The following is a 56,714-nucleotide window of genomic DNA, read 5'->3' on the forward strand; positions in this document are numbered from 1 at the left end:
GCTTAGTCCGAAGCTGAAGAAAAAGAGTGCCCCGAAAAAATCACGAAATGGAACAACTAAATGTTCAATGCGGTCGCTGTGGTCTGTTTCTGAAAACACTAGACCTAATAATAGCGCGCCAATTGCTTCAGCAACATGGATTGTTTCTGAAAAACCGGCTATAAAGAACAGGGAGGCAAATACGACGATGATAAAGATTTCATCTGAAGAAATATTTAAAAGTTTATTTAAGATTGGAGTTGCTTTTCGGGCAACAATGAAAAACAAAAGCATGTACCCGAGGGCTATTAGAATGGAGGTTAAAGCACCGCCTATTGAAGTTGCATCTCCAAGAACGAGGCCTGATACGACAGATAAATATACAGCTAAAAAGATATCCTCGAACATGATAATTCCCAAAATGAGTTCGGTCTCGGTATTACCGGTTCTTCTTAAATCAACCAATACTTTAGCGACAATGGCACTGGAAGAAATTGTGATGATGCCTGCAATAATCAAGATTTCAAGCAGAGGAAATCCAGCAAGGAAGGCAAAAAGCAGCCCTACAGTAAAGTTTATTAAAATATAGATTGAACCGCCCATCACGATGGACTTCCCTGATTTGATCAATTTTCCGATAGAAAACTCGAGTCCGAGGTAAAAAAGGAGAAATAGAACACCCATGCGTCCCATAAATTCGATTATATCCGCACTCTCAATGAAGGTTAAATCAATGACTCCAATCTTAGGAGCGTGAGGACCTACAAGCATTCCAAGGACAATGAGGAATGGAATAATGGAGAACTTAAATTTCCCTGCTAAAAGGGCTGCTATTGCTACTAAAACTAATGCTTTCCTACTTCAAATACTAAATGATCCATCTATACATATTCCCCCTTAAGAAGATAATAAATTTTTAATTAGCGCTTTCAAATCCTTTCTTTCTCCTGAAATAACTAAAGTGTCACCAGCTTCGATCATCGTTTCCGGTCCTGGATTCAATACTTTTTTCTGATTTTTTTTCATGATAGCAATGACGGTTACACCGTACTCGTTTCGAATATCAATGTCTAAAATGGATTTATTCACAGCAGGAGCACCCGGCTCTACTTTGAACCATTCAATCACAAGGTCATCAAGAGCTATTTCAATGGACTCCAATGCTTTTGGCTTGTAAACCATGCCGCCTAAAATGGCTGCAACTTGCCTTGCTTCAGAATCATTAAATGTAACACTTGAAATACTTTCCTCATGATCATCCGCATCAAAATGATAAATTTCTCTTCTTCCATCATCATGAATCACGATGACAATTTTATCATTTGTTTTTGTAATCACTTCAAACTTTCTGCCGATTCCGGGCAATTCACTTTCTCTGCAATTCAAACCTATTCCTCCTTCACATTTGGGCAAAAAAATAGAGGCCTTTTTTAAGGTCTCCATTTTTCTTAATTTCATTGTATCGAACTTTTTTGATGTATTCAAATAGTTTGCACTTTTATTCACAAAGTCTTCAAAGGTTCTAAAACTCTTTTGATGTAAACGGCAAAAAGTATTTAACCCCTCTTCTATTAAATGGAAGAACCTTCATATCTGCAATCAAATGACTGGCATATCCCGCTGTGCTCACTATAAAAGCATCATCCATCCCGATTGCCTGCTCAAATTGAAAGGCAATAACTGCAAAAAAAGCAAGGCCTAAAAGAGAATGCGTGTAGCTTCGATGGGGCACGAAGGAAGCAATAACAATAAATGCTCCAAGCAATATGATCCATGGTTCCTGAAGAAAAACTCCGCCTGCTGCAACGCCGATTCCAGTCATTGTCAGCATATGCCTTTGCCTTATAAATGCTGAGAGAACGATAATAGCTGTTCCAGCCCCCATACCTATCCAAATTTCATTGCCGCTTCCTTGAAAAAAGCTGTACATAATCATCAAAAAACCGACAATCTGTGCGACTATCCGGAAAAATTGATGAGAAAACGTTATTTTGTTGCTCAATTTCCCGTCAATATCAAAATCAGGCATTAACGCAGTCAAACCGCCAAGTCCTGATAACAGTAAAGTCGACTGAAAGTCAGCCCCTGCTGAGTTTGCAATAATAAATCCTGTACCGGCTCCTATTGCCATGTGTGAAGTTCCATTCATAGAAGTTTCCAATCTCCTTATTCGTTCATCTTATCATTCTAATATAAAAAAGCCCTTCTGAGAGGACTTTAATGGAAAAAGTTTCTGATTTAAGGAGAACTTAGTTGATGAAACAGCAAGTCAGAATTTCAAACAACCTTAATTAGTTCGTTTTTCCCCTTGCCGCATATAGGTCATTTCCTATTCCAATAAAAAAGATCCCCAATAGGAGATCTCCATTTTTAGAACGAATGAGCCAAGTCTTTAGCGCGTGCAATACCATTTTCTTTGATTTCTTGTGCTTTATCAGGCATTGCTGCATGACCTTCAATAAATAAGCCATCAAATGATGGAACTCCGAAGAAATTCATCATAATGCCAAGGTGACGGTGGCCCATTTCCATTTCAGCAGCTGGTCCAGTTGAATAGATGCCGCCGCGAGCCTGGATGTGAAGAGCTTTTTTATCTGTTAATAAACCAACAGGTCCCTGCTCTGTGTATTTAAATGTTTTACCTGCTACAGCTACTGAGTCAAGGTATGCTTTCATAACCGGAGGGAATGAGAAATTCCATAGAGGTGTAACGAATACATATTTGTCAGCTGAAACAAATTGTTCGCTAAGCTCAGACAAACGTCCTACTTTTGCTTTTTCTTCTGCAGAAAGTTCTTCAAAACCTTTGCCAGTCTGAAGTTTTCCCCAGCCGCTGAATACGTCTGCATCTAAATGGGGAATGTTCTCTTTATATAGATCGATATGAACGACCTCGTCATTTGAATTTACTTCTTTGTAAGTATCCAAGAATGCTTTTCCTGCTTCCATGCTGAATGAAGCCGTGTCATCGTGCGGGTGTGCAGTGATGTATAAAACTTTTGCCATTTTGTCATTTCACCTTTCCTTGTTTAAAATTAGAGACATTTTATTATTGTTTGAAAGATATAAATTAAAACAATAATTTACGAATCTCTAAATTGAATATCTTTAATTCGAGATAATAATATCGAATATTTTATTCTTTGTCAATTGATTTGAATGGCAAATGAATCTCAATCTTAAACATCGCACATATTTTATCTTTTTTTCTATCCTATTTAAAAAAGCGACTGCCGTACTGTACGGCAGTCGTTTTTTTCGGCTATTTTATTTAAGCTGCTGACTTAACTCTTTTGTCATTTGCTCAGTCAGCTCTGGTCTGCCGTGAAACTTTGCAGGTGTATTCTGAAAAAGCTGAATGAGCCATTTATCTTCTCTTTTTACTGCAACCAGCGTTTGATGAGTATTAACATCCGGATTTAAATCTGTTTGCCCAGGCGGAACTATTCCTGCAATGGCGCGCAAAATGGCTGCTTCTGAATTGAGGAGCTGCACATTTTTCACTTTAGTTATAAAGGGGGCGGTTGGATGACTTTCAAAAATAGGGCTGAGATGCCCGTAAATATCGCTGCGGCCTATTGCCAGGCTGCCGTCAAACCCAATCATTTCTCCTTCTTCTGCAAAAAGATCGGCCATTTCACGTGCATTGCGGTTATTCCAAGCTTCGATAAGCTGATGATAAAGGATATGTATCGTATTCAAGTCATTTCCTCCCTTTGAATGCCTTTATCCAGATTTTACATCAAATGATTTCTAATAGAAAACAACCAGAGTTCAATACTATATAAAAAAGAGAAATAAGGATGAAAAAAATGACCGAATTTCCTGTGATTCACACAAATGTTTGGGATGCAATAGCGGCCGTACCGGCAGTTTTGATTCTTACTCAAATTTTAAAACTTTCTTTCCATATTCCCGGCAAATACGTTCCGGCTCTTGCCGGATTCCTGGGAATGGGAATCTCTATTTTCATCAGTCATCCGCATCACTTATCTTCAGGAATCTTTATGGGTTTTTTTTACGGCAGTGCAGCAGTTGGAGCCTATTCTTCGCTCAAGACTTCGATTTTGGCATACCACGGGCGTTCAAAGTATAGGGATAATTCAACATAAAAAACTGCCAAAGAGGCAGCAAATGTATTTAAGAAGCAGTATTTACTTTTTTAAGTATGTAACCAATTAACGAGCTGTAGGCTAAGACGGTTCCTAATAGAAATAACATTGTCATTGTCTCACACAACCTTTTCGCTGAGAATGATTCTTAAAATCAGTGTAGCATGAATGAAAATTATTTTCAACACAAAATGCAAACCGACTGTTCAACAGTTAAGTCCCTCTAGAGTCATCAAGTCTCTTCTTTCCCCGGAATAAACCTTCTTTTATTTATAAATGACTTCTTATAATCTGTATGCTTCATCAGTGCATTTTCTTCCGCAGGGATCCGGATGGACAATATCGCTGCATTAAGAACCGTAAAAAGGATGGCAGTTGCGTAAGCTTGGAATAATATTGGAAGAAATAGAATTTCAACGGCCACAACTAAATAATTTGGATGCCTCATAAATCTGTATGGACCTTTTGCAACGACTTCAAGTCCCGGGACGATAATGATCTTTGTATTCCAAAACGGCCCTAAACTGAATACCGCCCAGTACCTGATCACCTGAGTGATTAAAATAATCGGCAGGATCATCATCCAAAGCGGTGAAATTTCTTTATTAAAGATCATTACCTCTAGTGTGAATGAGAGCAGAAACAGCAGATGAACCGCTACAATCAGCGGATAATGCTCACCGCCGTGCTCTTCTCCCCCCATGCTTTTCATGTGTGTTTCGTTTCTCTTGGCAATAAATAATTCAGAGACTCTTTGAACAATGATAATGATGAGAAAGAGATAAAAAATCATATAGCTTTCTCCCATTCTACTAGTAAAAGCTCAGAACAAAATCCTGGCCCGAGGGCTGCAATTATGCCTAAATCAGACTCCTCAGCAATCCTGCTGATTAAGGATTCCTCTATTACATACATAACTGTAGCAGATGACATGTTTCCATGATTTTTCAGGACGTTTTTGGAGATCTGCAGCTGTTCCTCAGCAAACCCAAGGCTTGATTGATAGGCTTGAAGCACTTTCTTCCCGCCAGGATGTGCTAGAAAGTGCTTAATTTGCTGAAGCGAAATGTTTTCTTCTTGCAGGTATTCTGCAACCGTCTGTTTTAGCCAGTTTTTAATAATGCTCGGAATATCTCTTGAGAAGATGACGTAAAATCCGTTATTTTTAATATCCCATCCCATCACATCTTCAGAATCCTTCATAAAGGTTGATCGTGTAGAGAGCGTTTTAGGGACTGTTTTAAGTGAAGAAAGCTCTTCTATCTGAATTCCTTCTCCCGCAAGCAGCGTACAGGCTACACCATCTGCAAACAAAGATGTGCCAATGAAGTTGCTTTTAGATAAATCATCATGCTGAAAAGTCAGGCTGCACAGTTCCACACAAACGACAATCACTTTAGCATGCGGATAGGCTTTGCAGTAGTCATGAGCTCTGGACAGACCCGATGCTCCTCCTGCGCAGCCAAGACCCCAGATAGGAACCCTTTTTGTTGAATCCTTAAAAGGCAATTGATTCATTATTTTAGCATCAATGCTTGGAGTCGAAATGCCTGTGCTTGAAATAAAGAATATCGCATCAATTTCTTCGCAGCCAATGTCTCTCTTTAAAAATTGTTTTGCTGTTAAACAGTTGACGATCGCATCGGTTCCAAGTGCAACCGCTGCTTCAATATACGTATTATTTTTATCTTCAAAAGAATGATTAGAAGCATACCAGTCCATGTCTTTTACGAATTGCCTGCTTTCAATGTCTCCATTTTTAAAAGCAGGCAGCAGTCTATTTATGTCTTTAAAGGTTCCTTCAAATAGTTCCTTTGCGAATTCAACGGTCGCATCCTGCGGCATTTGATTCGGCGGAATACTTTTACCTACCGACAAGATATATGCCATAAACACACCCCATTTTCCACCTAATAAGGGTACTCTTTCCATTTTTGATGCATTTTATGTAGGACTTTCAGGTGAACAAAAAAAAAGCTCTTCCCGATAAATGGGAAAAGCAACGTTTTAAAGGAGTTGTTGTTGTGCTCTTTTATTATAACCTTAAAATCCTGTTTGAAAAGAAAAGATTGAATGGGAATTAATGTATGTCAACAAGAAAAGCGGAACCGACTGGTCAGACCTCACCCAGAAAGTCCGGTTTTTACTTTTTTGTTGGAATCGTTCTGGCTGAGGTGCTGGGCTGCACATAAATTGCACACATTTTTATCCTTTCCTAAGACTTAAAAAAATAGGCCATATGAATTTCGTCATCAAACTTTCCGTTTAGAATTGCTTGATCACGCTGAGTTCCTTCAATCATAAATCCATATTTTTGATACAGCTTCAGTGCAATCTCGTTTGATGCAAAAACGGTTAAGCACAGTTTATGGAGATTGTTTGATTTGCACCACTCAAGCGCAGCACTCATCAGTTCTTTGCCAATGCCAAGTCCTTGAGCAGAATCTGAAAGCCACGTCCGGAAAAGTCCTGTATGCTTTTTCATCTCCAGCTCCCCGCGGATGACTCTTGCAATGCCGACAATTTTCCCTTTTAGTTCAACACCTAAATAAAGGTTGTTTTTTTCTCTCATATTGCAAATAAAGTCTACTTCTTCCTGAATAGACCTCGGCCGTTCTTTTTGTATGTACGTTCCGGAATCAATAATGCTTTTTACGGCTTCAATAATATCTTCAGCATCCTCTTCTCTTATCGGACGCAAAGTGACTTGTTCGCCGTTCTTAGCTGTAAATACTGTTTTTACCTCTTTAGTAATCATGATGTTCAGCTCCTTCGGTTTAGTATATCTCAGGGACCTAAGAAGTAACACATTATACAGCTTGATTCTCATTTTTTCAAAGAATAAGTCTGCCAGATTGGCGCAAATATCCTTCAACATCTTTAAAATTGTTTACGCCAATATACTGAATTCCCTTCTCTTCTAACAGCCCGCACAGCGCGTCCTTGGCAAAGGTTACATTCGCATAAGCAGCTGGGTGAGAGTCTGGTTCGCTGTCTCCGAAGAAGTATACAGTTTCGTATTTTTCCTTAAGCTTTAAAATCACTTTTGATTTATCAATACCGTACCGCTCTGAATATTTCCAGTCTCCTTTGTCAATTTTCAAATGGATATTCCTGCTGTGGTAATATCCATCATTCGAAAAAACTTCTACATCTTCAGCTCCAATTTGATCCAAAATATGCCGGATGTAGTAATCCGTACCTGCACTTAAAATGAAAAAATCTCCTCCGTTTTTTTGAACAAGCTTGATAAATTGTCCAATATGCTCATCCATAGGCATAGTCAGAATTGATTTTATCAGTTGCTCTTCCTCTTCATGGATTGAGGTAAAAATATGGCTTAAAAAATCAATATCAAGCATCTGTCCAGCCTTCCATTCTTTATAAAGATCCTCACCCTCTGGATAGTAATTTTCTATGACATGATGATAAAAATCTTTTTTGGAGATGGTTCCGTCAAAATCTGATACAAAAGCCCACTTTTTCATTGAATTGACCTCCGGAGATTATTTTTCAATATTTGGAAATATATAGGGGATATTCTCATATGATGTAGTAATTGCTTTTTACTATTACATCAAAGGGGATGCACATGAAAAAAATACTGGTTATTTTCACCTTGGCGCTGATCATGTTTTTTGGCGCGGGAATCAGCAAAAGTTATGCAGCTGGAAATGATTTTATCATCATCAACAAATCAAAAAATCAGCTTGCCTACTATCAAAACAGCAAATTAAAAAGCGTATTCAGAGTAGCTACAGGCAGGCAGCCTTCCTACACCCCGGAAGGAAAGTTTAAAATTGTCAGCAAAATTGTCAACAGACCTTATTACAAAAAAGGCATTCCAGGAGGAGATCCCCGCAATCCGCTGGGCAACCGCTGGCTTGGAATCAATGCCAGAGGAACTTGGGGCACTACTTATGCTATTCACGGCAATAACAATCCAAGTTCAATCGGACAATACATCAGTGATGGATGCATCCGAATGTATGACAAAGAAGTTGAATGGCTTTACAGCCAGGTGAAAATGAACACACCTGTTATTATCACCACTTCAGGCAAAACATTCGATTCAATTGCGCTTTCAAATGGCTACAAAGTCAGCGGAAGCAAAGCAGTCTCTTCTAAACCTGCTGCATCTTCCGGCCAAAATCTAAAAAAAGGCAGCCGGGGCAGCGAAGTAAAGCAGCTTCAGCAGCTGTTGACATCGAAAGGCTTTAATACAAAGGGCATTGATGGAGTTTTTGGAAACAATACTGATAAAGCGGTCAGATCATTCCAAAAGAGCAAAAAGCTTGGTGTTGATGGAATTGTCGGGCCTATGACTAAAAAAGCACTTAGTATGTATTAATAGAATAAGAGAGCCCTAAAAATCATTTTTAGGGCTTTTTTTCATGAAATCTCCAGCAGCTCGAGATGAAAGTCACCTGTTGCATCTTTTTCATATAAATTTGTTAGCGATGCCGTGTAATTAGTGATGGTTCCTTTAAAAGAAAGATTTCTATCAGGAATATCCACATAAAATGTCTGATTATATAATAGTGTCGTAATGTCATAATAGTTTTCAGAGTGAACTTTAAAGTCCATTGTTACTCTCTGTGCGCCGTTTTCGGCAAGCTCTTCTTTTAAAAAATAGGGTTTGATCTCAATTTGATTTAAGAAAACCGAATAGGTCATTTCCTCTGCATTTCCCGTAAGTTGATAGGGGAATGGTAACATGACTGCGTTAAAAATACCAAGAATACAGCTCGGTTTATAAATAAAAAAACCCTCACACTTTATCGTGAGGGCCAGTCTCTTAGGAAGCATGTTTTTCATTAAATGCAGCGATTCCGCTGTTCTTTTCTTTTCGCACAACGTTGAAAAGAATATTTAATAGAATGGCTGTTAAACTTCCAGCTACAATCCCATTATTCGTCAAAATTTTAATGGATTCAGGAAGATTTGCAAACATATCCGGCACAGCTGTAACCCCAAGACCCATTCCAACAGAGCAGGCAATAATCAGCAGATTTTCCTGTGAAGCAAATTCCACTTGACTGAGCATCTTGATTCCATAGGCAATAACCATTCCAAACATGGCAACCATTGCCCCGCCAAGTACGGCTTCAGGAATGATTGTCGTAAATGCCGCAATCTTTGGAACCAAACCCAGAACCATCAACATACCGGCTGCTGTGTAAATGACATTTTTAGATTTAACACCTGAAAGGGAAATTAATCCGACATTTTGAGAGTAGGCTGTGTATGGAAAGGCGTTAAATATGCCTCCTAATAAATAGGCAATACCCTCTGCGCGATATCCTTTAGCAAGATCCTCTTTTGTTATTTTCTGCTTTGTAAGATCCCCTAAAGCATAATAGACACCGGTTGATTCAACCATACTGACAATTGCAACTAAAATCATGGTTAATATTGGTGCAATTTCAAACGTAGGCGTTCCAAAGTAAAACGGTTTTCCAACTTGAAACCAGCTTGCTTCATACACTGGCTGAATATCTACTTTTCCCATAAAGGCAGCTGCTGCTGTTCCCGCAAGAAGGCCGATCAAAATGGAAATTGAGCGAATAAATCCTGTGAAAAAACGATACAGGAGAATGATAAAAAGCAATACACCAAATGCAAGCCCTATATTTGAAATAGAACCAAAATCAGGTGATCCCTGCCCTCCTGCCATATTGTTCATGGCAACAGGAATAAGAGTGATCCCAATAATCGTTACAACCGATCCTGTTACGACAGGCGGAAAAAATTTCGCGAGCTTGCCAAAAACAGTTGAAATTAATATGACAAAAAGTCCAGAAGCAAGAATCGCTCCATAGATAGAAGATATGCCGTACTCCGTTCCAATCGCTATCATTGGTCCAACAGCTGTAAACGTACATCCGAGTACGACCGGCAAACCAATTCCAAAGAATTTATTCTTCCATACTTGAAGAAGCGTAGCCAGTCCGCACATGAAAATATCAATCGACACAAGGTAGGTAAGCTGTTCTGCTGTAAGTCCCAGTGCTCCCCCTACGATAAGCGGCACGATGATGGCACCTGCATACATCGCCAGAACATGCTGAATCCCTAATGAAAAAACCTTGAAAGCACCGTTATTCATACCGCTGCCTCCTCCGTTTCTTCAAGAAATTGAACTTCATGATTTTCGAGTGATTTTATTCTTGCAAGTGATTCGACGCGGAATCCTTTCTCGCGAAGAATTTTTCCGCCTTCTTGAAAGGATTTCTCAATTACAATTCCGATTCCTGCAAGCGTGGCACCTGCTTGTTCTACTATTTTTGCAAGACCAAGTGCAGCCTGGCCATTTGCAAGGAAATCATCAATGACTAAAACACGGTCTTCGGAAGTCAGATGCTCGCCTGATACAGCGATTGTATTTTCTTCTTGTTTGGTAAAAGAGTAAACAGATGCTGTTAAAAGCTGATCTGTAAGCGTCAGTGACTTTCTTTTGCGGGCAAATACGACCGGAACGTTCAGCTCAAGTGCAGCCATAACAGATGGTGCTATTCCAGAAGATTCAATTGTCACGATTTTTGTAATGCCGTCGTTTTTAAATCGATCTGCAAATTCTTTCCCAACTTCTTTCATCAAGAATGCATCAATCTGATGGTTCAAAAAGGAATCCACTTTCAATACTTGGTTTGAAAGAACTTTTCCTTCAATATTAATTTTATCCTGCAATAGCTTCATGTTTATAATCCCTCCAAATATTAAGAAAAGCGCAAGCGCCCGTTTAGCTCCGAAAGACAGATAAGAATCCGTCAGAAAAGTCCGGGTTTGACTTTTTTGACGGATTTGTTCTGGCCAAGGAGTTGGGCGATAGAGCAAGACATCAATGCGCTAATTTTCTTTTCCTTAAAACAAAAAACGGCATTGCCTCACATAGAGTGAGACAATGCCGCTATATCCGGAAAAAAAAGGAATTCCCAATAAGGAACCTTTTCGTATAAAAACAACACTGCTCACCCATAGTCAGATGATTTACGGTCATCCGGTAGAAACTTGCAGGCCATATCCCTGCGATTATATGAGTGCTCGTTTATTTGATTAGTTGCATTATAACAAGGATTTTATAGTATGTGAAGTACTTTTACGGAGAAAAAACGAATAATAGCACATAAAAGTTTTTAATTATTCGTTTTTTCAAACAAATTAAAAGATGATTTAGTGCGTTATGATCGATTTATGATTTTGAATAATTCAGCTGCCAGGAAACACCATATTGATCTTGTACCCATCCAAACTTCTCGCTGACTGGAGAGGCTGCCAGCGGCATTAATATGCTGCCTCCTTTTAATAGTTTTTCAAAGGCATCTTCAATCTCAGCTTCACTGTCACAAACAACAAATAAGGAAATTGCCGGTGTAAAAGAAAAATCATGCTGGACGATGCTATCGATACACATGATTTCCTGCCCTTTTAATTTGAATAAAGCATGCAGAACAGATCCGTTTTCATGATGATGGATGCTGTTAATTTCTGATCCTTCAAAAATAGATACATAATTATTCATCGCCTCTTCTGCTTTTCCTGTAAACATAAGAAACGGCCTCACTTTTTGCTGATTCATCCAATTCTCTCCTTTAATAGAAAGACCGCACCTCTATAATGTGCGGTCTCAATGATTTATTTTGCAGCCTCTAATTGGTAAAGCTTTGCATATTTCGTTTCAAGATGCTCAATCAAATATTTAGCATTCAGGCCTTCACCTGTGACATCCTGAAGGATTTCAAGCGGCTGTTTCATTTTTCCATATTGATGAATGTTTTCAGTCAGCCAGTTTTTAATCGTGCCGAATTCTCCATTTTCAACAATCTCATCAAAATTCGGGAGGTCTTTTTGCATCGCATTCTTAAACTGGGCTGCATACATATACCCCAATGCATACGAAGGGAAATAGCCGAACATGCCGCCAGACCAGTGAACATCCTGCAGAACGCCTTCTCCGTCATTTGAAGGTGTTACCCCTAAGTATTCCTCATATTTCTCATTCCATATACGCGGAAGATCCTCAACTTCAATTTCATTATTGAATAGACCTTTTTCAATTTCATAGCGGATCATGATATGAAGCGGATATGTCAGCTCATCCGCTTCAATTCGAATCAGTGATGGTTTAGATTCATTTACGCCTCTATAAAAATCCTCTAAAGAGACATCATCAAATTGACCTGCTGCATGCTGTTTTAAAGATTCATAGTAGCGTTTCCAGAAGCCGGGATTTTTCCCGATAAATTTTTCATAGAAGAGAGATTGTGATTCATGTATTCCCATTGAAGTTCCATCACACAGCAGCGTGCCTTCAAGTTTTTCAGAAATATTCTGCTCATAAATGGCATGCCCGCACTCATGAATGGTGCCAAATAACGCGGTGCGGAAATCCTTCTCTGCATACTTCGTTGTAACCCTAACGTCCCCGCGGTTTAAGCTGATTGCAAATGGATGCACGGTTTCATCCAAACGCCCCGCTTCAAAATCATAGCCAAGCTCTTTTAAGAAAAATTCAGAGATTTGACGCTGTTTTTCTTTTGAGATCGGCTCATATAAAAAACTCGTTTCAGGCTGATTAGGAGATTCCGTAATACTCTTAACGAGCGGTACAATGTGTTCTCTTAGCTCTCCAAATACACGGTCAAGCACTTCTACCGTTACACCAGGCTCATATTGATCTAAGAAAGTATCATATTTGTTTTCTTTATAACCCCAATATTCAAGAAACTTTTTGTTTGTTTCAACAAGCTTTTTTAAGTATGGTGCAAACAAGCTGAAATCAGATTTATCTTTTGCTTCCTCCCATACCGATTCTGCTTTTGATTTAAGGATCACATATTCCTTAAATTCATCCTGCGGAATCACTTTACTTAGCTTGTATTCTTTCTCGCACTCCAGCGCTGCTTTATACGCAATTTCTGAAACTTCATCTTTCGCCTGTAAAACTTGATCAATATATGATCTCATCTGATCAGAGGTCGCCATTTGAAAAACTTCTGTAGACAGGACACCAATTGCCTGAGACCGCTGCTCAACAGCTTTCTTAGGCGCCCCTGTTCTAAGATCCCAAAACATGAGAGAAATGGCTTCATTATAACTTTTCATTTTTTGAAGATACTCTAAAAATTCTTTTTCAATGGATTGAATGGACAATCTGCTCACCCCTTGATTTTTTATGTAAATAAATAGTAATAATTTTCTAACATTTTCAGATTAAATGATGAGAAAGGCTTTTGTCAATCATTTTTATCGACTGGATAGTCTGTTTTAAGAAAAGCGGAGCCGACTGTTCTGACTCGGGCAGACAGATAAGAATTCACCCGAAAAGTCCGGGTTTGACTTTCCTGAGGGAATTTGTTCTGGCCGAGGGGCTAGGAGGTGGAGCTAGACAATAAGAAAAGCAGAACCGACTGTTCAAACCAGACTGATAAGTATGCTCTCTCTAAACATAAAAAACCCAGTTTCAATTCCAATAGCACAAAAAAAAAGCGAAGGAATTCCTTCGCTTTTAGACTAATTCAGGCTCAACCGGCAATATTGCTTTCACCTGATCCAATACTTTTACATCACGTTCACTTGATAGGTAAATCGAAATTCCCCCCTGATCTGTGCTTGTTCTGATCAGGCGTCCTATGCCCTGCTTCAGTCTTAGAATCATGTAAGGCATGTCTACATCAGCAAATGGTTTTGCCGTGCTGCTCCGTTTAGATTCAAAGACAGGGTCTGTTGGAGGAAACGGGAGTGACCAGATAATCACATTTGACAGTGATGCACCTGGGATGTCGAGTCCTTCCCATAAATGCACAGCACACAAAATGGACGTTTCGTCATTTTGGAACTCAGATACGAGCTGGCTGATTTCCTGATCTCCTTCAAATAGGAATGAGTATTCAGTGTTCTGTTCACTTATATATTGTTTAAAGACTTCGAGTTCGTTCATCGCACTGAACAGGATCAGTGCACGGCCGCCGGTCTTTTTAACATTTTCCAGTGTCTGAACACACTTCATTTTATTAAGATCTTGTGAAGCTGATAGATCGTGAAGTTTTATTTTCATATTTTCTTCATAATCAAATGGCGACTCCACCGTGAGAGACAAGTAATCTTTAATGCCAAGACTTCCGGCAATAAAATCAAATGACTTATTATTAGACAGAGTGGCAGATGAGAAGATATATGGTTTTTTCTGTGAAAATACTTTTTCTCTCAGCACTTCTTCAACGGTCCGCGGCATAATAATGAGCGAAAAATCCTGCTCTCCGCTTTCAATCCAGTGAATGGCCCCACTCTGCTTATTAAAGAGAGAAATGGAGAATTCCATAGAATCCAAGTATTCTTCAACAATTTTCAGCTCGTAGGAATCAATGGTGTACATTTCGCTTTCGAATACGAGTGCTTCCCCGATTTCAGCCAGCAGCCGGTGCAGATGAATGCCCTGCTTCTTTAAGGTATCGTTCATGAAAATTTTTGAACGGTGCGAGCCTGGAACTTCTTCAGATGCATCCAGCAGGCTGTCGAAAAACTCTTCATTAACTACAAGTGTATCTTCCACTAAATGAGCGAATTCCTCGCGGATATCGTTTTGAAGAAGTCTTTCCAGAAGAACAGCAAGTGTGCTGCTTTTCACTCTATAGGTTAAAGCTTTTTGCGCTGCATATTCTAATAGATGGCCTTCGTCAAAAACGACAGAACTGTGCTCTGGAAGAAGCGGCATCTGGCCTTCGCGTTTTCTGGAATCAAATGTCCAAATATGCTCCATGTAAAAATCATGTGAGCAGACAATCAGATCAGCAGCTTTTCTGTAATGATCGCGTGAAAGAGTTAGGCCGCAGCGATGTCTTTGATCGCATGATAAACAATCCTGAAACGGGTCATAATTCACAGCGTTCCATTCATCATCTGTTAAATGAGGGTATTCTTTTCTGTCGCCATAATGGCTGAATGATTGCATACCCGCTTTTTCATGAACGAAGGACGGCAATGATTCAAATAAATCCAGATAAAGATCATCACCAGTACGCTGAATGGTTTGATCCAGTTTCTTAAGACATAGATACTGATCCTGTGATTTCCCAAGACGCACATCGATATTTAAGTCTAAATGCTTGCGGAGCTTAGCAATATCGCCCTCATTTTTAACAAGCTGTTCAATCAGTGTTTCATCAGCACATGCAATGATAGCTGGTTTCCCCGTATATCTTGCATAGCTTATAGCATAAAGCAAATAAACAAGGGTTTTGCCCGTTCCTACTCCTGCTTCAGCAAACATGACGTTTTTTTCGCGAAATGCGCGTTCAAGCTGAAACGCCATAAATATTTGTTCATCTCTAAGTTCAAAGCCTTTTTCAGGCAAAATATCATAAAAAACATCACCGATCCAGTTATTTAATCCTTCATAGAAGGTTTCATTCTTTGATACGGCAAAAGGCAGACGTGACGTCGGCATGTATCAGATCCCCCACATTCTTTTATACTCGAAAGGACATTATTTCACTTAACGCACTCATAGTCAAGATTTCATGCCTATGGATAAACGCAAGAATAAAAATTGTTTTTTTAGCACATGCTGCCTTTGCGCACTAAAAAAGATAGGCTTTCATCATGAGAAAGCCTATCTCTTAACGCTCATAAAGTGTATCAATCAGTACCTTCTGATCAATAGCAGAGGCGTGGGCAACAGCTTTTAAAAAATCAGCGCGGGCATTATTTAACGATGCATGGGCTGCTGCGTCCTGGCCATTTTCTATGAGCGATAAATAGGAAGACGACAATGCCTTCGATATTAAGTTAAAGTCTTCGTTTACGTGCAAAAAGACCACCCCTTGAAATTTATCAATACTGATTCTAGTGTATTCAAGGGAGGATCAATCTATACCTGTTTCTTATCACGCGGAGGGCGTTTCCCCCAAAATTGATAATAATCTGTTTCGATAAATCCGTTAAAAAGTTTTCGTTTTTTTGTAGCTTGTCTGCCGTAATATTGCTCAAATCCTTTATGAGAAGTCAGCATATAAATCGACCATGTATCATGAGGAGCCAGAGCCCGTCCTAAATCCTTATACATTTGTTCCACTTCTTCTTTTTCGCCCAGACGTTCGCCATACGGCGGATTGCCGACGATGACGCCGTATTCTTTTCTGGTCGTGAAGTCGCTTACCTGCATTTGTTTGAACTGAATAATGCCGCCAAGACCAGCTTCATCCGCATTTTCCTCAGCGATCCGGATCATTCTGTGATCGATGTCATAGCCTGCGATATCAAGAGGAACATCGTAGTTGGCCAGGTCTTCTGCTTCTAGTCTTGCATTGTTCCAGTGCTGCTTATCAATCCAGTTCCATTGTTCGGAAACAAATTCCCGATTAAAACCCGGAGCAATGTTCTGTCCAATTAATGCTGCTTCAATAGGAATCGTGCCTGAACCGCAAAAAAGATCTGCAAATGGCCGGTCCGGCGTCCAGTTCGTCAGCATAACAAGTGCTGCTGCCAATGTTTCTTTTAATGGAGCTCCGCCCTGATCAAGCCTGAAGCCTCTTTTATGAAGTCCTGCACCGCTTGTGTCAATGGTCAGTGTTGCTACATCTTTTAAAAGAGCAATCTCCACTTTATAAAGTGGACCTGATTCCTCATACCAATCAGATGCGATATTATGATGGCTTTTGAGTTTTTCGGCGATTGCTTTTTTCACGATCCTTTGGCAATCAGATACGCTGAACAGCTTTGATTTCACTGATTTTCCTGTGACAGGAAATTCAGCCTGCGCAGGAATGATATCTCCCCAGTTTAATGCTTTTGTTTTTTCAAAAAGCTCGTCAAACGAATAGGCTTTGAATTCTCCTACTTTTAATTTGACACGGTCTGCTGTGCGCAGCCACAAATTCACACGCGGTATGTCTTTAGCTTCTGCCTGAAATGTAACTTTTCCGTTTTCTGTTGTGCACTCATAGCCAAGATCACGCACTTCCTTTGCAACAAGTGCTTCAAGGCCCATTGCTGCTGTAGCAATTAATGTGACTTTTTCCATGAAAATCACCTTCTTTTTTGTAATATATCTGACAGTTATCGCAAACGTCCGTTAGCTTGTTCAACCGAATTTTTATGTAAATGAAAAGCTCTCATCTAAGTGAAGAGAGCCTGTTTCGCATTTATAGTAACCTGTAATAACGTTCTGTAAGCCATGTTTTGTCCCTTTGTACTGCAAACGGCCGGTATCACCTCGTACTCCGGTGGTAATCATCTATCTACAGAAGCGTGTCGCTTCCGGCCTTCTCCTTGTTCAATTCCTAAGAGAAGGTGCCCCTACCTATATTTGGGTTTCTCGCTCGCGGGGTTTACCGCGTTCCACTCTTTCAGTTTCCCGAAAGACTACGTCACTGTGGCACTTTCAAGGTATTAGAGCCATATCCCGGATGGGACTTAGGCTTGTTCCCTGCCGTCAGCCAAAGTCTTGGCTGCCCTAGCTTATGACTTCGCTAGGCACGAACACTACGGGCATCTCAGCACCGTGCGAGCATGGACTTTCCTCTACAGCCCTAAAGACTGCAGCGATTACCTGAACGTTATTATTTTTTAAGAGCAAATATTAGTATAGATAATTTAAGAGAGTAATGCAAGTGTAAATAAATGGAATCAGTCGTAAAGCTTGCTGCCGAAAACGTGTTTCTCTAAGTTAGATAAACGTTTCAGAATATCAAAATTCGTCGTATTTGTTTGTACTGGCTGAGCCTGTTTGCGATTAAAAGAATCTTCAAGCTGCTTTGTCAAACGAAGATTTTCCTGCTGCAGCTCCTCAATTTCCTGATGAAACGTTTCATAATCTTTAATCACAAAGTCCAAAAATTTATCAACGTCTTCCTGCTTATAACCGCGCATACCCTGTTTAAATTCTTTTTCTAAAATTTCTTTAGCCGTTAATTTTATTTTATCAGAAAGCATCTCTTTCACCTCGTCACACTGAAATCATCTTTACATATTTTTTCACATCTTGATTGCAATTGTCAATTTCTCTTCGCTAACTTGACCAAAATCCATCCGATTTACTCTGCTCTTCTTCTACAATCATTTGCAGATCTGAAAAAGAAATTATCATTAATGAATATTCGATAGCTTCAGACTTCTTTTTGACCGTCTCCAGCAAAAATTTTGGAGAACCCTGGTTTTCTTCATCATAAACAAGAAGCAAACCTTGACTCTTTGAAACAAAAAACTCATTTTTTAAGCAAAACTGGTTTGGATTTTCGTATTTTCGTTTTGTAATACTATCAACAAAATCAGCTTGAGACAGAATGAATTCATAATATTCTTTATTGTCTTCATTCCACTTCTCTTCCTGATCCAGAAAAGGTGTAAGCACACCCAGCTTTAATTCATCATACTCTAACTGTAAATCAAAGACAACCTCTGCGGCCCATAGTTCAACACCCAGCTGTCCGCTAATCAATACCCATTCTAATCCGTCTTCAATCAGCGGCCTCAATGATTTTTCTATTGCCTTTTTAATATACAGAATGGCAGGATCATCTTTTTTAAAAATACCCAGCTCAAATGGCTTGTAGCCTGAAACTGTTATTACTTTCATCTATGTATCGTCTCCCTTAAAAAGGAATAGGAGCTGATATCTAGCATCAGCTCCTACTATCCGAGGTTAACGGCCGTAAGGACTAAATGGTGGTCTTGGACCGCCGCCGCAGTTGAATTGTTGATTTGAAGCCTGATTTACCGCAGATTGTGTTTGAGGGAAATAATGTTTATGCTGAAAGTTCTGATGGTTGACTACAGTAGTGTGAGTAGGATGAATGTGCGGAACGACTGTTGTAGAAAATGTGTGCTGAACACAGCATTTTGTCGGATAGACAATCGGCGGACACACTTTAGCAGGTCCCATAGGTCCCATCATGCTTGGTGACACCATGCTTGGAGCTGGCATATTCGGTCCCATCATACTAGGTGAAACCATATTCGGCATATTCGGTCCCATCATACTAGGTGAAACCATGTTTGGCATATTCGGTCCCATTGAACCTGGTGATACCATATTTGGCATATTATTATTTGGCATCATATTTGTTTTTGACTCCTTTCCTTCATTTCTTATCTGTCTTACAGTGATAGTCTATGAAGAAAAGTGTGTACATGTACTGATGCATTAACCTATTTTTTACAAGAAAGCATAGAATGTGTCTTTGAAGTTTGAAAAGATAAAAACTGTTGCAAATAAAACGATGAAAAACAAGTAGAAAATCCCTTTGTACATATTTCGATCACCCCAGGCAGATAGTGTTTACAGTCCTTAATTTTACACACATCTACACCATTCTACAATTACCTATTTTATTCTTTTCAAAATTTCACAATATCGACAAATTCTCTGCGAAAAACCGCTGATTTTGCGCTTCCCCGGGGAATAATCAGCGGCTTTTATTTCCTAATCGCTTCATTCTTTTTAAGAGCGCAAGCTTTTCTTTTTCAGAATCGGTTTTTAATGTTTGATCTTTTGCTTTAATCGTTAAGTAAGCAGATGTCGCATATGACAGTGCTTTTTCATAGTTCTTTTCTTTGTGTTCATAATACTTAGCAAGCTCTACGGCAGCTTTCGCCTTCTGTTTCAAGCTCGTGCACTCTGCAACAGAATGAAATAATGGCAGGGCTTCCTTCAGTTGTTTTTTCCTTTTCAAATGCATGGCCATTTCGAATTTCGCCTCGAATTCTTTAGCCTCACTGCGGTCTGCTACAGATCTGAATGTGTCGAACGCTGTTTCTTGATCTCCTGCAGACAGCAGCCATCTTGCCACTTCATACTGTTCTGTATCCGTTGCTTCGACACCCGGGAACAAGATTCGGTAAGAAAGATGTGTATACAAAGTAATTAAAGAAAGAATATCAATCTCGTTATGAATCATTACACCCTCGATATGATCAGGATCCTGAGACTGAACAAAGGTAAAATAAAGCATAGGAGCTAGATAGCCAGGAACATCATGCTCACGTTCAATACCCAGTATTTCTTTCTCTACTATGCTGAGTTTTACTGATTCCAAGCTTGATTTCCATAACCTTCTCGCGGCATGGAACAGATCAAAGTGGCCGAAAGCGGGAAGTTTTGGCACTTGTTCGCGTACTAGAGTATGCCTTGTTTTCACCTGGGGCCAATCGAACGCTTTACCGTTATAGGTTACGAGAGTCTTTGTATTCACATGGCTTAAAAAGCTTTGATAAAGTGCGACTTCGTTTCCCGGTTTAGGGAGAAAATGCTGCTTGACAACCACCTTGTCATGGAAAACCTGTGCATGCCCAAGCAGAAAGATTGTATTGCCTGCACCTCCCCCGAGTCCCGTCGTTTCTGTATCAAAGAAAAATAATTCAAAAGAATCATGGTCTTTGGACGATAATGGATGCAGGCTGTTTCTTTCATTCCAAAGAGAAACGGCTCTATGAAATTCACCCATTTGATAGAGACCATGTTTATAGTCCAGCGGAAAAGTGCGTTCCCTGACCATGCAATACTCTCCATCAAACCAAAAGGGCTTGGCATCTAGAGCGTTCCACTTTTCAAGGTTGGGAATTTCCTCCGAATGGGCTGTTTGTACAGTTTCTGAACTGCCTTCAAGCGACATATGTGTTTTTAATCGATTTAACTTTCCTTTTAATGACAAGGATTCTCTGCTCCTTTTAACTGAACTAATAATTGAAGGGTATCGTTTTTTTGATGATCAGACCCTTCAAGTCCTGTGCACGATGGGCATCCGGATTCGCATGGACAGCCTGCAATCATCCCCATCGCTTCCTGCAGGAAGATCTCCATTGTTTCAAACACCTTATTTGAAAGCCCCGCCCCGCCCGGATAACGGTCATACAGAAATACGGTCGGCAGATCATTATGAGTCGCTTTCATTTGCGGAATAACACTAATATCGGATGGATCACACATCACGCTTAACGGGACAATATGCTTCAGAGCATGTGCAATTCCCAGCAGCGCTTCCTCAAGCCTGTCTTTTTTAAGCGATTTTGCCAGTTCCTCCGATAAACTGATCCAGGCAGCATTCGTATGCAGCTCTTCTTCCGGCAGATGAATGGGTCCCGAACCGATGTTTTCATGTGTATCGAATTTAATTTTAATGAACATACTTACAAACTCATGAAATAGCACTATTATACCGATTTATCAAAAAGTCTATAAAATTAATTGTTTCTTCTTTTCCTTCTTCGTTAAACACTGTTGCAACTAGGTCTTTGCTTAACGATTTTTCTAAATCCTTTGTTTCAAAGGTAAAAGCCGCGTCTTCTTCCAAGCTTCCAATGTCTTTTATTAATATTTTATTTCCTTCTTCGTTATTAACGATAAACCTAAATTCTAACTGTTCTTTAAAAGAAAGGTCCTTTTTAAAAGGTCCGATTCTTCCCTCTGTGTTTTCCAGGTCTACATATTCTACGAAGTCTAAGGCTTTTACATCAAAGGTACTTGTGAATTTGTTAACAAAAGCACCGGGGTTTGTTATAACTGTACAGTATTCACCGAATTTTTCTAATTCGATCGGAATAAGTCTTTCTATTTTTCCCGCTTTGAAGTCGTTAATTCGTTCTATGCTTATCCAGGTCATGCAATAAATAAAGCTATCCATTATCTCGTTAAGTCTTACATTGATTGCCTTAGAACTGCTTTTTATTTCTTTGCCCTCTACTCTAAATGTAATTTTTCCTTCTTTGTACCTTTCAAAAATACCCTCAAACTTATCTGCCCTTTTTATTTCTTTCTGCAGTTCGTCTTCTTCTAAATCTTTGTAATGACCTAACCGCTGCATGAAAACATTACCTGTCTTTAACAAGGCTTCCATATGCGACTTTTCCCCGAATTTTAATAATAATGCTGCGTGAACAGTTGCCATGTACCCTTTCCCCCTTTACCCAGACTGCACGCCTTACATAGTAATCACTTTTGTAATGGAAAAGAAGTCAATAGTTATTAAGGCGTCCAGTTCATCTATAATTTGTATTTTCTTTTTTTGGGTCGACTTTCTCTACAGTCCCTACCCTGGTATTAAAAAAGCCGTCTTTCCAGCTGCTGATTTCTAAAAGCGTTTTTTCGGTAAGGCTTTCGGCCAGCAGCGTTTCCATTTCTTCTATCTGGTCTTCGCTTAATTGTGGTCTAGGTACTTTTAAGCCCTCTCGTTCCACTTCTTTTAACATTTTTATATGTTCTGGCATAAAGAAGCCCTGCCATTTTTTATTCCCGCGATCTCTTAACAAAGGTATCACCCCTTAAAATTGATTTAGCAGCTGTATACTTCTTGCCTTCGCTTTTATCCCCTCTATTTCGTTACCGATACACGAAGGGCAGCCGTCATTACAAGGGCATTTCTTTATTAGGTTTTTCGCAGCTTCTTTCATTTCGTCGAAGCGCTTATAAACCTCTTCTGCTAAACCTATCCCGCCTGGGTAATGGTCGTAAATGAAAATCGTAGGCAGTCCTGTATGTGCTGCTCTTATTTGTGAAACTACGTGAATATCATTACGATCACACATTACATGTACAGGTACTACATGCTGCAGCACATTGGATATTCCTAGCAGCAGCTGTTCCATTGTTTTTTCGCCTAGCGTCGGGTCGACTTCTTTTATTTCTAACCAGGTAGCGCTGGTATGCAGTTCTTCTTCTGGTAAGTAGATCGGTCCAGACCCTATATTTTCGAACGTTGTTAACTTGATCTTTTTAAAGATTGTAGGTAAAGCATTTACTGTTACATCGCCATAGTTTATTGAAGAAACATTTCTTATATTCGTTTTATCTATTTCTAAAACCTTTAATTGTACAGCCAGATTCGCGTCTGTGTAGTATTCTACGTCTACTTCCCTTACGTACGCTTTTTTATGGTCCCAGTCCAGTTTCTCTACCTGGTATTGTACGCCTTCGTGTAAATAAATCGCTTCGTCATGTAAAAGTGTCATAGCACTAAAACGGTCCATTTCCCCTATGATTTTTACGTTAGCTGTTTCCGATTGATCTATTATTACGACGTTTTCCTGTGAAGCCGATCTTAAGCTGATATTTCCAGCTGGAAAAGACTGATTAGCCCAGTAAAACTTTTTACCGTTTTGATACAAGACCCTTTCTTCTACCAGGTATTCTAATATGTCTTCAAGTTCTAAAGGTCCGAATTCTTCCCCTTCATTAAACGGCAGTTCGTAAGCTGCACATTTTAAATGATCTACTAAAATGATTAAGTTTTCTGGGTTAATCCTGGCTGACTCTGGGGACCGATCGAAAAAGTATTCCGGGTTTTGAACGATATACTGATCTATTGGGGCAGAACTAGCGACCATAAGTATAAGTGCTTCGCCATGCCTACGCCCAGCCCGTCCTGCCTGCTGCCATGTACTAGCAACGCTGCCAGGGTAGCCTGTCATAACGCAGACCTGCAGCTGTCCAATGTCTACGCCTAATTCTAAAGCGTTTGTACTTACTACCCCAAGTATTTCCCCTTCCCTTAAGCCTCTTTCTATTTCTCTGCGCTGCTTGGGAAGGTATCCGCCCCGATAACCTCTTATTGATTTCGTGCCGATCTTATCCTTAACCAGTTCCTGTATATGACTTAAAATGATTTCGACCCGTACCCGACTTCGAGCGAATACGATCGTCTGTATTTTGTTCTTTAAAAATTCCTTCGCTAGATTGTTTACTTCTACTGTAGCGCTTTTTCGAATGTTTAAAGGTTTATTTACGATCGACGGGTTATAAAAAACAAAGTGCTTTCTTCCCCTGGGCGCCCCGTTATCATCTACCAGGCGCATAGGGTTTCCAGTAAGCTGTTCGGCTAACTCTTTCGGGTTCGCGATCGTCGCAGACGTACAGATAAAGATCGGATTACTTCCGTAAAATTTACAGATTCTTTTTAGCCTTCTTATTACATTCGCTACATGACTGCCGAAGACCCCGCGGTATGTATGCAGTTCATCAATAACGACGTATTTTAGATTCTCGAATAAGCTTACCCATTTCGTATGATGGGGAAGAATGGCCGAATGTAACATATCAGGGTTTGTAATAACGATATGCCCAGCCTTACGTACGACCTGCCGAATAGTCGGGGAAGTATCTCCGTCGTAGGTATAGCTTTTAATATCTATCCCCATTTCTTCTATGATCTCGTTTAATTCGCTTTTCTGGTCTTGTGCCAGGGCTTTAGTTGGAAAAATGTAAAGTGCGCGGTTCGCGTCATTTTTTGCAATGGATTGAAGGACAGGAAGGTTATAGCAAAGTGTTTTACCCGAAGCGGTAGGGGTTACAGCTACAATGTTTTCACCTTTTTGTAAGGTTTCGTAGGCTGTGTACTGATGGCTGTAAAGTTCCCCGATTCCTCTTTTTTTCAGCGCAGCTTTAATTCTTTCGTCTACGCTTGCAGGTATGGGCTTCGTTTTTGCTTCCTGGGGTTCGATTTCGTGCCAGTTAATTATATTTTCATTGGTTCTTAATTCTTCTATCAAATCTGAAAGTGATTTTTTCTTCATTCGCTCCACCTCTTTATGAATTTTAGTTTAGCGAATATTTGTTTGCATTTCCAGTTAAAAAATTTAACAAAAGCTGGGTGCCTAAGATGTAACAAAATACAAATAAAAACGCTGTTTTCGTAAGAATTGTTACTATCTTGACCATACTGATAAAAGGTTGACTTTCAACTAGTAAATTGGATTTAAAGGAGGGTTAACATGAAAGATGAATTAAGTATAAATATCTATTTAGGTGAAACTGATACTCCGTTTTCAAAATATTATAGCTCAGATGATGTTCACCTAAGCTCTGACCTTGAAGATTTTATTTTGTCAAAGCTACACAGTGGCAAAAGAAAAGAAGTAGAAATATTTTTTTCAGGTCAGAATGATTTTGACGAAAAGTCATTGAAGACTGCCACATTTAACACTTTTTCTAACCTTTTGAACGAAGAGGAATATACATATGCTAGAAATGTCAAAAAGGCTATTGTTTTGTTTGTGATTGGTATTATTGTTGGGGTGATATTCTTGAAGCTTTCAAGCAATCATGCCTATATTGCAGGAGTATTAAGCATTGTGTGTTGGGTTTTTGTCTGGTCAGGTACAGAGGTTTATTTTTTTGAAAATCAGCAAATTAAACGAAATATTAGAAAATGCAAGAATATTCTAAATGGTAATGTGCATAAAAAATAGAATTTTAGTAAATATTTATATTTTTTCGGATTCTTTCTTGTGCATTTATTTGGGTTACTGTTTGGAATATAAAAAAGCCCAGACCGAAGTCTGGGTAAAAGAGGAAAAAGTAAGACCTGGCAGGGGTTCGCCCCGTCTGCCAGGTCTTTATTTTTGGCTCTTTTCTAAAAGATTGTTGCTATTAGAAAAATAAATTGTATAATATTGGTAATAACTGATACGTCTGTTAATATCCTAATTAGGAGGTGTTTAGATGAAATTAAAGAGCTTCATAGTTACCTTTGGTTCCTTTGTATTGACGACAGGAATGCTTTACCTGGTTGGTCATATGTTTACTATTCCTTGGTTAATGTTCCATCACGAATATACAGTGAACGGAAACGGCTACTTCATTTCAGCTGGTTCGTTGGTTCCACTAATTATCGGTCTGATTGTATGCTTTTTTGCAGAAAAGATTTATATTTACAAGTTCCGATAAAAGCTTGGTTGATAATGCCAAGTTTTTTAAATTCTTAATTTGCACGCCAAACCTTCTGAAAAACGTGTTTCACGAACCTCTCCAATGAAATTGGAAATATCAGCTTTTGGTTCAGGATTTCTGCTAATGACTGCTTTCTTCTCATTCGCCTCACCTCTTCATTCATTTTAACAGAATAAACGTTCGTTTTTAAGTGGAACAACCCATAATTAATTATTGGAAATTTTGGTGAGGTTTTTTGAGAAATAGGAGCTGTCTGAGGTTTGGGGAGCGGTTGCCTAAGAATGAATTCCATGACTTTTATTATGTATTCCGTTCAATTGTGAACCAATGAAATCCATTCTGTTACTCTGCCAATAAAAAAAGCAGGCAGCTGCCCGCTTTATGCATTTCGTTATTTAACTTTTATTTCAAACACTTTATCCGAGCCGCCTTTAACCTCGCCTAATGGAGATTTTTGCACATTTACTATAATATCGCCGTTTGTGATGATGATTGGTGTTATGGTGCTCGCTGCTTTTTCTTTAATTAAATTCAGATCAAACGTAATTAATTTATCTCCAGGTTTTACTTTATCGCCCTCTTTCACAAAAGCTTCAAAGCCTTCCCCGTTCATCGCAACCGTTTCAAGTCCGATATGAAGCAAAATTTCCATGCCAGTCAGGCTTTTAATTCCAATCGCATGTTTTGTGTGAAAAAGCTGAATGATTTCTCCTTCAACCGGAGATACAAGGATACCTTCAGAAGGTTCAATTGCCATCCCGTCACCCATCATTTTTTGAGAAAAGACCGGATCCGGTACATCTTCAAGGTTAAGTAATCTTCCTGTTAGAGGTGCGTAAACCGTTTCTTCTGTTTGCTTTTCAGTCTTTTTTCCAAATAATTTTTTCAGCATGTTCATTCTCCTTTTCTGCTTTCGTTTCTATTATTAGAAATATCCTGTACCCCTGAATTTAAACGCTTCCCTAAGCCCGTCCCCATCTTAATCCTCATTATTTAATCACAAAAAGCTTGAATCAAGCAACCAATTCACTGCTTCTTGCATAATTTAGCCTAAAAGAACGGGGAGAGCATAAAAATGAATAAGAAAAAACAAAATCCTTTTTATGAGCTCGCAGGACATTTTTTTGGCGACAGCTCTTTTGAACATCATTTAATTGAATTTGAAAAAATGTTTCAGAAAAAGGCGAACGCATCCTATCTGAAAATTTCTCAGTACGAAGAAAACGGCCATTATTTTGTTAAAGCGGAGCTTCCGGGAATAAAAAAGGATCAAACCCGCATTGAACTGTATGAATGCTATTTAACCATCACCATCACCCATCAGGAAGAAATCAACATCCATCACACAGGAGGTTCGAGCGTTTCCCAGACATGCGAGCACATCTCTAAAACAGTATTATTGCCTTTTGCCCCCGATAAAAATCAATTATACACAACTTATAAAAACAGCTGTCTGCTGATTTCAATACCTATTGGAGAATCTTATCCCCCATCCAAAAATTAACACTATAATTATGCCTCACCTATAAGAAACTATAGGCAGGAGGTGCAATACATGAAAAATGAACATACAAAAAGAATAAGCGCAGAACCTTCAGATTCCCCAAAGCTTGTGATTAAGACAAATCTGGACTCTTCAACCTCTGCTGAAGAGAATCCCTATTTTACCGGCAGCGATAAGGAAAAAGTGAAAAAGTACTTTGAGGACCGTTGAAGATGGATAAATCATTAAGCTATTTGCGCGAGGTACTTTCCAATTATCTGGATGATCATGAAGTAAGCAGGCATTTATATCAAAAGCTGACTCAACAAGACTATGATGACGAAAAACATTTTGCCCGTGAATTATCTGAAAAAGAACAGTCTTTTTTAAATAAGATGCTGCCTCATGAGATTAAGCACGCAATGGGTGAACAGGATTATGTGCGTGTTGATCAGCTCAATGAAGTTTATGAAGAACTGCTGTAGAGGTGCTAAAAATGAATGAGTCTGGATTTTCAAATACAAAGCAATACAGCAATACTGATATTGAAAAAGTGAAACAGCTGAATGCACAGTCAGGCCTGTCTTATCAGGAGGTAAAACGGCTTCTGGCTCTTAAATATGCATCAGATCACAAAGATTCATAACAAAACAAAAACGCGTGCTGATTTTCACGCGTTTTTGTTTTGTTCATCATTTCTTTCGACCACTGATTGTTTATATGCCTGATGAGTTGTAATTGCTGCACCTGCAGCAATAAATCCATTTGCAATGCTGCTTACGGAAAAACCAAGTGTAAAAATGCTTGCGATGATGCCCGCGCCCAGCAAAATCCAGATAATCATCCAATCTTGAACATTAGGAGTCCTTTTTAAGGCATATCCTAAAATCATCAAAGCTGGTACAACAATAACTAGTTGAGGATGAACACTGATTTGATCAAACACGTTTGAAAGTGCGCCTGTCACCAATTTGAACACCTCTTTTCACTTCTTCCTTCATGCATGAAATCCTTTTTATACCTTAAACATTGATGTAACACCTTTTACGAGGGAACTCATCTGGTTCACAGCACCCATCATCTGCCCCGCAGTATCCATCACCTTATTGAAGTCCATTTGTCCGTCCGGTTTTTTAAATTGGGACATAACAGTTGAAATTCCTCCTGCCTGATTTTTAGGATTTGGCACAGGCTTCGGATAAGGATTGGCATACATGGCTTGCGGGATAGTCTGCGGCTGCTGCGCTGGAAATCCTTGAGCTTGATAGCCATTCATATAAGGCGGCATTTGACCTTGCTGAAAGTATCCTGGATTTTGCTGCATTTGTTGATAATTATGTTGAACCTGAGGTAAATATGTCGGGCTTTCAAATGGCGGATATCCTTCGTATGGATAGTAATAGCTAATTCTTGCTTCTCTTTTCCTTCTGCGGTTTTTAAATGAATTTGCTTCGGCTGAATACATGATTCATACCCCTTTCAGATACATTAGGCTATTTCATAGGTATGCAGAAAAAAGAGCGTCCGTGCTTGTACTTCAAAACGAAAAAATATGTCAACTCTTGTCGGAAGTTTAAATTTTACAAAAAATTAATATAAAAAAATGACATGTTACGATATTAGAAAGGGGAATGGGAGGAGATACAAGATGAATTTGCAAAGCATAAAAACAGCATTTTTTGAAGCGAAGCAATTTGAACCAAAAAGCATGATCGAGCTCCTGAATTTTATTAAAACCAAGTACATCAAAGAGGAATTATCCATCAGCGAGTACCGAACCGCCGTCATGCTGCTTGAAACGTCTGAAACATCTAATCCCGGACAGGAAGTAAAAATATAGCCATTATTTTCTTAAACAGAGAGGCGATTCCTTCTCTGTTTTTTCTTTTAAAATACATAATCCTGCTGAATGAAACCATATTATGAAGGACTCTTAAATCAAATACTTGGAGGTTTTCAATATGGGAAGAGGCAAAGATTTCAATCATAAGAAAAAAGGGCAGGATATAACGATTTCAAAAAAAGGACAGCCCGTCGCTGCAAAACATTCTAAAGATGTCGAATATGCAATTGAACCTGTTGCAAGTGAAGGAAACCGTGCTGTCACCTTTCAGGAAGCTCGTGAAATTGATGAATAGATCGGTTAGGCCGGCTCAAGTTTAGCCGGTTTATTGCTTTTTGATAACAAAAAAAAGCTCCTCTTCAATTAGGAGCTCTTCATCTGAATGTGTGCAATTACTTGCTCAATCACATAGTCTATGGACTGTTTCATGTTTTTGAATCGAATTGGTTTTGACTCCTTATAAAAAGACTGCAGCACAAGCTGTTCGAAATTTTCTACTGTAGAGTCAATTTGAGCTGGAAATAAATATTTTGGTCTTGCCGTGATCCTCCATGTCAAGACATCTTCTTTCCACTCATTCATAATAGCCATCGCCTCTTCAAACGCAGGCTTTACTTCATTAAAGAAATCAACCTCATCCTTTTTTTTTGCATCATTTTCAAATCGGCTGACACATTCGCCTGTTATATGAAGGAGCTTATTTGAGTTTTTCAGAATTTTGGTATTCATGCTCTGACACCGCCTCTCTGGGGTATCTTACCAAACATGAACAGGAAATTCCATCATCTGCTGGGCATTAGTAACTTAATCGATATCTCGGCTGAACTCTGGAGTTCGTGTCCTCCCTTGTCCCATCATCATTCAAGAACTGGCTTGCTTCGGTTAAATGCAAAACAGCGCCTTCCATGTTCTTATATAGTTCTTCTTCACTCTGGCATATCGTTTCTGTTACTCTTTTTTGTATGGCAAGTTCTAATTTCGTCATCTCTTCATCTAATTCCATCAATAACTTTTCAACAACCATCTTAGGTATGAGGTGCTCCACGCTGACTCCTCCTTTCAATCTACAGGTACTATTCGAGAAGCTTTACCTTCCTCCCTTCAAGGGTGACAAAACTAGTTCGTATTCGGCAAAGAAAGAAGAAAATATTGGATAAAGCTTAATTTTCGACATCCTCTAATGCGACATTCTGCATGAAATCAATCTGCGTGCAAACAATATTGATAGGAGGTGGCATCATGGCAAAAGAAACGAAAAAGAAACAGCAAAAACAATCTCAGGCACCATCAAAAAATGACCTGGATAAAAAGCTTGGAGGGCCAAACCGTCCTTCGACATAGAAAAGCGGAATCGCCCGTTTAGCTCAGGCATGACAGATAAGGATCAGCCAGTAAAGGCGCTTTTTGCCTTTGCTGGATGAGCCGTTCTGGCCGAGGAGTTGGGCGATGGAGCTGGACATAGAAAAGCGGAATCGCCCGTTTAGCTCCGACAGACAGATAAGAATTCACACGAAAAGTCCGGGTTTGAATTTCCTGAGGGAATTTGTTCTGGCCGAGGGGCTGGGAGGTAAAGCTGGACAATGTATAACAGCGGAACTGACTGTCTAACTAAACTTGCTTAAGAAAAGAAAGCAAGGATCGATTAATCCTTACTTCTTTTTCCTTTATTGTGCATGTATTCTTTTAACAAAGAAAATGCATGCATCTGATTTTGCTTGTTTATTAGCCACTCTGTCATGTCGAATTCTTTTGGTGACGGCAGAGGTCCGTACCATTTTTTCATTGACTGGCCATGAAACCAATTTCTTTCTTTTACGTCTAATTGGTGGGAGATCACCGGATAGGATGTTCTTAAATAGGGTGTTTCTCTTTTTCTTCCATCATTTAAGTATTTTTCATAATCATATCTGGACCCTGTATGGACTGTCCGTTCTGAATAGTCCATAAACCCCTGATAATAATCCGGGTGAAAAAGCAGCCACGATAAAGACCTCCCGAGTTTGATGCGGCTTTTCAGTTTTTTAAAATCATAAACAGAAAAACCGAATAATCTGCCTTCTATAGTAGGGAAAACGACTGTGCTAAAATGAAAGAAGTCCTGAAATAAAAAAAGAGGTGCATGAAAGACCTTTCTCTTAAAAATAGCTTTTTCAATAATCGGCTTCTGAATTAAATGCTGTTCGTTAATAATCAGCGAGGTCATTAAATGTTCTATGTTTTTTTTTCTCCAAAACATCTGCCATTCTCTTTTCATAAACGGAGAAACATGGAATTCATCAAGCAAGTGAAAAAGAGGATGACCTTTTTGTTTTGAAATCTCATACAGCATGAGCTGGGGATATGCATCGGAGAAAATAAGCCAGTTTGCATCCTCATAAGTCAGAAACAATGCTTTTATCATTTTTTTATTTATCATTTTTTGAAACCAAGTACCTTTTAAATCCGTCATACAGTAGCCGGCATTTCGTGATACCATGCTTGCTAGAAATGCCCATCTTATTTCAGGATTCCTTTTATAATAGCTGTGGTAGCTTTCAGTTCTCGAAATGTTGTCGTAATTTTTTTTTAATGTCGTATTCTTTATTAGTGCTATAATATTATTTTCCTCCATTGTTCTTTGATTCGATGGCAAATCTTTATCGCTGTGCATACGATCACCTCACTTCTTATAGACTCTCCTGATTGAGGCTGAAGTACACATAGCGTTAACAAAATCGAAACTTTTTCACCATGTCTTTTTCATTTTTTTTGATATGATAGTAGTAGTTTTACCTGAGGAGGGAAGAAATGATTTTTCGTTATCCTAACGGAAAAACGTATAACCCGGGAACTGCTCCGCCTAAACAGCGCCAGCCGAAAGAAACATACAGCAACAGAGGGATGACGCTTGAGGAAGATTTGAATGAGACAAACCGTTATTATTTAGACAGAGGCATCGCTGTCATCCATAAAAAGCCTACCCCTGTTCAAATAGTAAATGTTGATTTCCCTAATCGGAGTGCCGCTGTCATCCGCGAAGCTTATTTCAAACAGTCATCTACAACGGACTACAACGGTGTTTATAAGGGAAAGTATATTGATTTTGAAGCTAAAGAAACCAGGAGCTCCACTTCTTTTCCGCTTCAAAACTTCCATGAACATCAGATCAGGCATATGAAAATGGTGCTTGATCAGGGGGGATTATCTTTTGTCATTCTCTCTGCCTTCCAAACATTTTATCTGATGGAAGCAGCCATCCTTCTTGAATTTTGGGAGAGAAAAGAAAACGGCGGAAGAAAATCAATCACAAAAAAAGAAATTGAATTAACATCCCACCCCATTCCGCTTGGCTATCAGCCCAGAATTGATTATATTAAAGTATTGGAAAAACTATATTTTCTCTAATCCTTTAGCGAAGCGGATTTTGTAAAATGAAAGGTTGGAAAAAGTAATGTCAGATCAATATAATAGCCGTGAAGAACGCAGAAAAGCGTTAGCACAAACAAGTAAAAGCAAAAACAATAAACCGAATAAACCAGAACGGGGCTCTCTCTTTAAACGCATCATGTTCATTTTAGTTTCCATCTGCCTGATCGGCATGATCGCAGGCGGTGTTACTTTTGCAGTGATTGCTGCAGGGGCTCCGAAGCTTGATGAGAAAAAATTAAAGGATTCCTACTCTTCAACAATCTATGATAAAGAAGGGAATGAAATTTCAGAAGTAGGAGCCCAAAAACGCACCTATATTTCTTATAATGATATTCCCAAAAAATTAGAAGAAGCTGTACTTGCGACTGAGGACGCCCGTTTTTACGAGCATAGCGGTGTGGATGTCATCCGTCTCGGCGGTGCTGTTGTAGCCAACATTACACAGGGTTTCGGCTCACAGGGCGGAAGTACCATCACTCAGCAGGTTATTAAAAATTCCTTTTTCACACATGAGAAAACCATTAAAAGAAAAATACAGGAGCTATGGCTCGCTATTCAATTAGAGCAAAAGTATTCTAAGCATGAGATTCTCGAAATGTATTTAAACAAAATCTATTACCACCCTCAATACTACGGTGTAGGGAAAGCTGCAGAAGGATTTTACGGAAAAGAATTAAAGGATCTTGAACTTCATGAAGCAGCGATGCTTGCAGGCATTCCGCAAAGCCCGACGAATTTTGATCCTAGAAAAAATCCTGAAGCAGCAGAAAAAAGACGAAATATCGTCCTTAACTTAATGGTGAAGCAAGGGTTCGTTACAGAACAAGAAGCAGAAGAAGCTAAGAAAGTGCCTGTGCAGTCAACGCTCGTTCCAGAGAAGGAAAAATCGAATCCTTACAGCGCGTATGTGGAACAAGTTATTGAAGAAGTGAAAGATAAAACGGATATTGATGTAAGTTCAGCGGGTGCAAAAATCTATACAACGATTGATACAGATGCTCAAAAATATGTAGAAGAATTGCTCAATGGCAGTGAAATCAGCTATCCAGATGACAACTTCCAGGCCGGTGTTACCCTCATTGATACTGAAACCGGCGAAATCCGCGCAATTGGCGGAGGCCGGAACCAGAATGTCGGAGACTTTAACTATGCGATTGACACAAGAAGACAACCAGGTTCAACTATTAAGCCAGTGCTTGATTATGGTCCTGCAATCGAATACTTAAAATGGTCAACGTACGAACAAATTAAGGACGAACCTTATTCTTACTCAAATGGAGTCAAAATCAATAACTTTGACAGAAGCTTTAAAGGACAAATGTCCATACGTGATGCACTTGCAGAGTCCCGTAATATTCCTGCTCTTAAAGCCATGCAGGCGGTAGGACCGGATAAAGCACGTGACTTTGCAGCAGGACTTGGCATCCCGCTGGAAGAGGAAATACCGGAAGCTTATTCGATAGGCGGATTTGATACTGGTGTCTCCCCTCTTCATATGGCAGGAGCCTTTGCTGCATTCGGAAATAACGGTATTTACACAGAGCCTCACGCAGTAACAAAAGTTGTTTTAAGCGACGGCACAGAAATAGATCTGTCTCCTGAGCCGGAAACTGCCATGAGCGATTATACAGCTTACATGACAACTGATATGATGATCTCTGTTGTAGAAGAAGGTACAGGTACAGCTGCCCGGGTACCTGGTGTTACTGTGGCAGGAAAAACAGGAACAACGAACTTTTCTGAAGAAGACAAACAAAAATACAACGTACCTTCCGGCGGAGCGAAAGACAGCTGGTTTGTTGGATTTACACCAGAATATTCAGCAGCAGTATGGACTGGATATATGAAAAACGATGAAAAAATGCACTTAACGAAAACAGATCAGCAGGTTGCAAAAAAAATCTTTAAAGAAGTAATTTCAGAGGTTTCAAGCGGTGAAGAAAAAGACTTCAAAAAACCGAATTCCGTCGTTAAAGTAACGGTTGAAAATGGTTCTAACCCGCCGAAGTTAGCAAGCAAATATACTCCTGACAGCAAAAAAATCAGCGAGTACTTTGTAAAAGGAACAGAACCTACAAAGGTGTCAGAGCATTATAAACGTCTTGCTAAACCATCCGGCTTCAAAGTGGATTATGATCAAACAAGCAATCAAATTACACTCAGCTGGGACTATAAAGATGAATTAAGAGACGCTGTATCATTTGAAATCAGCCAATCTGTGGACGATAGTCCTTCACAAGTAATCAATAAAACAAAAGATACAAGTATGGTTATCCCTAATGCTGTTCCAGGTTCGACTTATAAGTTCCAGGTAACGGCAGTAAGCGATGATGACAACTCTAACCGCAGTGATTCTGCTGCTGCTGTTTTACAGATTCCTGAAGCTATCATAGAAGAGCCTGTTGAACCAGAGGAGCCTGAAGAAGAACCAGGTGAAGGTGAAGGTGAAGGTGAAGGTGAACTGCCTCCTGGTGAGGAGCTTCCTGGTGAAGAATTGCCTGGCGAAGGTGAACTGCCTCCTGGCGAAGGTGAACTGCCCCCTGGCGAAGGTGAACTGCCTCCTGGCGAAGGAGATGCTGGCGGCGGTGAGGACGAAGGACAGCCTGGTGAAGGTGAAACACCTCAAGAACCAAGCACCCCGATCGTTCCAGTTCCTCCAACAAATCCTCCTGGCAACGGGAATGGTAATGGTGATCCAAACGGCGACAACGGATAATACTTTGAACCCCTCTGCTTAGGCAGAGGGGATTTTTGTCTGGTGCGTTTTATTGACAATTTTCTGTTGAGAAAAAATGATTGGTTTCCGCTAATAAATAGTTCTTTTCGAAAATAATAAAAATATCACTAATTATGTTGATTACATTCCTTTCCAAAAAAAATAAAAACGCAAGAATCAATGATGATTCTTGCGTTTATTTTTCCCTGCTTCTCATTGCCCTATTTTTATAATACTGCTTAAGCATTTCTTCAATAAGCTGATTGAGCTGAACAAAAGAATGATACTGTTCCGGTTTTAATAGGACATACATCAGTCTTTCAGACGCATTTATTGGCTTCACCGAAAAAGCTGAGAAATCATCAGATTTTATATCAAGATCATTTACGGGGCTTTCATTGCTCCAATGAATCAGGCAGATCAGGATTGAGATCCCCTTGATCATCTCCGCTTTATCGGCTTTTCTTGCATTTGAAAGGATCCTGCTTTTGATTGACTCCTGAATTGAATGCCATTCATCTATTAGGACGGGAATACTTAATTCAGGGTTTTTCCATGGATAAAAATCAATGGGCACATTTGCTTTAAAACAAATATCAAAATAAAAAGGATTGCATTTTATGATTTCTTCCACCGCAGGCGAAGAATTTAAAGGAATAGCGTGTTCATCCCTGCAAAAAAACGGCTCATACATAAAGGCCTCTGGCAAATTAATCAATCGCGGCATTCCGCACCGTTCCCTTTTTCATTCTTTTTTGCCCTTCACGGCACATGTGAAGCAACGGACATTCCGTGCATTTAGGAGCCTGTGCTTTACAGTGGTATCTTCCAAAAAAGATGAGTCGATGATGAGTAAGCGACCATTCTTCTTGCGGCACTTTCCGCATAAGTGTTTTTTCTACTTCCAGCACGGAATCTTTCCATTTGCATATAGCAAGTCTCTTGCTGACTCTTTCTACATGCGTATCAACGGCAATAGCAGGGACTCCAAATGCGACTGAAACAACGACATTTGCTGTTTTGCGGCCTACACCGGGAAGCTTTGTCAGCTCGTCTCTGTCTTTTGGCACCACTCCCCCATATTCTTCTAAAAGGAGTGTGCAGAGTTTTTGTATGTTTTTAGCTTTGTTGCGGTATAAACCAATGGATCTGATATCATTTTGGAGCTCTTCAATGGGTACAGATAAATAATCCTCAGGCGTTTTGTATTTTTCAAAAAGCTGTTTCGTCACTTTATTGACCAGGACATCTGTACATTGTGCAGAAAGAGCCACCGCGATGACAAGTTCAAAAGGATTGCTATGATTCAGTTCACAATGTGCATCAGGAAACAGCTCCCCCATTGTATCAAGAGCTTCTCTGATTTGTTTCTTATTCAGCATGAGATCACCTGTTTAATTATTGTTTGAATACATTCCTTGAATTTTAACTTTCCAGCCAATTATAAAACGGCACTTTTCGTTTGTATTCTTCATCAGATTGATTTTGCTTCTGAGGCTGGGATTGATGCTGACGGAATCGTTTGCCGTAATTTCTTGCCTGATCGATTGTCCGGATCCCATTTTTCTTCCACTCAAATAGAATTCTGTCAATATACCTGAAATTAAGTTTACCCGATATGACCGCCTCTTTTAAAGCTGCTTTTATGATAATCGGATCATGATAATCCTGATCCATCCAGATCGAAAGTGTCTCAACTTCAAAAGGTGAAAGAGGTCTTCCAAATTCACTTTCAAATACAGGATACAAATTTACGTTTTCCTGCTGCTGCTTTTCTTCTGTTTTTTTCTCATCTTTCATCAGCAAAAATTCATATATTTTTCCCCATAGAGGTTTCAGAGAGTACCGTTCGTATTTGATGGAAGCTTGCTCATACTCCTCGATGTCTAAAAATCCTCTTTGCAGCAAGCTTCTGAGAAGGGATGTACATGAAGATACAGATATGGACATGTGACTTGATAATTCACTTGGGGTAGGAAACTGATTTCCATTTTGAAGATGGAGATTTACTTGTAAAAGCAAAACGAGCTCCTCTTCTTTCATTCCAAATTGATGATAATGCATAATTAATGCTGCAGGAACAGATAAAGACCCCTGCTCTTGCATGTTTACAAAATGTTCCTTATTCATAACGAGTCACCTCACCTAAAATAGTATAACATGTCTCAGCAGAAAAACGGTGATGGACTTTCATTCCAATTCGAAAAGCGGAGCCGACTGTTCAGCCCCGACAGACAGATAAGAATTCACCCGAAAAGTCCGGGTTTGACTTTTTGGGGGAATTTGTTCTGGCCGAGGGGTTAGGAGGTGGAGCTAGACATCACGAAAAGCGAAGCCGACTGTTCAGCCCCGACAGACAGATAAGAATTCACCCGAAAAGTCCGGGTTTGACTTTTTGGGGGAATTTGTTCTGGCCGAGGGGTTAGGAGGTGGAGCTAGACATCACGAAAAGCGGAGCCGACTGTTCAGCCCCGACAGACAGATAAGAATTCACCCGAAAAGTCCGGGTTTGACTTTTTGGGGGAATTTGTTCTGGCCGAGGGGTTAGGAGGCGGAGCTAGACATCACGAAAAGACGAAGCCGACTGTTCAGCACTTAAGTATATAAAAATATGGCAATTTAAACCTGTCACCGCGAGTCTATAAACAAAATGTGAGCCTCCTATCAAGGAGACTCACATTTATTATTAAGGATATAATCTGTTAAGCAAACGAGGGAATGGAATGGATTCGCGGACGTGTTCTACGCCGCTGATCCATGCAACTGTGCGCTCAAGGCCAAGACCGAATCCTGAATGCGGAACAGATCCAAATTCACGCAGCTGCAGGTACCACTGATAAGCTTCTGGTGATAGATCGTGCTCCACAATGCGCTGCTTTAATAGTTCATGATCATGGATACGCTGTGATCCGCCGATGATCTCTCCGTATCCTTCTGGTGCAATTAAGTCTGCGCAAAGCACGACATCGTCGCGGTCTGCAGCAGGCTGCATGTAGAAAGGTTTAATGGCAGTAGGGTAATGAGTTATAAATACCGGCTTGTCAAAGCTTTCTGCGATAGCTGTTTCGTGCGGTGCACCAAAATCATCGCCCCATTTAATGTCATCAAATCCTTTTTCATTTAAGAATTTGATTGCATCGTCGTATGAAATTCGAGGGAATGGCGCTTTGATTTGTTCGAGTTTAGCAGTATCACGTCCAAGGGTTGTCAGTTCAAGCCTGCAGTTTTCAAGAACGCTTTGCACGATATAAGACACATAGTTCTCCTGTACAACCAGGTTGTCTTCGAATTCATAGAAGGCCATCTCAGGCTCGATCATCCAAAATTCAATCAAATGGCGTCTAGTTTTTGATTTTTCAGCACGGAACGTCGGTCCGAATGAAAAGACCTTTCCAAGTGCCATTGCAGCTGCTTCCATGTAAAGTTGACCGCTTTGTGATAGATATGCATCTTCATCGAAATATTTAGTTGCAAAAAGCTCTGATGTTCCTTCAGGTGCGCTGCCTGTTAAGATAGGCGGATCTACTTTTGAGAATCCTTCTTTATTGAAGAACTCATAAGTCGCACGGATGATTTCATTTCTGATCTTCATCACAGCATGCTGACGCTTAGAGCGCAGCCATAAATGGCGATGGTCCATTAAAAATTCTGTGCCATGTTCTTTTGGCGTAATTGGATAGTTCACAGACTCGTGAATCACTTCTATGCCCGTTACCCCTAGCTCGTATCCGAATGGTGAACGCTCGTCCACTCTGACAATACCTGTTACATAGATAGAAGACTCCTGAGTAATTGATTTTGCTGTCTGGAATACTTCTTCATCTACTTCTGCTTTTACGACTACGCCCTGGATGAAGCCCGTGCCGTCACGCAATTGCAAAAAGGCAATTTTGCCGCTTGAACGTTTATTCGCAATCCAGGCGCCAATTGTGACTTCTTTATCTACAAATTTGCTTACTTCTTTGATTGTTGTTTTCACGAAATTGTTCCCTCCAAAAACCGGATCATAAATATATGTATATAGTTGCTATTATACATTTGTTGCATGCTTCGTTCAAACATAAATGTGAGCCGTCAAATGACGGCTCATCTTTTATCAATGAACACTGTTTTCTTTTACAAATCGATCAATTCTGACTAAAGCTTCTTCTAGTGTATGAAGAGAAGTTGCATATGAAAGCCTTACATTGTCAGGTGCTCCAAAACCGGATCCAGGGACAATCGCCACTTTTTCTTTTTCAAGCAATGCTTCTACAAAGTCATCTACCTTTGCAAAGCCGGTATTTTCTGCCGCAAGCTTGGCATTAGGGAAAAGATAAAAAGCTCCCTGAGGCTTTAAGCATGTAATTCCAGGAATCGAAACAAGCTTATCATAAATAATGTTCAGGCGTTCTTCAAATGCTTTTCTCATCTCTTCCACCGGTTCCTGTGAACCTGCATATGCAGCAATCGATGCATATTGAGCAATTGAAGTCGGATTCGATGTGCTGTGGCTTGCAAGGTTTGTCATTGCTTTAATGATTTGCTCATTTCCGGCGGCGTACCCTATTCTCCATCCAGTCATCGAATGCGATTTTGAAACACCGTTAATGATGATTGTCTGCTGCTTTAATTCCTCAGAAATCTCGGCAATGGATACATGAGCATTTTCGTCATAAATTAATTTTTCATAAATTTCATCTGAAACAATCAGCACATTATGCTGAAGGCAGATGCTTCCCAGCACTTCAAGCTCTTCTTTTGAATAAAGCATTCCTGTTGGATTGCTCGGAGAGTTAATGATGACAGCCTTCGTTTTATCCGTAATTGCATCTTTAAGCTGATCCGGAGTCATTTTAAACTGATTCTCTTCGAGCGCGTTAACATATACAGGCACACCATCTGCAAGCTTGACTTGTTCAGGATAGCTTACCCAATAAGGAGCAGGAATGATTACTTCATCCCCTTTATTGAGAAGAACTTGAAAAAGTGTGTAGAGAGCATGCTTTGCACCTGTGCAGACGATAATTTCACCCGGTTCATACGTAAGATGCTGGTCCTTCTGAAACTTGCCGATAATTTCTTTTTTCAGCTCTGCAAGTCCGCCTGCAGGTGTATATTTTGTCTGCCCTGCATTCATTGAATGAACAGCTGCATCAATTATATGCTGTGGGGTATTAAAATCAGGCTCCCCAGCTCCAAGTCCAATCACATCATGACCGGCGGCTTTAAGCTCTTTTGCTTTTGCTGTAATTGCTAAAGTGGATGAAGGTGTTAATGCAGATACTCTATCGGCTAATTTCATGGATGTGTCCCCCTATTTTTTAATCGCAATATGCTTTCTTAGTTCACCATTGCTGAAATTTATTAAATCATATGTATATCGATTTTGATCGTCAATATATTTTACTTCCCAAACCGGTATGGTCTTTTCCATTCCAAGCTTGACACTTATCACTTTTTCAGGATTTTGTTCTGCTTTTACAATTTCCAGCGCTTTTTTTTCTGTAATGCCGTCAGCTGCAAGCTTCACCACAGGTTTTTCCTTGCTGTCCTCAGGAACCCATACGTAAACAGCCTCATTGCTCTTATTCAAGCCTGTTATTACGTAATATTGTTTAAGGCCATTAAATGTTTCAACACTTTCGGCATTTTTCAGGTCCGTTTCCTTCAATGCACGTGCAATAGCTTCTTCATGTCCATCGTTTTTTTGAGCCATGGCTGCATGATAAACGTTGATAAAGGCTCCTAGTGCAACCAGAAGAAAAACGGCTAAAACGCTTGCTCCGATTATTATTTTTTTCCCCATGTTTCGAATCCCTACGTTCTGTAAATCGTAAATACGGCTTTATTTTTATCATCCTGATCAAGTGCAAGCCCAAACATCAAATTTTCTCTCTTCAACGTCCGATTTAACCCATCGACAATTTTATAGAGGTCATCTGAGTGCTCTACGGTTACGGTTGATAAAATTTCAATTTTACTTTCCATGACCTATTCCTCCTATGCAAAAACAAAAATTGTAACTTATATGTCAGCCTCAAAGGGCAACAATAACAAATACAGACAACACGAAGTTGTTTTATGTACCCATTATAACAGTATCATTATCAATTAGTGAAAATAAATTTCCTCCTACCCACACCATTGCCTGTGCTGCTCGCACAGGCTTTTTTTCATATGCCTCTTTTTGTAAGTTTCACAATTTTTTGGGCCTGAGCAAGCTAATGCGTGACGCCGTCATTCATTATGATTCCAGAGGATAATTTCATTATGAAGGCGCTCCATAGGCTCTACATGGACATCTATGGACGGCAAGGATGCAATAAAGTGTCTGCCGTACTTCGCTTCAATAATTCGTTTATCAAATACAAAGAGCAGTCCTTTATCCCTATCAGTCCTGACAAGTCTGCCGAAGCCCTGTTTAAATTTCAGGATTGCTTCAGGAAGTGAATAGTTGTAAAAAGCATTTTCCCCCTGCTTTGTTATCTGTTCGCATTTTGCTGCAACAACTGGATCATCGGGCGGAGAAAAAGGAAGTCTGACGATAATCAAAGTTGTCAGTTCATCACCTGGGAAATCCATGCCTTCCCAAAAAGTGCCCGTTCCAAGAAGAATAGCCTGATCAAATTGACGGAAATTCTTTGTAAGCTTTGAAATGCTGCCGCCTCCCTGACCCATGATCATAAAATCTTCCAGGCTGGAATCGGCCTTTAAGAGCAGGTGTGTTTTTTTCAGCATGTCATAAGCCGTAAACAATACGAGCAGCTTTCCTTTTGTGGCCTTTGCAATAGTTGAAACATTTTTAGCAATAGCTGCCGTGTATTCATCAAGGGTCACATGCTGCACAGCTGGAAAATCTGAAGGAATCATTAATTTTGCCTGTTTTTTATAAGCAAACGGCGATTTTATGATAAAGGTCTTCGGATAATAGTCCGCAAGACCAAGTTCTCTGATCATGTAATCAAATGAATGATCTACAGTCAGGGTAGCTGAAGTCAGAATTACGCTTTTCATCTCTGCGAAAAATCCATCTGCCAATTGTTCAGATACAGAAACGGGCTGTGAATAGACACTGACAGCATTTTTAGCTCCCCTTGATTCAATTTCTATCCATTTGACAGCTTCTAATTGTTCTTTGAAAAAAAGTGTGTCCAAATCCTTGTATGCAGCCCCGAATTTATCAAGTACGGCAAAATATTCATAAAGAATAAAGGATTCTTCTTCATTATTTATCTTGTGAAAATCTTCTTTTTGTTTATTCATGATTTTCATTAAATCATGCAGCTGAAATTTCACTCTTGCTGCCACCTCTAAAATGGCAAGCCATTTTCTGCTCTGCTTTTGGTTATGTTTAAAACGGTGAGTGATCCTGTTCGTTTGCACTTCTTTTTCATTTTGAAGGACATAGCTGTGCAGGGTGCTGAACAGCACCCCATTGTCTTCTACGAGCTGTTTTACGATGACATCCATCTCAAGAAAGGTATCATTTAACCCATTCTTCGAAAAAAGATCCTGTGTTCTTCGAAGCAAGCCGTTTGTATACAGGTTTCCAAGCTGATTTGTTAAAGCCTGCAGGGTTAAATAGTGCATTCTTGTGCCTAAATGTTCGCAAGCGATTCTCTCAAAATGATGTGCTTCATCAATGATCACTTCCTCTACATCATCAAGTAAAGGACTTGAAGATGAGATGCTTGAAAGCAAAAGAGAATGATTGGTTATCACAACATCTGCTTTTTTGGCGTTTTCATATGCTCTTTTGAAAAAGCAGCGTGAAAGCCAGGGATTTTTATCTGAATTTGATGATTTCTCATCATAATGAAGTCTTTGCCAGAGCAATTTCCCCCCAGAAGGCAAATTCAGTTCATCAAAGTCCCCTGTCTCTGTTTCGGTCAGCCATATTAAGAGCTGTGCTTTCGTTAAAATATTATCGTAGTTGTAATCATCTTCATGCAGGTATTTTTCGAATTTGCGCAGGCATAAATAATGGGACTTGCCTTTAAGAACCGTCATATGGAAGGGCTGTTCAATGGCTTTTCGGAGCATTGGAAATTCTTTTGCCATAACCTGCTGCTGCAAAGCGGTTGTATATGTACTGACTAATACACTTTTTCTTTCAGATATTGCGTAATAAATGACCGGGATTAAATAGGCAAGCGTTTTTCCGGTTCCTGTACCCGCTTCTATTAACGCATGCTGATGAGATTGAAAGGACTCATAAATTTCCTGCATCATTTTCACTTGCTCAGCCCGCATTTCATACTGCTGAAATTGTCCTGCAATTGGGCCGTTTCTGCTCATCAGCCGATTTGAAAAGGCCTGAAAATCCTCTGTAAGCCGGCTATCATGATCATGAGCTTGTTTGGAATGTTTTTTAATTGCAATTGAGCGAAAGACTTCAATATGCTCAGGTTCACTAAGATTAAGCAGCCTCTCAGATATGATATCTTCCAGTACATCTTCAATATCGCTGATAAACGAGCGTGATAAACGCTTCAGCGCTTGAAGAGTGGCTGGAGGCAGCCATGCTAATTTTTTTAGAATATGAATAAACAGCTCCCCAGTTACCTCTGCATCGCTGTCGGCACGATGGGGATTGTCATGCCTGATGTTCAGCTCTTCGCACAGCTCAGACAATTTATAGCTGTCTGCTCCCGGAAAAACAATTCTTGAGAGCTCAACTGTGTCAAGCACAGGTCCAGTAAATCTCTGCATCCCGCTGCGTTCGAGTTCTTCTTGTATAAAGGAAAGATCAAAATGAACGTTATGCGCCACGAAATAAGCATCACTTAAAAGAGCAGAGACTCTTTCAGCAATTTCTTCAAACGGGGCTGCATCCTTTACCATTTCATTTGAAATACCGGTTAATTGCTCAATAAAAAGAGGAATTGGCTTCAGCGGATTGACAAAGCTTGAAAAACGCTCTGCCACCTTGCCGTTATCAATCACTACGGCTGCAAGCTGAATAATACGATCCCCTTTCTTTGGAGAATTTCCAGTCGTTTCAACATCTATTACAACAAATCTTTGTTTCATTTTGATACACCTCAATTAATCGAAAAACCAATAACGTTATTTTACCACTTATAAAGCAAAATCCCCCAAACAATCGGGGGATTTTTAAAAATTTTTATAGGATGGTTGCCGCAGGCTCCTGACCGAGGAGCTCGACAATCTGATTTTTTTCATTCATGATGGCAACCTTAGGTTTATGATCATGAACTTTTTCCTCAGCTACCATTGCATACGAAATAATAATAACAACATCATCTTCTTGAACAAGCCTTGCTGCTGCCCCGTTCAGGCAAACAACACCAGACCCTCGCGGACCAGGGATGATATATGTTTCAAATCGTGCGCCATTATTGTTGTTGACGATTTGAACTTTTTCATTCGGAAGCATATCAACGGCATCCAGAATATCTTCATCAATTGTGATGCTGCCGACATAATTCAAGTTTGCTTCTGTGACTCTTGCACGATGAATTTTTCCCTTCATCATTGTACGGAACATTAAAATCTCCTCCACTGCTGTTCTCTATCTAAAAAAATTTCATTCGTTATCATTTAATTCGATTGTAATATTATCAATTAGCCTTGCTTTTGTAAATCTGACAGCAATTGCAAGGATAATCTTCCCCTTCAATTCCGCCAAAGCCTCAAGTTCAGGATAAGAATAGATCTCGACATAATCAATCACGCCAGCTGTATGAGCGGACAAATAGGATGACACCGATTCAATGACCGCTGACGTTGATTTTTCCCCTTTAAGCATCATATCTTTTCCTGTCTGCAGGGCTTTATAAAGATTCGGGGCCTGTTTTCTTTCTTCTTCAGTTAAAAAAACGTTGCGGGAGCTTTTCGCAAGGCCATCTTCTTCCCTTACTGTCTGAATCGGAACGAGCTCAACAGGGAAATGAAAGTCTGAAATGAGCCCGCTGACAACAGCTACCTGCTGGGCATCCTTCATTCCGAAATATGCGCGGTCAGGACCGACCAGGTTAAATAGCTTAGTTAGCACAGTTGCTACTCCGTCAAAGTGGCCAGCTCTTGATTTTCCGCATAAAACGTCAGTCCGCTTTTCCACTCTTACTGTAACGGAAGGCTCATTTTTGTACATTTCGTTAACTGATGGGGCAAAGATATAATCTGCCCCCGCCTCTTTTGCAAGCTGTGAATCCCTCTCCAAATTTCTCGGATAGGAATCAAAATCCTCATTCTCTCCAAATTGAAGAGGATTTACGAAAATGCTGATAATCAGGATCTCATTCTGGCTTCTTGCTTCGTGTATTAATTTCAAATGTCCTTCATGAAGAAAGCCCATGGTTGGGACAAAGCCAATCGTCTGCTGTGATTTCTTATGGTCTTTCATTGTCTGCTGCAGTTCTTTTATCGTGGTAATGATTTTCATTTAGCTTGCGTACCTCCATATAAGGACTGAAGTTCATCATCCTTCATCGTGAAGGTATGTTTTTGTTCAGGAAATTGTCTGCTTTTTACCTCTTGAACGTATTCATTCAAAGAAGTTTTTATTTGACCTCCGATGTTTGTGTATTGCTTAACAAATTTCGGCACACGGTTCACACCGTATCCCAGTACATCATGATAAACAAGCACTTGTCCATCTGTTTCTGCTCCTGCACCGATTCCGATGACAGGTATATTTAATCTATTTGAAATTTCTGAAGCGAGCTGCCTTGGTACACATTCAAGCACTAAAGCAATTGCGCCTGCTTCTTCGCACTGTTTTGAGTCATGAATTAATTTTTTTGCACTTTCTGCATCTTTCGCCTGTACCTTATAACCGCCAAGTACACCAACTGACTGCGGAGTAAGCCCTAAATGGGCAACGACAGGCACCCCTGCTGTTGTAAGCGCTTCAATGATTGGCAGCACATCATCAGCGCCTTCAACCTTTACAGCATGTGCCCCGCTTTGCTGCATAATTTCAGCTGCATTTTTTAAAGATTGCTCTTTTGAAAAGTGATAAGACATAAAAGGCATATCTGTCACAATGAAAGTAGATGGCGCGCCTCTTTTGACAGCCTTTGTGTGATGAATCATATCGCTTACTGTAACCGGCACTGTAGAATCATAACCGAGTACAACCATGCCAAGGGAATCACCGACTAAAATCATATCCACTCCAGACTCTTCTGCAAGCTTAGCTGAAGGAAAATCGTATGCTGTTAGCATCACAATCGGTTCATGCTGCTGCTTCATTTTCATAAAATCTAATCTTGTTTTCATTTTTTCCCCTCCCATTAATTGCAGAGGAATTTCGTAACCGAAAAGACATGAAAAAACCTTCTTCAAATAGGAAGAAGGATTATACTCATCGTATCCAGCCGGTTGTTCATCCCTCTGTCCCAGTCCGCATTCCGGATCAAGGCAGAACTTTTATAAAAAATGTAATAAAACTTAGTGCAGGTGCAGTTCCAGCTAAGGATACTACCCGACAAGAATTATAACAGAAAATAAAACGGGATACCACTTTATTAGGCTCATGTTAAAAGGAATATTATTGGCTAAAACTTACTAAGACTGAATTTCGATATCAGCAGAATATATTTTTTCAATGTTGCCTTCGTTTGTTTCTAGAAGCAGCACACCTTCATCATCTATTCCGATGGCACGCCCGCGAATTGTACCCTGAAGAGTTCTTGCAATCAGATTTTTATTGAGGCTGATGGCATAGCTTTCCCATAACAGCTTTACAGGTTTAAATCCATGAATTAAATAGCTGGTATAGAGCTTTTCAAAATTCTTCATTATGGCCTGAATAACCTGTGCTCTGTCAGCTGGCTCACCTGTTTCTGCAGCAATTGAGGTTGCGATTGCCTGCAGCTCCTCGGGAAATTGATCCATAGTGTGATTGACATTCATCCCGACACCGATGATTACGGAATGGACTCTGTCTGCTTCTGCCTGAAGTTCCGTCAGGATGCCGACAATTTTTTTGCCGTTTATGAGAATATCATTCGGCCACTTGATTTCTGGTGTTAGGCCTGTCACTTCTTCAATCGCCTGGATAAGTGCGACAGCAGTCAGCAGCGTTAATTGCGGGGTTTTGTTAATCGGAATCTTTGGTCTTAAAATCATGCTCATCCAAATACCTGTCTGCTTCGGAGAGTACCACGCTCTTGCCAGTCTGCCTCTCCCGCTTGTCTGCTGATCCGCTACGACAATTGTCCCTTCCTCCGCTCCATTTCCCGCTAATGTGTGGGCAATTTTTTGCGTCGAGGAAATAACCTCTTCAAAATGAATATGACGGCCCATAAATTCTGTCTTCAGTCCAAGCTGTATTTCATTGCCGCTGATTTTGTCAGGCTTATGAGTGATCCTGTAGCCGCGCTTTCTCACAGCCTCAAGCTCATACCCTTCGCTTCTTAAATCTTCAATATGCTTCCAGACTGCCGTTCTTGAGCAGCCAAGTGTTTCACTTAGTTTTTGACCGGATAGAAATTCTCCTTCAGCTTCTGAAAAAGCCTGCAACAATCGTGTTCTTAGATCAGATTGCACGATCTTAACATCTCCTTAATAGCTTCCTTGCTGTTTTCGACGTCATCGTTCACAACGGCAAGCTCAATCTTTTTAAGTAATTCACCCATCCACGGGCCAGGCTTTTGACTGCTGATCTGCATCAGGTCAGCTCCGCCAATCGCGAGTTCATTTTTAGAGTGAATCGGCAGACTTTTATAGAATGCTTGAAGCTCTGCCATTCGCCCTTGGGTCATCGTTTCTCCTTTTATTAAACAATAAACGGCTTCCACTTCAAGAGTGCATGGCAAGCCTGCATCGTAAACGGACCGCCTTGTCAAATCACCCTCCTTGCGTTTCTGCAAATAAACGATGTTTTTCGCAATCAACCCGATTTGGCGGTTTGAAAGCTTCCATTTCCTTAAAAATGCTTCAATGCTGCTTATTTCTAAAACATCCAGCAATGCTGTCCATCGTTCTTCATTTGAAGACAAGCCGTTGATCGGCAGGATACTAGCATTCAGCAGCATTTGTTTTTTCCCTTTTAAACCTGGAAGGTAATCGATGATACCAGTATCCGCCACAAGCTTCATCGCCTGACTGCTTCCTTCACCGGCCATGATTTTTTCAAACTCTGCCGTTTTTCGCTCGACAGATATATTTTCAAGCAATGGCACTTTTTCGCAAATTGCCTCAAGTGTTTCTCTGCTTAAAGAAAATCCGAGCTGGCTGACAAATCTGACCGCTCTCATCATTCTTAACGCATCTTCGGAAAAACGCTCATGCGGACTGCCTACTGTTGTAATCAGCTTAGCTTTGGCATGTTTTTTGCCTTGAAAAAAATCAATAATGGATCCTGCATCATCCATCGCCATTGCATTAACGGTAAAATCCCGTCTTTTCAAATCTTCTTTCAGGGAAGAAACAAATGTGACCCCCCTTGGTCTGCGGTTGTCTTCATAAGCAGACTCCGTTCTGAAAGTCGTAATTTCATAATGGATGCCATTCACAATTGCAATCATTGTTCCATGCTCTGAACCAATATCAATTGTTTTCTCAAATAAAGCTTTCACCTGATCCGGGGTTGCAGAAGATGCGATATCTACATCTTTTATTTCTTTTTTAAGCAGCAGATCTCTTACAGAACCGCCGACAAAATAGGCTTCAAAACCATGTTCTTTTAACCTTTTTATAACTGGAAGAGCCTCTTGAAATTCTTTATTCATCCTGCTCACCTGAAGATAGGAGGCTATAGTACAGATCCTCATACTGTTTGACAATAATGCTTGAATGAAACTCTTCCTTTGCAACTCTCATCGATTCTGCAGCCATTCGGCTGTACAGCTGTTTGTCCGTCAGAATAGAAGTTGTTTTCTCAGTGATCGTTTTAATATCTCCTACGTCACATAAGAAACCGGACATTCCGTCTCTAATCACTTCAGGAATGCCTCCAATGTTTGTCGCAACACAAGGAACTCCGCAGGCCATTGCCTCTAAGAGGACAAGTCCAAAGCTCTCTTTTTCAGATAGAAGGAGCTTTACATCACTAATGGAATATAACTCTTCCAAGTGATTTTGCTTTCCAAGAAAAAGGACGTTTTCTTGGATCCCAAGTTCCCTGACCAGCTTGCACACAGATGTCATTTCAGGACCGTCGCCTACAAGCAGAAGCTTTGATTTTACATTTTCTAAAACACGAGCAAACACACGGACAACATCCTGGACACGTTTCACCTGCCGGAAATTAGAGACATGGATGATGACCTTTTCGTCTTCTGAAATTCCATACTCGCTTTTTAAATGGGCAGCGTTCTTTTTTTGATAAATGCGTTCATCAATAAAATTATAAACGGTCTGAATTTTTTTATCAGGATTCAGCAGATCATAGGTTTGGTCAGCAAGTGCTCTAGATACAGCTGTAACCGAATCAGATGCTTCAATGCCAAACTTGATCATATTTGAAAGCGATAAATCATGTCCTAAAACCGTAATATCCGTTCCGTGCAGAGTAGTGACAATCTTTAGGTGATCGCCTGTCATTTGTTTGGCCAAGTGCGCGCAAATGGCATGTGGAACAGCATAGTGGACATGAAACAGGTCCAGTTCTTCCCGCTTTGCAACTTCGGCCATTTTACTTGCAAGGGCAAGATCGTACGGGGGATGTTTAAAGACAGAGTACTGATTAACCTCTACTTCATGGAAAAAAATATTATGATACATTTTGTTTAATCGGAACGGTCTGCTTGTTGTGACAAAATGTATCTCATGTCCATTTTCAGCTAGCTTTTTTCCAAGCTCCGTTGCTACCACGCCTGAACCACCCACTGTAGGGTAGCAGGTTATGCCTATTTTTAATTTCTTCATAAACTGTCCCCTATTAAATCTTTGTCGAGCAAAATCGGGGATTTTGTTAAAAATCCCTCTGCGTACTTAACGCCAGCCTCTTTGCCGAATAAGCGCTCACGGCTCTCAACACTTTCTATATAACCATTAATTAATGGCGTGTTTAATGAAGTATCACTTTTAATGAACTGACTTTCATATGCTCTTAAACTAGAGAGTTTTTTCTCCATTGTTTCAGTGATATCCACCACAAAATCAGGCTTGTGGTACCCATTAATCATGTAATAGTAGAGGCGGTTTACTCGATGAGGCAAAAGACCACCGGGTTCCCTCACCTTTTTTACACCTGCTGAAAAGCTCGCTTCTTCCACCAATTTCGCACAATTTCCATGATCTGGATGACGGTCTTCGAACCACGGAACAAACACAAGCCGCGGCTTATATTCCCGAATAACCGATACGATCTTTTCAATATATTGTTCTTTCAGGAATAGGCCTCTGTCAGGCATGTTGAGAAAAATCCGTTTATGTATGCCGAGAATACTTGATGCCCGTTCTGCTTCTTCCTGCCTGAGCTTTACTGTTCCATTGGATGAAAGCTCTGCTTCTGTTAAATCGCATATCCCAATTTTATAACCTTGCTCTGCGTATTTTGCAAGAGTTCCTCCCATCCCGATTTCGGCATCATCAGGATGAGCTCCAAAGGCAAGGATATCAAGTTTATTCTTTTCCATAGTCGTCATCGATTTCTTTGTCATTTACAATTGATCTCCATTTCAAATCACCGCGTTCGAGTCCATGAATAAGGATTTCAGCAGTTCCCATGTTTGTCGCTAGCGGAACGGCATATACATCACATAAACGGATAAGAGCTGTAACATCAGGCTCATGTGGCTGTGCTGTCAGCGGATCTCGGAAAAAGATGACCATATCCATTGCATTGTTTGCGATGCAGGCTCCAATTTCCTGATCGCCGCCGAGAGGGCCTGATTGAAAACGGTGGATACTGAGTCCGGTAGCTTCGGATACTTTAAAACCGGTAGTTCCTGTTGCATATAGCTTGTGCTTCTCAAGGATTCCTTTATAAGCAAGCGTAAATTGAATTAAATCATTTTTTTTCTTATCGTGAGCTATGAGTGCAATATTCATCAGACATTCCCCTTTAGTCGATTAAATTTTCAAGCCCGTATACCAATACATCAAGTTTCATAACCTGCTCCACACATAATTTCACGCCCGACATGAAGGATACCCGATTAAAAGAATCGTGACGGATGGACAAAGTCTGCCCGTCCCCTCCAAACAAGACTTCCTGATGGGCGACAAGTCCAGGCAGGCGGATGCTGTGAACATGAATTCCCTGATAATTCGCTCCCCTTGCTCCCTCTAATGTTTCTTTTTCGTCAGGATGGCCCTGTTCTTTTGCCTCTCTCACCACAGAAATCATTTCGGCTGTTTTAAGACCTGTTCCAGACGGTGCATCAAGCTTTTGATCATGATGCATTTCGAGGATTTCTACGTCACTGAAGTATTTTGCAGCCATTTGTGAGAATTTCATCATTAGAATAGCTCCAATTGCAAAGTTTGGTGCAATAATAGCACCAATTCCCCTGTCTTCTGTAAGCTCTTCAAGCTCTTTTAAATCTGCATCTGAAAATCCAGTCGTTCCCACAACAGGTCTTACGCCATATTCAAGTGCCTTCTTTGTATGAATTTTTCCGATTTCAGGTGTTGTTAAGTCAATTAAAACGTCTGGCTTCGTCTCGGAAAAACATTTCTCAATATCTGTGTAGATAATGGCGTCACTTTTAAAATCATCTGCTTCACTGAGCTTTTGCCCTTCATATTTGTGATCAATTACACCGGCAAGCGAAAAGTGTGCTGTTTCCTCTACAAGCTTTACTGCTTCTCTTCCCATTCTTCCCCTAGGGCCTGCAATTACAATTTTGATTGTTTCCATGTCTGTTTCTCCTTAAGAATCTTTTTTTGTCCAGCGGTCTTTGTCTCTAGTATTAAATTTTTTCATCACAAGATTATGAGCTTCTTCAAGATCAATATTTAAGGAATTGGCAAGACAAATTAACACAAATAGAATGTCGCCTGCTTCTTCCTCTATCTTTTTTTCCTGTTCTGTCTGCTTTTTTGGTTTTTCACCGTATGTATGATTTATTTCACGGGCGAGTTCGCCCATTTCTTCTGTTAGCCTTGCCATCATGGCAAGCGGGCTGAAATAGCCTTCTTTAAACTGCCCGATATAGTCGTCAACTTCTTTTTGAAGATCTTTCATCGTTTTATTGCTCATGATTCTTCACCTCTTCTTTATTCCTTTCCATGTTAGCGGGTCAGAGCCTTTTTGACAAATTATTTGGTATTGTTTCAGGCTCAGATTGCACCTTTTGCTTCCATCATCTATAATATTATCGCTAAGACTTAGAGCAGAGGATGATGTACAGCATGTTCAATCAGTTAAAAATACGAAATATTTTCTTTATTTTACTCGGATCAGCTATATTTGCGTTTGGTCTAGTTCATTTTAACATGCAGAACAATTTGGCTGAAGGCGGTTTTACCGGAATTACCCTGCTTTTATATTTTATTTTCAATATCGACCCTTCCATTTCAAATCTCGTGCTGAACATTCCGATTTTTTTTATCGGCTGGAAGCTGCTTGGCAGAACAACCTTCCTCTATACCATAATTGGAACTGTCTCATTATCCGTTTTTCTATGGCTTTTTCAGCGATTCCAGATTTATATGCCGCTAAAAGACGACCTGACTCTAGCCGCTTTATTTGCAGGAGTTTTTATCGGTGTTGGGCTTGGAATCATCTTCAGATACGGCGGAACAACCGGCGGAGTAGACATCATTGCAAGGCTTGTACATAAATATAAAGGCGTCAGCATGGGCAAAACGATGTTCATGTTTGATTTTGTAGTCATTGCTCTCTCTCTTGTCACATATTTATCCTATAAGGAAGCGATGTATACATTAGTGGCGGTATTTATTGCGGCGAAAGTCATTGACTTTATGCAGGAAGGTGCTTATGCAGCCAAAGGAGCCACCATCATATCTGAGCGAAACGGGGAGATTGCTGATAAAATCATGCAGGAGATGGACCGCGGTGTAACCATCTTAAAAGGTCAGGGTTCTTTCACTAAAATGGACCGCAACGTTTTATATTGCGTGGTCGGCAAAAATGAAATTGTCCGCCTTAAAACGGTCATTACCTCTGTTGATCCCCATGCATTTGTCGCAGTAAGCGATGTTCACGATGTGCTTGGCGAGGGATTTACATTAGATGCTGATAAAAATCCAATTCACCGTTAATACATTTTAAACAATCCATTCAAGCAAAAAAGCCTCTTCCGGAGGCTTTTTATTTATTCAAATCACGTTCACGATTCACTTTATCCTTCTCGCCTCTGTACTTCCGCCATCCAGTATACGAAAGGGATAAAAAGATAATGCTGCCAGTTGAAATCATAACCCACAATAATGAAGGATCTGCATCGTCCTCTTTTACCCGATTAAACAAATTCTGCAATTCCTCCTCCATCAGTGCAAGCTGATTGACTTGAGACTCAACTGGAATTTGAGTGAAAATAGCATCTTCTACAACAGATCTATGGGCATCCATCCTCTTAAGCTGTTCTGAATCGAGATCCATCATCATACTAGGATAGACTGTTTCGTATAGAGAGACAAATTCATCCCAGTTCTGCTGAAAAGATTGGTGATCTCCAATTTTTACATCACCCTTCACTTGAGAAAAAGCCGACATGACGGGCTCTTCCATAGAGCTCCATAAAGGCTGATGCTCAGATGCTGCTGCATCCACCACAAGTCTCAGCTGAATAAGCGCTCTTACTTTCTCATCAGAAGTTATGCCGGTCTCCTGGAGCATTTTGGCTGCTGTTTGCTGTGATGCAGATATTGTGCGAATATCTCTTGCTGAAATACTGCCGTCATCTTTTAAAGTCTTTTCAAACTCTCTTTGAAAAAACTCAACAAGCTGAAGTGATTCTTCAAAACGGTTTTGCTTTGACAGCTGAAGAGCTGTATCTGAGAGTTTATTTAAATCGTCCCATTCACCCGTGTGATTTGCCTGATGATCAGCTAAAGCCCAATAAGGAAGTGCGACTATCAATATGACGAAAAACGCTATCACGATTTTTCTTTTTTTCATCCTTGTCCCTCCTACAGCTTCTACTAAAAAAGTATGAAAAAGTGGACAAGGTTAGACCACCTTTTTCACTCAAACATCAAAAGGCACGGTCTGCTGTTAAAGAAAATTTAATTTGAGGGAATTCTTTCTTACGACCAAATAGTATGCGAGATAAATGGAGATAAGGCTCAGCCAAAATGTAAAATATCCGATTTCAGGCAAATAATTCATCAGAACACTGTATTTTGGCATCATGCCAAACACATAGTCTATGATTTCGTTATGCAGAGTCCATACAGAAGCAGCAATTAAATGCCATGCCTTGAATCTGTAATATGGGGCATACAACAGCCCCTGAACAGCCATGCCGAGATGAGAAAGAATGAGCATATAACCGACCGGATCAAGCACACCTGTCTCATTAAGCACCAGAAGGTTCATCACAACTGCCCAAATACCGTACTTAAAAAGAGTAATAATGGCAAGGGCTTCAATCAGGGGGAGATTTTTCTTAAATAAAAACCCAAGCATGACGATTGTGAAAAAAAGACTCGCTGTTGGACTGTCAGGGACAAATGGAAGAAATATAGGCGGTGTCTCATAAAGCTGATAACGGTACCAATAATACCCATAAATCGTTCCAAATAAATTAACAGTGAACATCATAAACAAAAAAGGCTGTTTAACAAGCAGATATTGAAACCACTTCATGTTTTGTTCAACTTCTTTCATTCTCAAATATGTATCTATCCTTAAACGTAGAAAAAAAGCTGACTATTCGTCAGCTTTTCATTTATTTTGATGTAACACTAGAAACAAACTCAGAAAGGACTTTTAATTCTTCATCCGTGCCTTTGAAAATACCAGCAGGCATTCCACCTTGTCCCTCTTTTGCAATCTTAGCAATTTCTTCTGGTTTTAATCCATTATCTACTAATGAAGGACCAGCAGCTCCGCCTGCTAAGGTATCGCCATGACAAGAAACACACGTTTGTTCAGTGAAAATTTTGTACCCTTCTGATTCTTTGTCTATTTCAGCTTCAGCCTTAATTTTCCCTTGTTCAGCAGCTGCTTCCCAGTCATGAGTCGCAACGGATTCCCAAGTTAAAAAAATAGTAGCTGAAACTGCAAGAAGCATCATACCAACAGCAACAGGACGTTTTGAAGGCCTGCGTTCTGGTCCGCGGTCAATAAACGGTGCAAGAAGCAGTGCTCCAAATGCAAGTCCTGGCATAATAAATGCGCCAATAACTGTATATGGACCAGCAGCATATGTGTATTTCAGCAATTGATATAAGAATAAGAAGTACCAGTCCGGCAATGGAATATATCCAGTGTCAGTCGGATCTGCAACACGTTCAAGCGGCGATGGATGCGCCACAGTCAAACATAGGTATCCAATCAGGAAAACGGCTCCGACAAGCCACTCTTTTAAGAGGAAGTTCGGCCAGAACGCTTCCGTTTTACCCGGGTATTCAGAATAATCTTTTGGAATATTCGGTTTTCTTTCAGCTGGAATACGTGAATCTCCAACAAATTTCATCCCTTTTCCGCGATGCATGATTTCCCCTCCTTCTTTGGCAGTTCCGCAAACGAAGTCCGTTTCACTTGCGGTTAATTATTTTAATCAATTATTTTATAGAGGTCCAGATATACCCTGCTTTCGAATCATGATGAAGTGAGCTCCCATTAACCCAAACAGTGCTGCAGGAAGGAAGAACACATGAATGGCAAAGAAACGAGTCAATGTCTGTGCACCGACGATTTCAGGGTGGCCTGCAAGCAATGTTTTCACTTGAGTGCCGATAAGCGGTGTGGCTTCAGCTATTTGAAGTCCAACTTTTGTGGCAAATAGCGCTTTCATATCCCAAGGCAATAAATAACCTGTGAAACCCAACCCTAACATAACGAAGAAAATTAAAACGCCAACTACCCAGTTAAGTTCACGAGGCTTTTTGTAGGCACCCTGGAAGAATACCCGCAAAGTATGTAGGAACATCATAACGATAACGAGACTCGCTCCCCAGTGATGCATGCCGCGGACAATTTGTCCGAAAGCGACTTCATTTTGCAGGTAATAAACAGATTCCCATGCATTTTTAATATCGGGAACATAATACATCGTTAAAAACATACCTGATAAAACCTGAATAACTGTTACAAAGAACGTCAGTCCGCCAAAGCAGTAAACGAAAGCTGAAAAATGGTGCGCCGGATTTACGTGTTCTGGCACTTCATGGTCAGCTATATCTCTCCACATAGGCGTAATATCTAAACGTTCATCAACCCAATCATAAATTTTGTTTAACATTGATTACGCCTCCTTTCGCGGTTTAGCTGAACCAAGATACAAAAATCCATCTTTCACTTCATTGACGAATACATCGAGTGGAGCAAGCGGCGGTGTGCCAGGTACATTTGTACCGTCTTTTTCATAGCGCCCATAGTGGCAAGGACAAAAGAATTGGTTAGGATTTTCAGGGTCACTGTTCCAGTTAACCGTGCATCCTAAATGTTTACATACAGGAGAAAGAGCAACTATATCCCC

At 40.1% G+C, this 56,714-nt stretch carries 67 protein-coding genes, 1 other RNA gene, 2 pseudogenes and 1 riboswitch (2 of these 71 only partly in view); of the genes and pseudogenes, 14 read left to right on the top strand and 56 right to left on the bottom strand.

The window, feature by feature from the left end:
* The 5 genes and pseudogenes from LIT25_16760 to LIT25_16780 form a co-directional block, all read right to left on the bottom strand.
* Positions 1-860: pseudogene (locus LIT25_16760) on the bottom strand (cation:proton antiporter); it reaches 369 nt to the left of the window's first position.
* Between the two features lie 16 nt (positions 861-876).
* Complete coding sequence (locus LIT25_16765; GenBank protein ID USK32248.1) at positions 877-1,365, bottom strand: cation:proton antiporter regulatory subunit; 489 nt, start codon at positions 1,363-1,365, stop codon at positions 877-879.
* A 136-nt stretch (positions 1,366-1,501) separates the two neighbouring features.
* The gene (locus LIT25_16770; GenBank protein ID USK32249.1) at positions 1,502-2,128 is read right to left on the bottom strand and encodes a metal-dependent hydrolase; all 627 of its coding nucleotides are present in this window, start codon (positions 2,126-2,128) and stop codon (positions 1,502-1,504) included.
* 221 nt (positions 2,129-2,349) lie between these two features.
* Complete coding sequence (locus tag LIT25_16775; protein USK32250.1) at positions 2,350-2,985, bottom strand: FMN-dependent NADH-azoreductase; 636 nt, start codon at positions 2,983-2,985, stop codon at positions 2,350-2,352.
* A 261-nt stretch (positions 2,986-3,246) separates the two neighbouring features.
* A complete protein-coding gene (locus LIT25_16780; GenBank protein USK32251.1) occupies positions 3,247-3,681 on the bottom strand; it encodes an SgcJ/EcaC family oxidoreductase in 435 nt (144 codons plus the stop codon).
* A gap of 110 nt (positions 3,682-3,791) precedes the next feature.
* On the opposite strand from LIT25_16780, the gene LIT25_16785 reads away from it, so the two are divergent.
* Positions 3,792-4,091, top strand: a complete 300-nt coding sequence (locus tag LIT25_16785) for a phage holin family protein (GenBank protein USK36315.1) — start codon at positions 3,792-3,794, stop codon at positions 4,089-4,091.
* 232 nt (positions 4,092-4,323) lie between these two features.
* On the opposite strand, the gene LIT25_16790 is transcribed toward LIT25_16785, so the two are convergent.
* The 4 genes from LIT25_16790 to LIT25_16805 all read right to left on the bottom strand — a co-directional run bounded on the left by LIT25_16790 (position 4,324) and on the right by LIT25_16805 (position 7,579).
* A complete protein-coding gene (locus tag LIT25_16790) occupies positions 4,324-4,881 on the bottom strand; it encodes a hypothetical protein (GenBank protein USK36316.1) in 558 nt (185 codons plus the stop codon).
* Positions 4,881-5,981, bottom strand: a complete 1,101-nt coding sequence (locus LIT25_16795; GenBank protein USK32252.1) for a type III polyketide synthase — start codon at positions 5,979-5,981, stop codon at positions 4,881-4,883. Before LIT25_16795 ends, LIT25_16790 begins: the two co-directional genes overlap by 1 nt.
* A gap of 325 nt (positions 5,982-6,306) precedes the next feature.
* On the bottom strand, positions 6,307-6,849 hold the full coding sequence (locus LIT25_16800) for a GNAT family N-acetyltransferase (protein USK32253.1): 543 nt from the start codon (positions 6,847-6,849) through the stop codon (positions 6,307-6,309).
* Positions 6,850-6,925: 76 nt separating this feature from the next.
* A complete protein-coding gene (locus LIT25_16805; GenBank protein USK32254.1) occupies positions 6,926-7,579 on the bottom strand; it encodes an MtnX-like HAD-IB family phosphatase in 654 nt (217 codons plus the stop codon).
* Between the two features lie 104 nt (positions 7,580-7,683).
* Between LIT25_16805 and LIT25_16810 the strand changes: the two genes are divergently transcribed.
* Positions 7,684-8,442: a L,D-transpeptidase family protein gene (locus tag LIT25_16810; GenBank protein USK32255.1), complete on the top strand. Its 759-nt coding sequence runs from the start codon at positions 7,684-7,686 to the stop codon at positions 8,440-8,442.
* Positions 8,443-8,483: 41 nt separating this feature from the next.
* Here the strand turns inward: LIT25_16810 and LIT25_16815 are convergent, their stop codons facing one another.
* The 18 genes and pseudogenes from LIT25_16815 to LIT25_16900 form a co-directional block, all read right to left on the bottom strand.
* On the bottom strand, positions 8,484-8,768 hold the full coding sequence (locus LIT25_16815; protein USK32256.1) for a YkvR family protein: 285 nt from the start codon (positions 8,766-8,768) through the stop codon (positions 8,484-8,486).
* Between the two features lie 121 nt (positions 8,769-8,889).
* Positions 8,890-10,200: a purine permease gene (locus tag LIT25_16820; protein USK32257.1), complete on the bottom strand. Its 1,311-nt coding sequence runs from the start codon at positions 10,198-10,200 to the stop codon at positions 8,890-8,892.
* Positions 10,197-10,790, bottom strand: coding sequence for a xanthine phosphoribosyltransferase (locus LIT25_16825; protein ID USK32258.1), 594 nt, complete (start codon positions 10,788-10,790; stop codon positions 10,197-10,199). The genes LIT25_16820 and LIT25_16825 overlap by 4 nt, the downstream gene beginning before the upstream one ends.
* Before the next feature lie 259 nt (positions 10,791-11,049).
* Positions 11,050-11,151, bottom strand: a riboswitch (purine riboswitch).
* Between the two features lie 132 nt (positions 11,152-11,283).
* Positions 11,284-11,670: a VOC family protein gene (locus LIT25_16830; GenBank protein USK32259.1), complete on the bottom strand. Its 387-nt coding sequence runs from the start codon at positions 11,668-11,670 to the stop codon at positions 11,284-11,286.
* 56 nt (positions 11,671-11,726) lie between these two features.
* Positions 11,727-13,244: a carboxypeptidase M32 gene (locus tag LIT25_16835; protein ID USK32260.1), complete on the bottom strand. Its 1,518-nt coding sequence runs from the start codon at positions 13,242-13,244 to the stop codon at positions 11,727-11,729.
* Positions 13,245-13,599: 355 nt separating this feature from the next.
* Complete coding sequence (locus LIT25_16840; GenBank protein ID USK32261.1) at positions 13,600-15,537, bottom strand: ATP-dependent DNA helicase; 1,938 nt, start codon at positions 15,535-15,537, stop codon at positions 13,600-13,602.
* Between the two features lie 172 nt (positions 15,538-15,709).
* On the bottom strand, positions 15,710-15,901 hold the full coding sequence (locus LIT25_16845) for a hypothetical protein (protein ID USK32262.1): 192 nt from the start codon (positions 15,899-15,901) through the stop codon (positions 15,710-15,712).
* A gap of 59 nt (positions 15,902-15,960) precedes the next feature.
* Entirely contained in the window at positions 15,961-17,112 is a 1,152-nt protein-coding gene (locus LIT25_16850; protein USK32263.1) for a class I SAM-dependent RNA methyltransferase, read from the bottom strand.
* 142 nt (positions 17,113-17,254) lie between these two features.
* An RNA gene (gene rnpB, locus LIT25_16855) (RNase P RNA component class B) lies at positions 17,255-17,648 on the bottom strand.
* 69 nt (positions 17,649-17,717) lie between these two features.
* Positions 17,718-18,023, bottom strand: coding sequence for a cell division regulator GpsB (gpsB, locus tag LIT25_16860; protein USK32264.1), 306 nt, complete (start codon positions 18,021-18,023; stop codon positions 17,718-17,720).
* A gap of 76 nt (positions 18,024-18,099) precedes the next feature.
* Positions 18,100-18,666: a DUF1273 domain-containing protein gene (locus LIT25_16865; GenBank protein USK32265.1), complete on the bottom strand. Its 567-nt coding sequence runs from the start codon at positions 18,664-18,666 to the stop codon at positions 18,100-18,102.
* A 66-nt stretch (positions 18,667-18,732) separates the two neighbouring features.
* Positions 18,733-18,972: a spore coat protein gene (locus LIT25_16870; GenBank protein USK36317.1), complete on the bottom strand. Its 240-nt coding sequence runs from the start codon at positions 18,970-18,972 to the stop codon at positions 18,733-18,735.
* A 273-nt stretch (positions 18,973-19,245) separates the two neighbouring features.
* Positions 19,246-19,341 carry a hypothetical protein gene (locus LIT25_16875; GenBank protein ID USK32266.1) on the bottom strand — a complete coding sequence of 32 codons (96 nt, stop codon included), beginning with the start codon at positions 19,339-19,341 and terminating at the stop codon, positions 19,246-19,248.
* A gap of 154 nt (positions 19,342-19,495) precedes the next feature.
* Positions 19,496-20,740, bottom strand: coding sequence for a ribonuclease H-like domain-containing protein (locus LIT25_16880; GenBank protein USK32267.1), 1,245 nt, complete (start codon positions 20,738-20,740; stop codon positions 19,496-19,498).
* Positions 20,731-21,216 (bottom strand): annotated as a pseudogene (locus tag LIT25_16885) (DUF1998 domain-containing protein). The gene LIT25_16880 and the pseudogene LIT25_16885 overlap by 10 nt, the downstream one beginning before the upstream one ends.
* Before the next feature lie 7 nt (positions 21,217-21,223).
* The gene (locus LIT25_16890) at positions 21,224-21,973 is read right to left on the bottom strand and encodes a hypothetical protein (GenBank protein USK32268.1); all 750 of its coding nucleotides are present in this window, start codon (positions 21,971-21,973) and stop codon (positions 21,224-21,226) included.
* Positions 21,974-22,064: 91 nt separating this feature from the next.
* Positions 22,065-22,334 (bottom strand): YolD-like family protein, encoded by a 270-nt coding sequence (locus LIT25_16895; GenBank protein USK32269.1) that lies wholly within the window; start codon positions 22,332-22,334, stop codon positions 22,065-22,067.
* A gap of 12 nt (positions 22,335-22,346) precedes the next feature.
* Complete coding sequence (locus tag LIT25_16900; protein ID USK32270.1) at positions 22,347-24,593, bottom strand: DEAD/DEAH box helicase; 2,247 nt, start codon at positions 24,591-24,593, stop codon at positions 22,347-22,349.
* 198 nt (positions 24,594-24,791) lie between these two features.
* Here LIT25_16900 and LIT25_16905 point away from each other — a divergent pair, with 198 nt between their 5' ends.
* Positions 24,792-25,268 carry a hypothetical protein gene (locus LIT25_16905; GenBank protein USK32271.1) on the top strand — a complete coding sequence of 159 codons (477 nt, stop codon included), beginning with the start codon at positions 24,792-24,794 and terminating at the stop codon, positions 25,266-25,268.
* A 253-nt stretch (positions 25,269-25,521) separates the two neighbouring features.
* Positions 25,522-25,746 (top strand): hypothetical protein, encoded by a 225-nt coding sequence (locus LIT25_16910; protein ID USK32272.1) that lies wholly within the window; start codon positions 25,522-25,524, stop codon positions 25,744-25,746.
* A gap of 394 nt (positions 25,747-26,140) precedes the next feature.
* Here the strand turns inward: LIT25_16910 and LIT25_16915 are convergent, their stop codons facing one another.
* Positions 26,141-26,641 carry a PTS glucose transporter subunit IIA gene (locus tag LIT25_16915; protein USK32273.1) on the bottom strand — a complete coding sequence of 167 codons (501 nt, stop codon included), beginning with the start codon at positions 26,639-26,641 and terminating at the stop codon, positions 26,141-26,143.
* Positions 26,642-26,824: 183 nt separating this feature from the next.
* Here LIT25_16915 and LIT25_16920 point away from each other — a divergent pair, with 183 nt between their 5' ends.
* The 4 genes from LIT25_16920 to LIT25_16935 are packed head-to-tail and all read left to right on the top strand — an operon-like array spanning position 26,825 to position 27,878.
* Positions 26,825-27,253: an Hsp20 family protein gene (locus LIT25_16920; protein ID USK32274.1), complete on the top strand. Its 429-nt coding sequence runs from the start codon at positions 26,825-26,827 to the stop codon at positions 27,251-27,253.
* Between the two features lie 51 nt (positions 27,254-27,304).
* A complete protein-coding gene (locus LIT25_16925; protein ID USK32275.1) occupies positions 27,305-27,463 on the top strand; it encodes a hypothetical protein in 159 nt (52 codons plus the stop codon).
* A gap of 2 nt (positions 27,464-27,465) precedes the next feature.
* Positions 27,466-27,717, top strand: a complete 252-nt coding sequence (locus tag LIT25_16930) for a sigma-G-dependent sporulation-specific acid-soluble spore protein CsgA (protein ID USK32276.1) — start codon at positions 27,466-27,468, stop codon at positions 27,715-27,717.
* 11 nt (positions 27,718-27,728) lie between these two features.
* Positions 27,729-27,878, top strand: a complete 150-nt coding sequence (locus LIT25_16935; GenBank protein USK32277.1) for a hypothetical protein — start codon at positions 27,729-27,731, stop codon at positions 27,876-27,878.
* A gap of 24 nt (positions 27,879-27,902) precedes the next feature.
* Here the strand turns inward: LIT25_16935 and LIT25_16940 are convergent, their stop codons facing one another.
* Positions 27,903-28,211 (bottom strand): phage holin family protein, encoded by a 309-nt coding sequence (locus LIT25_16940; protein ID USK32278.1) that lies wholly within the window; start codon positions 28,209-28,211, stop codon positions 27,903-27,905.
* A gap of 36 nt (positions 28,212-28,247) precedes the next feature.
* The gene (locus LIT25_16945; GenBank protein ID USK32279.1) at positions 28,248-28,697 is read right to left on the bottom strand and encodes a YppG family protein; all 450 of its coding nucleotides are present in this window, start codon (positions 28,695-28,697) and stop codon (positions 28,248-28,250) included.
* Between the two features lie 183 nt (positions 28,698-28,880).
* Here LIT25_16945 and LIT25_16950 point away from each other — a divergent pair, with 183 nt between their 5' ends.
* Positions 28,881-29,072, top strand: a complete 192-nt coding sequence (locus LIT25_16950) for a YppF family protein (protein ID USK32280.1) — start codon at positions 28,881-28,883, stop codon at positions 29,070-29,072.
* Between the two features lie 121 nt (positions 29,073-29,193).
* Positions 29,194-29,370 (top strand): hypothetical protein, encoded by a 177-nt coding sequence (locus tag LIT25_16955; GenBank protein ID USK32281.1) that lies wholly within the window; start codon positions 29,194-29,196, stop codon positions 29,368-29,370.
* A gap of 68 nt (positions 29,371-29,438) precedes the next feature.
* Here LIT25_16955 and LIT25_16960 read toward each other — a convergent pair whose 3' ends face one another.
* Positions 29,439-29,804: a YppE family protein gene (locus tag LIT25_16960; GenBank protein ID USK32282.1), complete on the bottom strand. Its 366-nt coding sequence runs from the start codon at positions 29,802-29,804 to the stop codon at positions 29,439-29,441.
* A gap of 67 nt (positions 29,805-29,871) precedes the next feature.
* On the bottom strand, positions 29,872-30,120 hold the full coding sequence (locus tag LIT25_16965) for a hypothetical protein (protein ID USK32283.1): 249 nt from the start codon (positions 30,118-30,120) through the stop codon (positions 29,872-29,874).
* 194 nt (positions 30,121-30,314) lie between these two features.
* On the opposite strand from LIT25_16965, the gene LIT25_16970 reads away from it, so the two are divergent.
* Positions 30,315-30,416: a spore protein gene (locus tag LIT25_16970; protein ID USK32284.1), complete on the top strand. Its 102-nt coding sequence runs from the start codon at positions 30,315-30,317 to the stop codon at positions 30,414-30,416.
* Between the two features lie 301 nt (positions 30,417-30,717).
* Here the strand turns inward: LIT25_16970 and LIT25_16975 are convergent, their stop codons facing one another.
* On the bottom strand, positions 30,718-31,725 hold the full coding sequence (locus LIT25_16975; GenBank protein ID USK32285.1) for a DUF2515 domain-containing protein: 1,008 nt from the start codon (positions 31,723-31,725) through the stop codon (positions 30,718-30,720).
* Between the two features lie 137 nt (positions 31,726-31,862).
* Between LIT25_16975 and recU the strand changes: the two genes are divergently transcribed.
* Both recU and LIT25_16985 read left to right on the top strand, forming a co-directional pair.
* Entirely contained in the window at positions 31,863-32,459 is a 597-nt protein-coding gene (recU, locus tag LIT25_16980; protein USK32286.1) for a Holliday junction resolvase RecU, read from the top strand.
* 46 nt (positions 32,460-32,505) lie between these two features.
* Positions 32,506-35,199, top strand: coding sequence for a PBP1A family penicillin-binding protein (locus LIT25_16985; GenBank protein ID USK32287.1), 2,694 nt, complete (start codon positions 32,506-32,508; stop codon positions 35,197-35,199).
* A 196-nt stretch (positions 35,200-35,395) separates the two neighbouring features.
* Here LIT25_16985 and LIT25_16990 read toward each other — a convergent pair whose 3' ends face one another.
* From LIT25_16990 to LIT25_17075, 18 genes are all read right to left on the bottom strand, one after another.
* Complete coding sequence (locus LIT25_16990; GenBank protein ID USK32288.1) at positions 35,396-35,926, bottom strand: hypothetical protein; 531 nt, start codon at positions 35,924-35,926, stop codon at positions 35,396-35,398.
* Positions 35,910-36,581 (bottom strand): endonuclease III, encoded by a 672-nt coding sequence (gene nth, locus LIT25_16995; GenBank protein ID USK32289.1) that lies wholly within the window; start codon positions 36,579-36,581, stop codon positions 35,910-35,912. Before nth ends, LIT25_16990 begins: the two co-directional genes overlap by 17 nt.
* A gap of 43 nt (positions 36,582-36,624) precedes the next feature.
* A complete protein-coding gene (locus tag LIT25_17000) occupies positions 36,625-37,329 on the bottom strand; it encodes a DnaD domain-containing protein (GenBank protein ID USK32290.1) in 705 nt (234 codons plus the stop codon).
* 556 nt (positions 37,330-37,885) lie between these two features.
* The gene (asnS, locus tag LIT25_17005) at positions 37,886-39,178 is read right to left on the bottom strand and encodes an asparagine--tRNA ligase (GenBank protein ID USK32291.1); all 1,293 of its coding nucleotides are present in this window, start codon (positions 39,176-39,178) and stop codon (positions 37,886-37,888) included.
* Positions 39,179-39,295: 117 nt separating this feature from the next.
* The gene (locus LIT25_17010) at positions 39,296-40,483 is read right to left on the bottom strand and encodes a pyridoxal phosphate-dependent aminotransferase (protein USK32292.1); all 1,188 of its coding nucleotides are present in this window, start codon (positions 40,481-40,483) and stop codon (positions 39,296-39,298) included.
* Between the two features lie 12 nt (positions 40,484-40,495).
* Positions 40,496-40,987, bottom strand: a complete 492-nt coding sequence (locus LIT25_17015) for a DUF5590 domain-containing protein (protein USK32293.1) — start codon at positions 40,985-40,987, stop codon at positions 40,496-40,498.
* Positions 40,988-40,998: 11 nt separating this feature from the next.
* Positions 40,999-41,169, bottom strand: a complete 171-nt coding sequence (locus tag LIT25_17020) for a YpmA family protein (protein ID USK32294.1) — start codon at positions 41,167-41,169, stop codon at positions 40,999-41,001.
* Positions 41,170-41,418: 249 nt separating this feature from the next.
* Positions 41,419-44,214 carry an ATP-dependent DNA helicase DinG gene (dinG, locus tag LIT25_17025; GenBank protein USK32295.1) on the bottom strand — a complete coding sequence of 932 codons (2,796 nt, stop codon included), beginning with the start codon at positions 44,212-44,214 and terminating at the stop codon, positions 41,419-41,421.
* A 94-nt stretch (positions 44,215-44,308) separates the two neighbouring features.
* Positions 44,309-44,692 (bottom strand): aspartate 1-decarboxylase, encoded by a 384-nt coding sequence (panD, locus tag LIT25_17030; protein USK32296.1) that lies wholly within the window; start codon positions 44,690-44,692, stop codon positions 44,309-44,311.
* Between the two features lie 39 nt (positions 44,693-44,731).
* On the bottom strand, positions 44,732-45,589 hold the full coding sequence (panC, locus tag LIT25_17035; GenBank protein ID USK32297.1) for a pantoate--beta-alanine ligase: 858 nt from the start codon (positions 45,587-45,589) through the stop codon (positions 44,732-44,734).
* Positions 45,586-46,428 carry a 3-methyl-2-oxobutanoate hydroxymethyltransferase gene (panB, locus tag LIT25_17040; GenBank protein USK32298.1) on the bottom strand — a complete coding sequence of 281 codons (843 nt, stop codon included), beginning with the start codon at positions 46,426-46,428 and terminating at the stop codon, positions 45,586-45,588. Before panB ends, panC begins: the two co-directional genes overlap by 4 nt.
* A gap of 288 nt (positions 46,429-46,716) precedes the next feature.
* Positions 46,717-47,700 carry a biotin--[acetyl-CoA-carboxylase] ligase gene (locus tag LIT25_17045; protein ID USK32299.1) on the bottom strand — a complete coding sequence of 328 codons (984 nt, stop codon included), beginning with the start codon at positions 47,698-47,700 and terminating at the stop codon, positions 46,717-46,719.
* Positions 47,685-48,884 carry a CCA tRNA nucleotidyltransferase gene (locus tag LIT25_17050; GenBank protein USK32300.1) on the bottom strand — a complete coding sequence of 400 codons (1,200 nt, stop codon included), beginning with the start codon at positions 48,882-48,884 and terminating at the stop codon, positions 47,685-47,687. The genes LIT25_17045 and LIT25_17050 overlap by 16 nt, the downstream gene beginning before the upstream one ends.
* Positions 48,877-50,022 carry an N-acetyl-alpha-D-glucosaminyl L-malate synthase BshA gene (gene bshA, locus LIT25_17055; GenBank protein ID USK32301.1) on the bottom strand — a complete coding sequence of 382 codons (1,146 nt, stop codon included), beginning with the start codon at positions 50,020-50,022 and terminating at the stop codon, positions 48,877-48,879. The genes LIT25_17050 and bshA overlap by 8 nt, the downstream gene beginning before the upstream one ends.
* Positions 50,019-50,759 (bottom strand): bacillithiol biosynthesis deacetylase BshB1, encoded by a 741-nt coding sequence (gene bshB1 / locus LIT25_17060; GenBank protein USK32302.1) that lies wholly within the window; start codon positions 50,757-50,759, stop codon positions 50,019-50,021. The genes bshA and bshB1 overlap by 4 nt, the downstream gene beginning before the upstream one ends.
* Entirely contained in the window at positions 50,722-51,150 is a 429-nt protein-coding gene (gene mgsA, locus LIT25_17065) for a methylglyoxal synthase (protein ID USK32303.1), read from the bottom strand. Before mgsA ends, bshB1 begins: the two co-directional genes overlap by 38 nt.
* Before the next feature lie 13 nt (positions 51,151-51,163).
* Positions 51,164-51,961 (bottom strand): 4-hydroxy-tetrahydrodipicolinate reductase, encoded by a 798-nt coding sequence (dapB, locus tag LIT25_17070; GenBank protein USK32304.1) that lies wholly within the window; start codon positions 51,959-51,961, stop codon positions 51,164-51,166.
* Positions 51,962-51,973: 12 nt separating this feature from the next.
* Entirely contained in the window at positions 51,974-52,303 is a 330-nt protein-coding gene (locus LIT25_17075; GenBank protein USK32305.1) for a nucleotide pyrophosphohydrolase, read from the bottom strand.
* Positions 52,304-52,455: 152 nt separating this feature from the next.
* Here LIT25_17075 and LIT25_17080 point away from each other — a divergent pair, with 152 nt between their 5' ends.
* The gene (locus LIT25_17080) at positions 52,456-53,328 is read left to right on the top strand and encodes a YitT family protein (GenBank protein ID USK32306.1); all 873 of its coding nucleotides are present in this window, start codon (positions 52,456-52,458) and stop codon (positions 53,326-53,328) included.
* A gap of 49 nt (positions 53,329-53,377) precedes the next feature.
* On the opposite strand, the gene ypjB is transcribed toward LIT25_17080, so the two are convergent.
* The 5 genes from ypjB to LIT25_17105 all read right to left on the bottom strand — a co-directional run.
* Entirely contained in the window at positions 53,378-54,187 is an 810-nt protein-coding gene (gene ypjB / locus LIT25_17085) for a sporulation protein YpjB (GenBank protein ID USK32307.1), read from the bottom strand.
* Positions 54,188-54,283: 96 nt separating this feature from the next.
* Entirely contained in the window at positions 54,284-54,877 is a 594-nt protein-coding gene (locus LIT25_17090) for a DUF1405 domain-containing protein (GenBank protein ID USK36318.1), read from the bottom strand.
* Positions 54,878-54,959: 82 nt separating this feature from the next.
* Positions 54,960-55,727 (bottom strand): c-type cytochrome, encoded by a 768-nt coding sequence (locus LIT25_17095; protein ID USK32308.1) that lies wholly within the window; start codon positions 55,725-55,727, stop codon positions 54,960-54,962.
* 75 nt (positions 55,728-55,802) lie between these two features.
* Positions 55,803-56,477 (bottom strand): menaquinol-cytochrome c reductase cytochrome b subunit, encoded by a 675-nt coding sequence (gene qcrB, locus LIT25_17100; protein USK32309.1) that lies wholly within the window; start codon positions 56,475-56,477, stop codon positions 55,803-55,805.
* Between the two features lie 3 nt (positions 56,478-56,480).
* Positions 56,481-56,714 carry the 3' end of a ubiquinol-cytochrome c reductase iron-sulfur subunit gene (locus tag LIT25_17105; GenBank protein USK32310.1) on the bottom strand. Its footprint extends 276 nt past the window's final position, so 234 of the gene's 510 nt are visible here — the last part of the coding sequence; its start codon lies beyond the right edge, outside the window; its stop codon occupies positions 56,481-56,483.

This window comes from Bacillus sp. F19 (genome assembly GCA_023823795.1).
Lineage (GTDB): Bacteria > Bacillota > Bacilli > Bacillales > Bacillaceae > Bacillus_P.

Bases quoted from the DNA above. Each gene is read 5' to 3' on its own strand.
- LIT25_16875 (USK32266.1), bottom strand. From the start codon at position 19,341: ATGTACAAAGGGATTTTCTACTTGTTTTTCATCGTTTTATTTGCAACA.
- LIT25_16945 (USK32279.1), bottom strand. From the start codon at position 28,697: ATGTATTCAGCCGAAGCAAATTCATTTAAAAACCGCAGAAGGAAAAGA.
- LIT25_16985 (USK32287.1), top strand. From the start codon at position 32,506: ATGTCAGATCAATATAATAGCCGTGAAGAACGCAGAAAAGCGTTAGCA.
- LIT25_17010 (USK32292.1), bottom strand. From the start codon at position 40,483: ATGAAATTAGCCGATAGAGTATCTGCATTAACACCTTCATCCACTTTA.
- LIT25_16915 (USK32273.1), bottom strand. From the start codon at position 26,641: ATGCTGAAAAAATTATTTGGAAAAAAGACTGAAAAGCAAACAGAAGAA.
- qcrB (USK32309.1), bottom strand. From the start codon at position 56,477: ATGTTAAACAAAATTTATGATTGGGTTGATGAACGTTTAGATATTACG.
- LIT25_16935 (USK32277.1), top strand. From the start codon at position 27,729: ATGAATGAGTCTGGATTTTCAAATACAAAGCAATACAGCAATACTGAT.
- LIT25_16970 (USK32284.1), top strand. From the start codon at position 30,315: ATGGCAAAAGAAACGAAAAAGAAACAGCAAAAACAATCTCAGGCACCA.
- mgsA (USK32303.1), bottom strand. From the start codon at position 51,150: ATGAATATTGCACTCATAGCTCACGATAAGAAAAAAAATGATTTAATT.
- LIT25_16865 (USK32265.1), bottom strand. From the start codon at position 18,666: ATGAAAGTAATAACAGTTTCAGGCTACAAGCCATTTGAGCTGGGTATT.
- LIT25_17015 (USK32293.1), bottom strand. From the start codon at position 40,987: ATGGGGAAAAAAATAATAATCGGAGCAAGCGTTTTAGCCGTTTTTCTT.
- LIT25_16975 (USK32285.1), bottom strand. From the start codon at position 31,725: ATGCACAGCGATAAAGATTTGCCATCGAATCAAAGAACAATGGAGGAA.
- dapB (USK32304.1), bottom strand. From the start codon at position 51,961: ATGGAAACAATCAAAATTGTAATTGCAGGCCCTAGGGGAAGAATGGGA.
- LIT25_16815 (USK32256.1), bottom strand. From the start codon at position 8,768: ATGACCTATTCGGTTTTCTTAAATCAAATTGAGATCAAACCCTATTTT.
- LIT25_16900 (USK32270.1), bottom strand. From the start codon at position 24,593: ATGAAGAAAAAATCACTTTCAGATTTGATAGAAGAATTAAGAACCAAT.
- panB (USK32298.1), bottom strand. From the start codon at position 46,428: ATGAAAACAAGATTAGATTTTATGAAAATGAAGCAGCAGCATGAACCG.
- LIT25_17095 (USK32308.1), bottom strand. From the start codon at position 55,727: ATGCATCGCGGAAAAGGGATGAAATTTGTTGGAGATTCACGTATTCCA.
- gpsB (USK32264.1), bottom strand. From the start codon at position 18,023: ATGCTTTCTGATAAAATAAAATTAACGGCTAAAGAAATTTTAGAAAAA.
- LIT25_17090 (USK36318.1), bottom strand. From the start codon at position 54,877: ATGAAGTGGTTTCAATATCTGCTTGTTAAACAGCCTTTTTTGTTTATG.
- LIT25_17050 (USK32300.1), bottom strand. From the start codon at position 48,884: ATGAATAAAGAATTTCAAGAGGCTCTTCCAGTTATAAAAAGGTTAAAA.
- LIT25_16775 (USK32250.1), bottom strand. From the start codon at position 2,985: ATGGCAAAAGTTTTATACATCACTGCACACCCGCACGATGACACGGCT.
- LIT25_16990 (USK32288.1), bottom strand. From the start codon at position 35,926: ATGCCGCGATTGATTAATTTGCCAGAGGCCTTTATGTATGAGCCGTTT.
- LIT25_16825 (USK32258.1), bottom strand. From the start codon at position 10,790: ATGAAGCTATTGCAGGATAAAATTAATATTGAAGGAAAAGTTCTTTCA.
- LIT25_16800 (USK32253.1), bottom strand. From the start codon at position 6,849: ATGATTACTAAAGAGGTAAAAACAGTATTTACAGCTAAGAACGGCGAA.
- LIT25_16770 (USK32249.1), bottom strand. From the start codon at position 2,128: ATGAATGGAACTTCACACATGGCAATAGGAGCCGGTACAGGATTTATT.
- LIT25_16920 (USK32274.1), top strand. From the start codon at position 26,825: ATGAATAAGAAAAAACAAAATCCTTTTTATGAGCTCGCAGGACATTTT.
- LIT25_16890 (USK32268.1), bottom strand. From the start codon at position 21,973: ATGGCAACTGTTCACGCAGCATTATTATTAAAATTCGGGGAAAAGTCG.
- bshA (USK32301.1), bottom strand. From the start codon at position 50,022: ATGAAGAAATTAAAAATAGGCATAACCTGCTACCCTACAGTGGGTGGT.
- LIT25_16950 (USK32280.1), top strand. From the start codon at position 28,881: ATGAATTTGCAAAGCATAAAAACAGCATTTTTTGAAGCGAAGCAATTT.
- bshB1 (USK32302.1), bottom strand. From the start codon at position 50,759: ATGACAAAGAAATCGATGACGACTATGGAAAAGAATAAACTTGATATC.
- ypjB (USK32307.1), bottom strand. From the start codon at position 54,187: ATGAAAAAAAGAAAAATCGTGATAGCGTTTTTCGTCATATTGATAGTC.
- LIT25_17080 (USK32306.1), top strand. From the start codon at position 52,456: ATGTTCAATCAGTTAAAAATACGAAATATTTTCTTTATTTTACTCGGA.
- recU (USK32286.1), top strand. From the start codon at position 31,863: ATGATTTTTCGTTATCCTAACGGAAAAACGTATAACCCGGGAACTGCT.
- LIT25_16795 (USK32252.1), bottom strand. From the start codon at position 5,981: ATGGCATATATCTTGTCGGTAGGTAAAAGTATTCCGCCGAATCAAATG.
- LIT25_16955 (USK32281.1), top strand. From the start codon at position 29,194: ATGGGAAGAGGCAAAGATTTCAATCATAAGAAAAAAGGGCAGGATATA.
- panD (USK32296.1), bottom strand. From the start codon at position 44,692: ATGTTCCGTACAATGATGAAGGGAAAAATTCATCGTGCAAGAGTCACA.
- LIT25_16785 (USK36315.1), top strand. From the start codon at position 3,792: ATGACCGAATTTCCTGTGATTCACACAAATGTTTGGGATGCAATAGCG.
- LIT25_17020 (USK32294.1), bottom strand. From the start codon at position 41,169: ATGGAAAGTAAAATTGAAATTTTATCAACCGTAACCGTAGAGCACTCA.
- LIT25_16910 (USK32272.1), top strand. From the start codon at position 25,522: ATGAAATTAAAGAGCTTCATAGTTACCTTTGGTTCCTTTGTATTGACG.
- LIT25_16830 (USK32259.1), bottom strand. From the start codon at position 11,670: ATGAATCAGCAAAAAGTGAGGCCGTTTCTTATGTTTACAGGAAAAGCA.
- LIT25_16930 (USK32276.1), top strand. From the start codon at position 27,466: ATGGATAAATCATTAAGCTATTTGCGCGAGGTACTTTCCAATTATCTG.
- LIT25_16810 (USK32255.1), top strand. From the start codon at position 7,684: ATGAAAAAAATACTGGTTATTTTCACCTTGGCGCTGATCATGTTTTTT.
- LIT25_16905 (USK32271.1), top strand. From the start codon at position 24,792: ATGAAAGATGAATTAAGTATAAATATCTATTTAGGTGAAACTGATACT.
- nth (USK32289.1), bottom strand. From the start codon at position 36,581: ATGCTGAATAAGAAACAAATCAGAGAAGCTCTTGATACAATGGGGGAG.
- LIT25_17000 (USK32290.1), bottom strand. From the start codon at position 37,329: ATGAATAAGGAACATTTTGTAAACATGCAAGAGCAGGGGTCTTTATCT.
- LIT25_16850 (USK32263.1), bottom strand. From the start codon at position 17,112: ATGGAAAAAGTCACATTAATTGCTACAGCAGCAATGGGCCTTGAAGCA.
- LIT25_17075 (USK32305.1), bottom strand. From the start codon at position 52,303: ATGAGCAATAAAACGATGAAAGATCTTCAAAAAGAAGTTGACGACTAT.
- LIT25_16870 (USK36317.1), bottom strand. From the start codon at position 18,972: ATGGGACCTGCTAAAGTGTGTCCGCCGATTGTCTATCCGACAAAATGC.
- LIT25_16820 (USK32257.1), bottom strand. From the start codon at position 10,200: ATGAATAACGGTGCTTTCAAGGTTTTTTCATTAGGGATTCAGCATGTT.
- LIT25_16805 (USK32254.1), bottom strand. From the start codon at position 7,579: ATGAAAAAGTGGGCTTTTGTATCAGATTTTGACGGAACCATCTCCAAA.
- LIT25_16840 (USK32261.1), bottom strand. From the start codon at position 15,537: ATGCCGACGTCACGTCTGCCTTTTGCCGTATCAAAGAATGAAACCTTC.
- dinG (USK32295.1), bottom strand. From the start codon at position 44,214: ATGAAACAAAGATTTGTTGTAATAGATGTTGAAACGACTGGAAATTCT.
- LIT25_16925 (USK32275.1), top strand. From the start codon at position 27,305: ATGAAAAATGAACATACAAAAAGAATAAGCGCAGAACCTTCAGATTCC.
- LIT25_16960 (USK32282.1), bottom strand. From the start codon at position 29,804: ATGAATACCAAAATTCTGAAAAACTCAAATAAGCTCCTTCATATAACA.
- panC (USK32297.1), bottom strand. From the start codon at position 45,589: ATGAAAATCATTACCACGATAAAAGAACTGCAGCAGACAATGAAAGAC.